Annotated in this window: 40 protein-coding genes and 1 riboswitch; of the genes, 10 read left to right on the top strand and 30 right to left on the bottom strand. The window is 56.6% G+C overall.

Annotated elements, in window-relative coordinates:
* Positions 1-414: 414 nt before the first annotated feature.
* The gene (locus PKO02S_RS19090) at positions 415-2,214 is read right to left on the bottom strand and encodes an ABC transporter ATP-binding protein (protein ID WP_127585436.1); all 1,800 of its coding nucleotides are present in this window, start codon (positions 2,212-2,214) and stop codon (positions 415-417) included.
* A 247-nt stretch (positions 2,215-2,461) separates the two neighbouring features.
* Between PKO02S_RS19090 and PKO02S_RS19085 the strand changes: the two genes are divergently transcribed.
* Together PKO02S_RS19085 and pepF are read left to right on the top strand one after the other, a co-directional pair.
* Positions 2,462-2,641 carry a hypothetical protein gene (locus PKO02S_RS19085; RefSeq protein ID WP_127585435.1) on the top strand — a complete coding sequence of 60 codons (180 nt, stop codon included), beginning with the start codon at positions 2,462-2,464 and terminating at the stop codon, positions 2,639-2,641.
* Positions 2,642-2,904: 263 nt separating this feature from the next.
* Complete coding sequence (pepF, locus tag PKO02S_RS19080) at positions 2,905-4,695, top strand: oligoendopeptidase F (protein WP_127585434.1); 1,791 nt, start codon at positions 2,905-2,907, stop codon at positions 4,693-4,695.
* A 77-nt stretch (positions 4,696-4,772) separates the two neighbouring features.
* On the opposite strand, the gene PKO02S_RS19075 is transcribed toward pepF, so the two are convergent.
* Positions 4,773-5,723, bottom strand: coding sequence for an Rpn family recombination-promoting nuclease/putative transposase (locus PKO02S_RS19075; RefSeq protein WP_373865219.1), 951 nt, complete (start codon positions 5,721-5,723; stop codon positions 4,773-4,775).
* A gap of 510 nt (positions 5,724-6,233) precedes the next feature.
* Between PKO02S_RS19075 and PKO02S_RS19070 the strand changes: the two genes are divergently transcribed.
* The gene (locus PKO02S_RS19070) at positions 6,234-7,118 is read left to right on the top strand and encodes an HAD family hydrolase (RefSeq protein ID WP_127585433.1); all 885 of its coding nucleotides are present in this window, start codon (positions 6,234-6,236) and stop codon (positions 7,116-7,118) included.
* A gap of 58 nt (positions 7,119-7,176) precedes the next feature.
* On the opposite strand, the gene PKO02S_RS19065 is transcribed toward PKO02S_RS19070, so the two are convergent.
* Both PKO02S_RS19065 and PKO02S_RS19060 read right to left on the bottom strand, forming a co-directional pair.
* Entirely contained in the window at positions 7,177-8,709 is a 1,533-nt protein-coding gene (locus PKO02S_RS19065; RefSeq protein WP_127585432.1) for a putative bifunctional diguanylate cyclase/phosphodiesterase, read from the bottom strand.
* A 203-nt stretch (positions 8,710-8,912) separates the two neighbouring features.
* A complete protein-coding gene (locus tag PKO02S_RS19060) occupies positions 8,913-12,302 on the bottom strand; it encodes a response regulator (protein WP_164821551.1) in 3,390 nt (1,129 codons plus the stop codon).
* A gap of 178 nt (positions 12,303-12,480) precedes the next feature.
* On the opposite strand from PKO02S_RS19060, the gene PKO02S_RS19055 reads away from it, so the two are divergent.
* Positions 12,481-12,699, top strand: coding sequence for a hypothetical protein (locus PKO02S_RS19055; RefSeq protein ID WP_127585430.1), 219 nt, complete (start codon positions 12,481-12,483; stop codon positions 12,697-12,699).
* Positions 12,700-12,753: 54 nt separating this feature from the next.
* Here PKO02S_RS19055 and PKO02S_RS19050 read toward each other — a convergent pair whose 3' ends face one another.
* Positions 12,754-13,596 carry a DUF92 domain-containing protein gene (locus PKO02S_RS19050; protein ID WP_127585429.1) on the bottom strand — a complete coding sequence of 281 codons (843 nt, stop codon included), beginning with the start codon at positions 13,594-13,596 and terminating at the stop codon, positions 12,754-12,756.
* A 268-nt stretch (positions 13,597-13,864) separates the two neighbouring features.
* On the opposite strand from PKO02S_RS19050, the gene PKO02S_RS19045 reads away from it, so the two are divergent.
* Positions 13,865-14,578 (top strand): response regulator transcription factor, encoded by a 714-nt coding sequence (locus PKO02S_RS19045; RefSeq protein ID WP_127585428.1) that lies wholly within the window; start codon positions 13,865-13,867, stop codon positions 14,576-14,578.
* An 88-nt stretch (positions 14,579-14,666) separates the two neighbouring features.
* Positions 14,667-15,836 (top strand): HD domain-containing phosphohydrolase, encoded by a 1,170-nt coding sequence (locus tag PKO02S_RS19040; protein WP_127585440.1) that lies wholly within the window; start codon positions 14,667-14,669, stop codon positions 15,834-15,836.
* Positions 15,837-15,893: 57 nt separating this feature from the next.
* Here PKO02S_RS19040 and PKO02S_RS19035 read toward each other — a convergent pair whose 3' ends face one another.
* From PKO02S_RS19035 to PKO02S_RS33760, 5 genes are all read right to left on the bottom strand, one after another.
* Positions 15,894-17,072: a DUF2264 domain-containing protein gene (locus tag PKO02S_RS19035; RefSeq protein WP_127585427.1), complete on the bottom strand. Its 1,179-nt coding sequence runs from the start codon at positions 17,070-17,072 to the stop codon at positions 15,894-15,896.
* Positions 17,073-17,122: 50 nt separating this feature from the next.
* A complete protein-coding gene (locus tag PKO02S_RS19030; RefSeq protein ID WP_127585426.1) occupies positions 17,123-17,755 on the bottom strand; it encodes a fumarylacetoacetate hydrolase family protein in 633 nt (210 codons plus the stop codon).
* Between the two features lie 49 nt (positions 17,756-17,804).
* Complete coding sequence (locus tag PKO02S_RS19025; protein WP_246067125.1) at positions 17,805-19,004, bottom strand: CapA family protein; 1,200 nt, start codon at positions 19,002-19,004, stop codon at positions 17,805-17,807.
* A 246-nt stretch (positions 19,005-19,250) separates the two neighbouring features.
* Positions 19,251-20,177, bottom strand: coding sequence for a TIM barrel protein (locus PKO02S_RS19020; protein WP_164821550.1), 927 nt, complete (start codon positions 20,175-20,177; stop codon positions 19,251-19,253).
* Between the two features lie 62 nt (positions 20,178-20,239).
* A complete protein-coding gene (locus PKO02S_RS33760) occupies positions 20,240-21,742 on the bottom strand; it encodes a cyclodeaminase/cyclohydrolase family protein (RefSeq protein ID WP_164821549.1) in 1,503 nt (500 codons plus the stop codon).
* Between the two features lie 121 nt (positions 21,743-21,863).
* Positions 21,864-21,945: riboswitch (ZMP/ZTP riboswitch) on the bottom strand.
* Positions 21,946-22,095: 150 nt separating this feature from the next.
* Here PKO02S_RS33760 and PKO02S_RS19010 point away from each other — a divergent pair.
* Positions 22,096-23,301, top strand: coding sequence for an MFS transporter (locus PKO02S_RS19010; protein ID WP_127585424.1), 1,206 nt, complete (start codon positions 22,096-22,098; stop codon positions 23,299-23,301).
* Positions 23,302-23,327: 26 nt separating this feature from the next.
* Here PKO02S_RS19010 and opp4C read toward each other — a convergent pair whose 3' ends face one another.
* From opp4C to PKO02S_RS18955, 12 genes are all read right to left on the bottom strand, one after another.
* A complete protein-coding gene (gene opp4C / locus PKO02S_RS19005; RefSeq protein WP_127585423.1) occupies positions 23,328-24,209 on the bottom strand; it encodes an oligopeptide ABC transporter permease in 882 nt (293 codons plus the stop codon).
* 3 nt (positions 24,210-24,212) lie between these two features.
* Positions 24,213-25,184, bottom strand: coding sequence for an ABC transporter permease (locus PKO02S_RS19000; RefSeq protein WP_127585422.1), 972 nt, complete (start codon positions 25,182-25,184; stop codon positions 24,213-24,215).
* Positions 25,185-25,240: 56 nt separating this feature from the next.
* A complete protein-coding gene (locus PKO02S_RS18995; RefSeq protein WP_246067124.1) occupies positions 25,241-26,905 on the bottom strand; it encodes a peptide-binding protein in 1,665 nt (554 codons plus the stop codon).
* Positions 26,906-26,942: 37 nt separating this feature from the next.
* Positions 26,943-27,899 (bottom strand): ABC transporter ATP-binding protein, encoded by a 957-nt coding sequence (locus PKO02S_RS18990; RefSeq protein ID WP_127585421.1) that lies wholly within the window; start codon positions 27,897-27,899, stop codon positions 26,943-26,945.
* Positions 27,896-28,873 (bottom strand): ABC transporter ATP-binding protein, encoded by a 978-nt coding sequence (locus tag PKO02S_RS18985; protein WP_127585420.1) that lies wholly within the window; start codon positions 28,871-28,873, stop codon positions 27,896-27,898. The genes PKO02S_RS18990 and PKO02S_RS18985 overlap by 4 nt, the downstream gene beginning before the upstream one ends.
* A gap of 871 nt (positions 28,874-29,744) precedes the next feature.
* On the bottom strand, positions 29,745-29,912 hold the full coding sequence (locus PKO02S_RS32460; protein ID WP_164821548.1) for a hypothetical protein: 168 nt from the start codon (positions 29,910-29,912) through the stop codon (positions 29,745-29,747).
* Positions 29,913-30,404: 492 nt separating this feature from the next.
* Positions 30,405-31,358: a C39 family peptidase gene (locus PKO02S_RS18980; protein WP_127585419.1), complete on the bottom strand. Its 954-nt coding sequence runs from the start codon at positions 31,356-31,358 to the stop codon at positions 30,405-30,407.
* 27 nt (positions 31,359-31,385) lie between these two features.
* Entirely contained in the window at positions 31,386-33,740 is a 2,355-nt protein-coding gene (locus tag PKO02S_RS18975) for an ATP-dependent DNA helicase (protein WP_127585418.1), read from the bottom strand.
* Between the two features lie 39 nt (positions 33,741-33,779).
* Positions 33,780-34,175, bottom strand: a complete 396-nt coding sequence (locus PKO02S_RS18970; RefSeq protein WP_164821547.1) for a gamma-glutamylcyclotransferase family protein — start codon at positions 34,173-34,175, stop codon at positions 33,780-33,782.
* Between the two features lie 98 nt (positions 34,176-34,273).
* The gene (locus tag PKO02S_RS18965; RefSeq protein WP_127585416.1) at positions 34,274-34,591 is read right to left on the bottom strand and encodes a helix-turn-helix transcriptional regulator; all 318 of its coding nucleotides are present in this window, start codon (positions 34,589-34,591) and stop codon (positions 34,274-34,276) included.
* Positions 34,554-34,979, bottom strand: coding sequence for a hypothetical protein (locus tag PKO02S_RS18960; RefSeq protein WP_127585415.1), 426 nt, complete (start codon positions 34,977-34,979; stop codon positions 34,554-34,556). Before PKO02S_RS18960 ends, PKO02S_RS18965 begins: the two co-directional genes overlap by 38 nt.
* On the bottom strand, positions 34,976-35,167 hold the full coding sequence (locus PKO02S_RS18955) for a hypothetical protein (protein WP_127585414.1): 192 nt from the start codon (positions 35,165-35,167) through the stop codon (positions 34,976-34,978). Before PKO02S_RS18955 ends, PKO02S_RS18960 begins: the two co-directional genes overlap by 4 nt.
* 2 nt (positions 35,168-35,169) lie before the next feature.
* Here PKO02S_RS18955 and PKO02S_RS18950 point away from each other — a divergent pair, with 2 nt between their 5' ends.
* Positions 35,170-35,709 carry a family 4 glycosyl hydrolase gene (locus PKO02S_RS18950; RefSeq protein WP_127585413.1) on the top strand — a complete coding sequence of 180 codons (540 nt, stop codon included), beginning with the start codon at positions 35,170-35,172 and terminating at the stop codon, positions 35,707-35,709.
* A gap of 298 nt (positions 35,710-36,007) precedes the next feature.
* The gene (locus tag PKO02S_RS18945) at positions 36,008-36,400 is read left to right on the top strand and encodes a hypothetical protein (protein WP_127585412.1); all 393 of its coding nucleotides are present in this window, start codon (positions 36,008-36,010) and stop codon (positions 36,398-36,400) included.
* Here the strand turns inward: PKO02S_RS18945 and PKO02S_RS18940 are convergent.
* The 3 genes from PKO02S_RS18940 to PKO02S_RS18935 all read right to left on the bottom strand — a co-directional run bounded on the left by PKO02S_RS18940 (position 36,384) and on the right by PKO02S_RS18935 (position 38,073).
* Entirely contained in the window at positions 36,384-36,932 is a 549-nt protein-coding gene (locus tag PKO02S_RS18940) for a Uma2 family endonuclease (protein ID WP_281280443.1), read from the bottom strand. The genes PKO02S_RS18945 and PKO02S_RS18940 overlap by 17 nt on opposite strands.
* Positions 36,933-37,215: 283 nt before the next feature.
* On the bottom strand, positions 37,216-37,311 hold the full coding sequence (comI, locus tag PKO02S_RS33335) for a competence inhibitor ComI (protein ID WP_246067123.1): 96 nt from the start codon (positions 37,309-37,311) through the stop codon (positions 37,216-37,218).
* A gap of 111 nt (positions 37,312-37,422) precedes the next feature.
* Positions 37,423-38,073 carry an O-methyltransferase gene (locus PKO02S_RS18935; RefSeq protein ID WP_127585410.1) on the bottom strand — a complete coding sequence of 217 codons (651 nt, stop codon included), beginning with the start codon at positions 38,071-38,073 and terminating at the stop codon, positions 37,423-37,425.
* Between the two features lie 139 nt (positions 38,074-38,212).
* On the opposite strand from PKO02S_RS18935, the gene PKO02S_RS18930 reads away from it, so the two are divergent.
* Positions 38,213-39,358 carry a THUMP domain-containing class I SAM-dependent RNA methyltransferase gene (locus PKO02S_RS18930; RefSeq protein WP_127585437.1) on the top strand — a complete coding sequence of 382 codons (1,146 nt, stop codon included), beginning with the start codon at positions 38,213-38,215 and terminating at the stop codon, positions 39,356-39,358.
* A gap of 37 nt (positions 39,359-39,395) precedes the next feature.
* Here the strand turns inward: PKO02S_RS18930 and PKO02S_RS18925 are convergent, their stop codons facing one another.
* The 5 genes from PKO02S_RS18925 to PKO02S_RS18910 form a co-directional block, all read right to left on the bottom strand.
* Positions 39,396-39,653, bottom strand: a complete 258-nt coding sequence (locus PKO02S_RS18925; RefSeq protein WP_127585409.1) for a hypothetical protein — start codon at positions 39,651-39,653, stop codon at positions 39,396-39,398.
* A 179-nt stretch (positions 39,654-39,832) separates the two neighbouring features.
* On the bottom strand, positions 39,833-40,504 hold the full coding sequence (locus PKO02S_RS18920; RefSeq protein WP_127585408.1) for a hypothetical protein: 672 nt from the start codon (positions 40,502-40,504) through the stop codon (positions 39,833-39,835).
* Positions 40,505-40,515: 11 nt separating this feature from the next.
* A complete protein-coding gene (locus tag PKO02S_RS18915) occupies positions 40,516-40,791 on the bottom strand; it encodes a hypothetical protein (RefSeq protein WP_127585407.1) in 276 nt (91 codons plus the stop codon).
* A 481-nt stretch (positions 40,792-41,272) separates the two neighbouring features.
* Positions 41,273-41,368 (bottom strand): putative holin-like toxin, encoded by a 96-nt coding sequence (locus PKO02S_RS33330; RefSeq protein WP_246067122.1) that lies wholly within the window; start codon positions 41,366-41,368, stop codon positions 41,273-41,275.
* Positions 41,369-41,509: 141 nt separating this feature from the next.
* A complete protein-coding gene (locus PKO02S_RS18910) occupies positions 41,510-41,974 on the bottom strand; it encodes an SRPBCC family protein (protein ID WP_164821546.1) in 465 nt (154 codons plus the stop codon).
* Between the last annotated feature and the right edge of the window lie 266 nt (positions 41,975-42,240).

Below are 42,240 nucleotides of genomic sequence, written 5' to 3'. Positions count from 1 at the left end.
TGACACCGTTGCTACGAGGCGGCGCCACGGTTACTGAAAAGGGGGCGAATTTTCAGAGTAGAGTAGCGTGCGGAGACTGTCTCTCCTTCCCTTATGAGTAGTTACTGGCCGGGATCGGGAGTGTCGTGCGGACAATCAGAGAGTGAACTGTGAAGGAGCGGTAGATGCAACCCCGTCAGTCGATCGCCAAGTACCTTGCAAGTACCTTGCTCTGCAGTCCGACTCCCCGTAAGTCAGGAAACCCCTGACGCTTCAATAGGGTGAAGAACTTAAACTCTAATCTGTTAAAAAGCCGCCAACTCCGGGAGGGAGCAAGCGGCGTGTGCATCACGCGAGATTGCAATTTGCAATATCCTTATTTTACCACAAACTAACTGGCGAGCAACAATCGAGAGGGGTTCGCAGTGGCGGTACTTACCCCCTCGCAGGCGCGGCAGAACCAACGCGGGCGCCGGCGCCGGCGGCAACAGCGCCGCCTGCTACCGCAGCGGGCTGCTCCAGCCGCGCGAACTGCGCCGCATGCAGGCGCGCATACACGCCGCCCGCCGCGAGCAGCTGCTCGTGCGTGCCCTGCTCCTCCACGCCTTCCTCCGTCACGACGACGATACGGTCGGCGTGGCGGATCGTGGCGAGGCGATGCGCGATGACAAGCGTCGTGCGGTTGACGGCGAGCTCCTCCAGCGCCTGCTGGATGACCGCCTCCGTCTCCGTGTCGAGCGCCGACGTCGCTTCGTCCAAGATCAGGATCGGCGGATTTTTCAGGAACATCCGCGCGATCGCCAGCCGCTGCCGCTGCCCGCCGGACAGCTTGAACCCACGCTCGCCGATCAGCGTATCCAGTCCCAGCGGCATCGCGTCGATAACCGCGCCGAGATGCGCCCGACGTGCCGCCTCTTCGATCTCCGCATCCGAAGCGCCGAGCCGTCCGTAGGCAATATTTTCGCGCATCGTGCCGTTGAACAGGAACACCTCTTGCTGCACGATGCCGATATGCGAGCGCAAGGAACGCTGCGTCATTCGGCGTATATCCAGCCCATCGATCTCGATCGTGCCTTCGTCCACTTCGTAAAACCGCGGAATCAAGCTGCACAAAGTCGACTTGCCTGCCCCCGAAGGGCCGACGAATGCCACCGTTTCCCCCTCGCGGATGCTCAAATCCACCCCGCGCAGCACCTGCGTATGATTTTCGTAGCCGAACGTCACACCGCGGAACTCAATATTTCCCCGGAGCCGCGCAACATCAACGGCACCCGGCGAGTCTTTCACATCCGGCTCCGTATCGAGCAAAGCGCAATACCGCTTGAAGCCGGCCATCCCTTTCGGGTAATTTTCCATCAGTGCGTTGATTTTGTCGATCGGCTTCAGGAAAATGTTCACATACAGCAAAAACCCAACCAACTGCCCGTACGACAAATCCCCGCGAAATGCGTACCAAGCCCCGAACACTAACACAATCAGCGAAATCATCCGCGTCAGCATATAAATACCGGAGGCGCTGTACGAAATCGCTAAGTACGAGCGCAGCTTTGCCAGCCGGAACGCTTTGTTGTTTACCCGGAACCGCGCTTCCTCGAACTCCTCGTTGCCGAACGATTTCACCACGCGAATGCCGGAAATGCTGTCCTCCACCCGCGCGTTCACATCCGCAATGCTGGCGAACATCGTCGTCGCCGCGACGTTCAGCTTCTTATTGAAATACACGATCAGCCATACGAGCAGCGGTACCACAATAAACGTAATGCAAGCGAGCTCCCAATTGACCGTCAGCATAATGCCGAACGCACCGACGAACGTCATCATTGCAATAAACAAATCTTCCGGGCCGTGATGCGCCACCTCGCCGATATCGAACAAATCGTTTGTGATGCGAGACATGAGGTGTCCCGTCTTCGTGTTGTCGAAAAACCGGAACGATAGCTTCTGCACATGGCTAAACAGCTGCTGCCGCATATCCGTTTCGATGTTGATTCCGAGCTTGTGTCCCCAGTAGTTGACTACGAACTGCAAGCCCATACTGATCAAATAGAGCCCGAGCAAGCCAGCCCCCGCCCATGCGACCATCGACCAATTTCCCGACGGCAGCAGCGAATCGATCATCCATTGCACCGCCATCGGAAACGCCAGCTCCAATAGAGCCGCCAGAATCGCGCAGCTAAAGTCGAGCAGGAACAGCTTTCGATGAGGCGCGTAATAAGCCAAAAAACGTTTAAGCAAATTCAGTCACTCCTTCTCCATACCGCAAGCCAGCTATTTTTCCATAGTAGACATCCCGGCTCGTTTCCGTCAAGGTAGAAATCAAATAAAAACCGCTCCCTCCTTACATTTTGCGCAGCATCGGACATTATTAATTGGAGGCCTGACAACATATGCTAGATCAGAGCAGGAATTGAGGGGCTCCGTGGAGAAAAGGAAAAGCTGCGGCCTGTAGAGGGCAAGCAAGGAAAGAAAGGAAGAGCGCGCCATGATCGATCCGGGTTCGATTTTGCTGTTCATGATTATTTCGTTTTCGCTCGCTTTGATTCTGATCATGAAACGGGAGACGATACCGCCTCAGTTGCGGCGAACTTTAGCGTTAATCGCGATCGTAATGGTTAGCTGCTCGTTTTTCCTGCTGCTGTACAGCATGATCGGTTCCATGTAGGCGGATTCCGATCGGGCAGGGAGAGGCAGCCATCGTTTCCAGGTTTTCATAAGGTGGGGAGGCATCGGTCATACTAGGGCGAGGATTAGCCGAACTTTCGGAAAAAAGGAGCATCCAAGCTCATGAAACTCGTTCCCGCCGCCTTGACGGTGTGCCTGCTTGCACTTGCTTTACCCACAGCCGCCCGACCTGCCGCATCAGCGCTTCCCGTGGAGGATGCAGCAGCCCAAGATCAACCGAAATCATCCAATAGGAGGGTACCTATGAGTCAATTAGCCAAACGTTCCGAAGTTCCCGCCGAGCATCGTTGGAAAATCGAGGATTTGTTCGCCGACCAGAAAAAATGGGACGCCGAGTTCGAAGAAGTCAAAAAGCTGCTCAAGCAAGTCCCTCAGTTCGAAGGTAAGCTGCATGAAGTGAAAGCCGTCAAGGAGTGCTTCGCGCTCGAAGACGAAATTTCCTTACATACGGAAAGACTCTACGTCTATTCCAACATGAAGCATCATGAGGATATGGCGGAATCTACATACCAGGCTTTATCCGAAAAAGCCAAAAAGCTGAGCGTAGAGGTGGGCGAAGCGCTGTCGTTCATCACCCCGGAAATTCTTGCCCTGTCCGACGAGCAGCTGCAAGCGATGATCGGGAACGCCGACTTGGCTCCATACAAAAAAACGCTGGAGGATATGCTCCGCCAGAAGCCGCACATTCTCTCCAAGCTGGAGGAAGCGCTGCTCGCGCAAGTGGGCAACCTGTCCTCGGCGCCGGGGACGATTTTCGGCATGATCAACAATGCGGACTTGAAATTCCCTAAGATCAAAAACGAAAAAGGCGAAGAAATCGAGCTGACGCACGGCCGCTACATCCAGTTCCTCGAGAGCCCGAGCCGCGAAGTGCGGGAATCGGCTTTCAAGGCGGTGTACTCGACGTACGCCAAACAGAAAAACACGTTAGCCGCAACGCTTAGCGCCAACATTACGAAAAACTTATTTTACTCCAAGGCGAGGAAATATCCTTCCGCGCTGGAAGCTACCTTGTACGGCGACAACATCCCGGTCAGCGTGTATACAAATCTGATTGCTGCCATCCACGAGAGCTTGCCGCTGCTGCACCGCTACATGGAGCTCCGCAAAAAGCTGCTGAAGGTCGACGAGCTGCACATGTACGACCTGTTCGCGCCGCTGGTGGATGAATACAAGATGGACATCACCTTTGACGAAGCGAAGAAAACCGTGATGGAGAGCGTGAAGCCGCTCGGTCAGAACTATCAGGAAATCTTGAAGGATAGCTACGAGAACGGCTGGATCGACGTATACGAGAATGAAGGCAAACGAAGCGGAGCATACAGTTGGGGCGCTTACGGCACCCATCCTTACGTGCTGCTGAACCACAAGGACAACTTGAACAGCATGTTCACCTTGACGCACGAGATGGGTCATGCGATCCATTCCTATTTGTCCGACAGCAGCCAGAACTACCGTGATGCGCAATATACGATTTTCCTGGCGGAAGTGGCGTCTACGACGAATGAAGCGCTGCTGATGGACTATATGCTGAACAAGTCAACCGATCCGAAGGAAAAAATGTATCTTCTCACGTATTATGCGGACCAATTCCGCACGACCGTGTTCCGCCAGACGATGTTCGCCGAGTTCGAGAAAATCATCCACGAAAAAGCCGAGGCCGGCGAATCTCTAACGCATCAAGAGCTGAGCAAAATTTACTACGACTTGAACAAACAGTACCACGGCGCCGCAATGGTCGTAGATCAAGATATCGAGATGGAATGGGCGCGCATTCCGCATTTCTACAACAGCTTCTACGTGTTCAAGTACGCCACAGGCTTCTCGGCGGCGACGAGCTTCGCGAAGCAAATTCTGGACGAAGGCCAGCCGGCCGTCGACCGTTACTTGGGCTTCCTGAAGAGCGGCGGCAGCGACTTCTCGATCGAGATTCTGAAGCGCGCGGGCGTCGACATGTCCTCGCCGGAGCCGATCCGCCAAGCGATGAGCGTGTTCGAGAGCTTGATCGAAGAGATGGAGAAGCTGACGAAGTAAGTTGAAGTGTAAAAAGAAGAAGCCTCCTGTCCCACTTTATCGGTGGTTCTGGAGGCTTTTCATTTGGAAGCGTGAGGTTAGTTCGATTGCTCCAGAAGCTTGGTCGCCTCTTCTAGACGCTCGGTCCGGAATATCGCTTCCCCCAGCATTTCCAGTCGGTCCAGCTCGTTGATCGCAGCGATCTGCTCCAGCAGCTTCGTGCCGGCTTCGCCATACCGGGTCTGAATAAACATCCCGATGAAGCGGCGAGCCTCCTCCAGCTTGCCTTCGATTTTGCCCTCGATCTTGCCTTCCTCTATCCCCCGCTGCAGCGTGTTTTTGTCCCAGTAATATTGCAAATCATGAATAATCTCTTCAACTCTACGATCCGACAAACGTATCTCCTCCTTCAACAACTGCTCTTCGGCCTCACCCAAGACCAGATAAGTATGGAAGAATCCGGCGATCAAATGCATCCGTGCAGGGTCCAGCTTCATTCGCACCAGCATAAGCAAAAACTCTTTTTTGACCTGCACCTTTTCTTCCTCAGTATAACCCATTTTGCTCAGCAGCGCAGCAGCTACCGGATTGTCATGTCGGATATAGTCCCTCCAGCCGTACCTGCTTAGCGTAATCGGAAAATACCAGTAATGCAGGCCTCCGTAAGCGGAAAACGCCCAACCGAACGTGTTCGGCACCTCTCTTGCACGATCATAGCTGAACACGGCGATCGGCAAAATCCTCCTCCGGTACTTCTCGTACAGTCGGCTGGAGTAAATAAACATACGCTCGGCAAACGTCCTCTGATAATAAGCTTGCGGTTCCACATGCACGATAATGAGCGCCTCCTCGCCCCGCAGCTTCGTCTCCGCCAGCAAGTCGACTCTGTGCTTCTCCCCCGCCAACAAGTCCGTATACAGCTCCTCCGACAAAAAGGTCAGATGATCAAAATCGATCGCCTCATACACATCGGGCAAAAATAGCTGGATAAACTCCTGGAAAAACGTTTGGATCAATTCCTTGAACAATCGATCATGATCGACAGACAACCGCTCTCCTCCCTCTCCATCTGCCGATGCCGCAAAAAAATAAGCACCGGCCATTGTCGCATCGCTCCAGGACCAATCACTGGGCTTGCGCATGGCGGTGCTTCCACTGATTCAATCATAGCATAGTCAAAAAGGAAAACACTAGGACTATTTTCATATGTTGGATTTGGATGATTTTGGTACAATGGAGCAATCGAGTCTATTTTTCGCTATAATCGACTTAAGGAGAGTTTGCAATGGAGGGACTCCTTCTAGTTTTTTTTCTAAGCCTACTCGGGTACTTTATCTTTTTCCTAATCATTCGAGGCGCCATTAACAGCTCTATTATTTACACGCTAGTGCGCCGAGTAAGCTCGCATAAAAATCAGACCCAGACCGAAATGGTGAGCCTGAGGCAGGAATTAACCGAAATGAAACAGCTGCTCGCGGAACAAAATCAACTGATGAAAGAGATTTTGCAGCAGAAACAATAGCTGAGACGGATCGATTGGGAACAGGAGGTTTGTAGCGATGTTCGAACTGGATAGGTTGAAGGCCGTGGGCGAGCCATTGAAGCTTCTCGCGTTCGATCTTGACGGAACGCTGCTGAACCATCACGGGCATGTGTCAGGCCGCAATCGAGCGGCGCTGGACTACGCCCGTGGCCAGGGGGTAGAGGTGACGCTGGTCACAGGCCGTCACATCTCCAAGGTGCTCCCGTTCGTCCGGGAGCTGGGGCTGACGGCGCCGTTCATCACATCGAACGGCTGCGAGTTGTGGTCGCCGACGGGCGAGCTGCTGGAGCGCCGGGCGCTGCCGCAGGCGGACCGGGCGTGGCTGCACGGCTGGGCTGCCGAGCACGGGCTCGGCTACCGCGCGTATTGCGTCGGCGGGGTGTTCGATTGGCGGCCGATGCACTCCCAGGCGGCTGTGGACCGCAGTTTTGCCGCTGCGGCGAAGGCGGAGGCCGAAGCGCTCCTGCAGCGCGAGTGGCTCAAGGTGCTGCTGGCCGACGCCGTCGCGTCAGCACCGCCCCTCGCTCGTACAGCCCCCCGCGACATCCGCGGGCTGTACGAGCGCCTGGCGGCGGACGCGCGCTTCGCGCTCGCCGCCTACAGCGACGATCCGGCGCACATCCGCCGGATCGACGTGCACCCCGCCGGCGTCGACAAAGCCGCCGGCCTCCAGGCGGTGTGCCGCCGCATAGGCGTCACCGCCGCGCAAGTCGCCGCCTTCGGCGACGACACGAACGACATCGCCATGCTGCGCTGGGCCGGCCTCGGCGTGGCGATGGAACAGGCGCCTGCGGCGGTCAAGGAGGCGGCGTCCCACATAGCGCCGCATCACAACCGCGACGGCGTCGCCGCCGTCGTGCACGCCCTCCTGTCGGCTGCGCACCGCAGCAGCCGGGACTAAGCTCACGGCGTACACCCGCCGCTGGCACTCCCAACCAAACAAAAAACCGGCGCATCCGCTATTCGCGAACGCTGCCGGTACGCCTGATCCGATACGTCCCCCGCCCCTGCTCCGACGCCGGCCCCTCATCCGAGTAGGCCAACTGCTGAAGCAAAGCGGGAATATGCTCCGCCGCAACCGGCGGACTGAAATAATACCCTTGCGCCTCCTCGCAATGCAGCTGTCGGAGCAGTTGCATCGACTCCGTGCACTCGACGCCTTCCGCCACTACCCGCAGCTTCATCCGAGCCGCCAGATCAAGGATGGCCTGAACGATCGACTTTTCGATCGGATGTTTGTGCAGCGGCTTGATGAACGACTGGTCGATCTTGATAATGTCGATCGGCAGCTGCTTCAAGTAGCTGAGCGAGCTGTAGCTCGTGCCGAAATCGTCGACCGCGATCAGAATGCCGATCCGCTTCAGACGCAACAGCGTCTGGATCGCCTGCGGAATGTCGAGCGTCATGCTCTCGGTGATTTCTAGCTTCAGATAGGCCGGCTCCAGTCCCGTTTCCTTCAGGATCGACTCGATCGTGTCCGCGAGCAAGCTGTCCTTGAACTGCCGCGGCGATACATTCACCGTAACCGGCAGGAACAAACGATGCTCCGTCTGCCACAACTTGCACTGCCGGCACGCCTCACGCAGCACCCACTCCCCAAGCGGGACGATCAACCCCGACTCCTCCGCCAAAGGCACGAACTCCAGCGGAGAGACGGCCCCCAGCTGCGGGGAGGTCCAGCGAAGCAAACATTCCAAACCGGAAGGCCGTTCATTCGTTAGCTGCACGATAGGTTGAAAGTGCAAGGAAAACTCCGGCCGTTTCATTACTCCTTCGTAAACCGGCTTCAAACGATCGAATTTCGGATGCCGTTCCTCTACGGACATCTGCAAATCCGCCACCGCATGCGCCAGCCGGTTCCCCAGCTCCATCCGACGCGTATACCGCTGCTTCCATTCACCCTTGAACACCCGTACTTGATTGCGGCCTTCCTGCTTGGCCAGCGAAACCGCCATACCTGCGTTTCGCCACGCCGCCTCGCCCGCTGAATCGCCAACTCCCGCCACGCCGCCGTCCGCCCGATCAGACAGATCCGACACTACCAAACTGACCCCAATGCTCGCCGTAAGCCGCACCTCGCGCGCCTCCAACCGAACCGGTTGGCGAATGGCGTCCATCAGCCGGGTCGCCCATACATGAACCGTCTCCTCGACTCCAGCCCTCAGCACAATGCCGAACTCATCGCCGGACAGCCGGGCCAGATGAGCCGCAGGCGGCAGCACACCGTGCATACGCCATGCGAGCTGCTGCAGCACCCGGTCGCCAACCTTGTGACCATGCACAAGATTGACGGTCCGGAATTGATCAAGCCCCACGATCAGAACGCAATAACTGGCCCCACCTGCAACTTCCGTCTCCACCAGATACGACACACGCTGCAGCTCCGCTTCAAAATAGGACCGGTCCGGTACACCGGTCAATCTGTCCACTGCCGGATCCATCCGATCCAGGACCGGTTCCGTCCAAGGCTTGACCACCAATAAGTCGCGCATCTACATTCCTCCGCTTGTGAGTTGTTGAGGTAGATGTGTTGCAAAATCAGCTCGGCCGTCACTCAACTATGACTCTATTAGACGAAAGAATCGTTTAGCAAATACGCGCACCCGAATTAGAAAAGTATGAAATTTATAAACAAACGGCTAACATTTTCTCCGGATCGGATCCAATCAGAACGAATCGGAACAAATCGGATCGACTAGACTACCCCGCCGATCGACACCATCACCCGACGATGCTCATCCTCAAGACTCGTGAGCAGCGAGCGGAGCTTCTCCTGCTCCTGCGCCTGCTCCAGGACCGCCGCCGGCTCCGCCAGAGCATGCTCCAGCTCGGTCGCAGCCGCGAGCAGCTCGCTCGCCGACATATTGCCGGCCGCCCCCCGGAATGTGTGAAGCATCCGCTTGGCCGAATCCCACTCTCCGCGATCCAGCTCATCCTGCAGCTGTTCGACGAATGGTTCGTACTCCTGACGGAACCGTCGAAGCAGATGAAGCAGCAGCGGTACTTTCCCGTCGAGCCGATGAAGCACCTGATTCAGCTCGATGCCGTCCAGCTTCGACAGCGAATCCGCATACGCCCGTTCCTCTTCGCTCTTGTCCGTTTCGTTGCGTCGGTCGCCCAGAGGCTCCCCACCGCCTGCACCTGCACCTGCAACTGCACCTGCAACTATCCCGCCTGCAACACCCGACGTTACCCACTTGCGCACCGTAATCCGCATCGCTTCGACATCGATCGGCTTCGTGACAATGTCGTTCATGCCGATCCGGTAGTACGAATCGCGATCCGAGCGGATGACATTCGCTGTAAGCGCGACGATCGGCAGCCGGTCGTACCTCTTCATCTCGCGAATGCGCCGCGTCGCCTCATACCCGTCCATCTCCGGCATATGAATGTCCATCAGGATCAGATCCCACTTGCCCCGATCGATCATCTCCAGCACTTCGAGGCCATTGTGAGCCACTTCAACCTGGTAGCCCCAATCTTTCAGCAGCTCCGTAGCGACAAGCTCGTTGATCTCATTGTCCTCCGCCAGCAATATACGCCCGGCCGGCGCCCCAGCGGCCTGCTCCGGCTCCGCCACCGGATGCGGCACGCCCTTGGACCGCCGGCGCCCGCCGCGTTCCAGTACGACCGCCAGCTGCTCATGCAGCCCGGGCCGGCTAATCGGCTTCACGAGCGTAGCGTCGGGCCGATGCTGCTCGCTCAAGCCAAGCAGCTCGTCCCGGCCATACACCGACGTCATCGCCATCGTATGCGCACCTGCCCGTCGAGCGGCCTCCAGCAAGTTCATCCACGTGTCGATCCCGTACATGTCGTCCATTTCCATATCGGCCAGCACGAGCTGGATGCGCTCGCTCTCCTCTACCGTTGCCGACCATTCCAGTAAGCCGATCGCTTCTTTCCAAGTAGCCGCCTTGACCGGCGTCAGCTCCATCGAGGCCAGCATCGAACCAAGCTGCTCATAGACAAGCACGGAATCTTCCAGCACCAGCACCCTTTGCCCTTTATTTCGCTCGGACAGCCGGTACGCTTCCGTCTTGGCATCCTCCGGCACCGGAAAGCTCAGCTCAAACGAGAAATGGCTGCCCTCCCCCAGACCGCTCTGGACGGACAGCTCGCCCCCCATCAGCTCGATCAGGCTCTTGGAGATGACGAGACCCAGACCGGTCCCTCCATACTTCCGACTGGTCGATCCGTCCGCCTGGGAGAAAGGCTCGAATAAGGAGCGCAGATGGTCGGCGGCGATGCCGATTCCGCTATCCGTCACATCGAAGCGCAGCCGCAGCTTGCGAATGCCGAGAGGGAACGAAGAGCGATCGTCGACCGTTCGGATACGCAGCGCCACATGTCCCCGCTCCGTGAATTTGATGGCGTTGCCGCATAGATTGAGCAGCACTTGCTCCAGCCGCTGCGCATCCCCGATCAGCACATCCGGCAGCGAATCCGGCGTATCGAGAATGAATTCGATCTGCTGCTTGCCCATGAAAATATGGATCGTGCCCGACAGCTTCTTTATGACCGTCATGAAATGAAACCGATCTTCGACAAGTCCCAATTTGCCCGCCTCCACTTTGGAAAAATCCAGAATTTCGTTAATGATGCGCAGCAGCGCCTGGGAGGACGATTGGATTTTGCTCACGTAATCGATCTGGCTCCCGGTTAGCTCCGTCTTTGCCATCAGCTCGGCAATGCCGATGATGCCGCTCAGCGGAGTACGAATTTCATGGCTCATGCGCGCGAGAAACTGGGTTTTGGCCTGGTTCGCCTCGTCCGCCTGTTTTTTCTTAATGATATCGGTTAAATCGTGAATCGTACCGGTCATGCTGCGGAACGCCCCGTCCTGCCCGTACACCGGCGACAGCGTCACCGAGAACGTCCGGTCTCCAAGCCCGGGCAAAGCCATCGCGAGCTCGAAACGGAGACGACGTCGCTCAGCGAGCGCCAATCGGAAGTAATCCCACCATTCCTCCTCATGCCTGCCGGGCAGCAGCTCGCTGAAGGAGCGTCCGATCAGTTGGCGAAACGGAACCTCCAGCACATCGACGATTTTCTGATTGGCGGACGTCACGATCCCGGTTTCATCGAAGCCGAAAATCAAATCCTCCGAGCTGTCTACCAGCGTCCGGTATTTGAGCTCGTTCTCTACAAGCGTCTTCTCCGCTTGCTTCCGATCCGTAATATTGACCGCGCTGCAGATCACTTCCTCCATTTCTCCGTCTCGGCCGACGATAGGCTCCAAGGTGGCAAGCGCGGTGTATCCTTTGTAGCTGATTTCGAACGTCACCCGCTCCCCTTGCCAAGCTTTGTCGAATTGCTCGTACATGTACTCCGCCAGTTCCTTCGGCAGCCGCCCCGAATCCATCACCGACGTGCCGATCAGCTCCTTCGGATCGAACCCGACTTGGTAGAGCAGTTGCCCCTCGGCCATCGTGTAGACGTAGCGGCCTTTTTCCTTGCGGTATTTGATCGTGTAGCCCGGCTGCAAATGCAAAATATCGAGCAGCTCCTGCTGGACGGTGCGGACTTGCTCCATCAGCCCGTTCGACCGTTTCATATGAAGCAGGAACGCCGAGATGAAGGCGCCGCACACTATGTTCATCAGCACATACGGCAAGGCTACCCGCGAGAAGGAGAAATTGAAAATCCAGACCAGATCGATTGTAAAAATGATGCCGAAGCTCGTGTAAAACAACAAAAATCGAATGAGGTCGCTGCGAACGTAACGAATGACCAGCCCGCTGATCAAAGCGATGAGAAGGCCGGTGGCAATTGCCGGCAGGCTGGAGGAGAAATCAAACGCGATCCGGACGACGATGATGACGACGGCTGCGATCAGCGAGGCAGGCAGCCCTCCGAAATAAGCAGCGGCATACACCGCCTGATGCCGCAAATCCAGCAAATTATTCTCGTCGATTCGAACGCCGGCGAACAGCAGCACGACGCCCACGCCGCCCATGACCAAACCTACCTTCAAACGATAAGCCCAACGCAGCTGACTTTCGGAATACGCTTTCATAAACCATTGCCCGGTAAAAAAAATAAACAGCGCGAGCAGGGCGATATTGACGAACAAGTCCCGGATCAAGGCGATCCCCCCATCGGTCGGCCGGAGAATTAGAAAGCTTTTTCTAAGCATAAGCTATAAATGTTAAGCAAGTACTAAGAAAATAAATGAACCCTTAATCTGATACTGATTCTGTACTTACGTTTGTTTAGTAGATTAAGAGTGTGGTTATAGAGAAAGTAGAGAGGATGATGTCCTTATGAGAACCGCTACGATATCGTTCAAAAATCGGCCGATCGTTGTGTATCAATACGCCTCAACCGCCATGCTGGGCCGCCTTAACGCCAAGATGAACGAGATGGAATATAACTTCGAGTTTCGCCGCAAGCTGAAGCAAGTCATGTCGATCGAGCTGATGAGCCACGTCGCCATCTTCCAATACCGGGACGGTACGAAAATGTATTTGGAAGTGTCCTAACGAAAACCGTCAGGGAAACCATCCCTGACGGTTTTTTGATGTCTCGCGCAGCTCTTACAGCAGCAGCACGCCGACAAGCAGAGCAGCGGCCCCGCCGGCCATCGAGCCGAGCACGTTCACGGCGTCGTTGCCGAGCGCGCGCCAGCCGCGGATATGCTCGGCCGCTTCGCCGCAATGGCGGCGCGCCTCGAGCTCGCGGCCGCAGACGCGGCAGCGGTACATGCGCTGCCATGCGGCGCCGAGCGCCGAGTCCGCGAGCGAGCCGACGGCGCCGCCGACCAAGCCGAGCGCGAGCAGCTCGGCGCCTCCATAGGCGCCTGCCGCTGCCGCGCTGTCGAGACCGCCCGGCGCGACCGCATCCAACCGCTGCAGCAGCCATGCGGCCGCGCCGATGAACAAGCCGCCGGCTGCCGTCGCCGCCAGCCCGAGCGGCGTGACGCCGCCCGACGTGCCTGCCGCGACCCGGCGCCCGGTCAAGATCGACCTCGGCTCGGAGCGGCTCAGGCCGCCGATCTCGGTCGCCCATGTGTCCGCGTTCACCGCGGCCATGACCCCCACGAACGCCGCGTACAGCGCGGGTTCGGGCCGGACGGCGCAGGCGGCGCAGAGCGCCAGCCCGAGCCCGCCGTTCGCCCACACCTGCACCGCGTCGCGGCGGCCGGACTTCTCGTAGCCGCTCTCCGCCGCGGCTTTTCGTCGCTGCTTCCACTTGCTGAGCAGCGACGAGGAGAGGAAAAAGGCGATCAGCGTGCCGAACCACGAAGCGCTCCCGAGCGCGTATAACGCCGTTCCGAGCACGACCGCCGCGAGCGCCCCCGAGCCGCTAAGCGACCTTCTCCAATACGCCGCCCCTGCTAAGCACAAGCTGCCCGCCAGCCCGATCCACCACAATCCCATCGGCTTGCCTCCTTTTCATTCCGCCCTCATTATATCAAAATGCGCTCCTCCTCACACATTAAGGATCGGTTCCCCATACTTTCTTAACATTTCCATTTGTCACATACACCTCCGAATAGGCTCTGCTATCCCTTCCACGCGTACTAGACGATATTTTGGGGTTATAGTATAGTTAACTCAGGGTATCTTTTTCCAATTTCCCGCTCGACAGCGCTGCGATTTTCCTAATGCTTTCTTAACAATTTCCCATCGTTTCGAGGAGGTTCTCGTGAACAAAATAATGATCATAGAAGATGATCCTATGATCGGCGAGATGTTAGCGATGTACTTGACCGAAGAAGGGCATGAAGTAAGACGGTCGGAGAACGGAACGGATGGGCTCAAGGAAACGCTTGCATTCGATCCTGACATCGTTCTTCTCGATCTTGTGCTTCCGGATATGTATGGGACCGAATTGTGCATGAAGCTGCGGGATAGCTCGCTCGTCCCGATTCTGGTCGTCTCGATGAAGACGGAGGTCAGCGAACGCGTCAACGCGTTGGCGGCCGGTGCAGACGACTTCTTGAGCAAACCCTTCAGCATGCGCGAGCTTACGGCCCGCATCTCGGCGCTCATCCGGCGCAGCCAATTTCATCGCGTCCATGCGATCGCGCATCAGCAGACCAGCGCAGCCGTACAATCGGCTGTCGAATCGAAGCGTCACGTCGAACTGGACACCGAACGCAGAGCTCTTTACGTCAGGGGCTTATTCATAGAGACGACGTTTTCCGAGTTCGAGCTGATGAAGCTGCTGACGCAATACCCGAACAAGGTGTTCAGCCGCGAAGAGCTGATCAACGCGCTCCGGGGATTCGAATCGTTCGTCACCGAACGTTCGATCGACGTCCATATCGCCAATCTACGCAAAAAAATCGAACTTGAACCGAAAGAACCCCAATATATTAAAACCGTATGGGGTGTCGGCTACAAATTTCAGGCATAGCGCAGCTTTCGTTTGAAAGCGCAATCTTGCCTCACGTCGGATTCCATTCAATTGTCGTCATATTAGGGAGAGATGAGCGGTGCACGAAATGTATGAGTTTGAGACGCCTCGGATCAAGCGGGACTTGGAGCCCGAAGAGCTGCTGCAGGTGATCCTCGACTACGCGGCCAAAATCGCCAACGAGCGCAATCTGGACAACGTCCTTTCGCTGATGGCGGACATGGGCAAGGTGATTGTCGTGGCCGACCGATGCACCGTCTGGCTGCTCGACTCCCAGCGCAATGAGCTATGGACGAAGGTTGCGCACGGCGTCACCGAGCTGCGCATCCCCGTCGGCGCGGGATTGGCGGGTCACAGCATCGCAACCGGGCAACCGGTCTTTATCGACGACGCTTATTCCGATGTGGAGTACCGGGACGTGCTGATGAGCGGCGCGCTGAAGACCGATCTGCAGACGGGTTACCGTACCAAAGCGCTGATGGTCATCCCGTTCCGCAACAACGAAGGCGAGATTATGGGCTGCTACCAAGCGGTGAACAAGATGACGCCGAGTCAAGTGTTCTCGGACAAAGACTTGCGCAACTTGACGCTGGCCGCCTCCTACTCCGGCAAGTCGATCGAATCGGCGATGCTGGCGGAAGAGATCGAGGAGACGCAGAAAGAAATTATTTTCACGATGGGCGAAATCGGCGAGAGCCGCTCGAAGGAAACCGGCAACCACGTGAAGCGCGTAGCGGAATACTCGTACGTGCTGGCGCTGGCGCTCGGGCTTAGCCAATCGGAAGCGGAGCTGCTCAAGATGGCGTCCCCGATGCACGATATCGGCAAAGTCGCGATCCCGGACTCCGTGCTGAAGAAGCCGGGCAAGCTGACCGACGAAGAATACGACATCATGAAAACCCACACCGACATCGGCTACAACCTGCTCAAAAACTCCAAACGCAAAATTTTGAAAACCGCGGCGATCGTAGCGGAGCAGCATCATGAGAAGTGGAACGGCAAAGGCTATCCGCGCGGACTCCACGGCGAAGAGATTCATATCTTCGGGCGCATCACCGGCATCGCGGACGTGTTCGATGCCCTGGCGAGTGACCGGGTGTATAAGAAGGCTTGGGAGCTCGACCGGATCCTGAATTTGTTCAAGGAAGAGCGGGGTCACCACTTCGATCCGAATGTCGTCGACGCGTTCATGGACAGCTTGCCCAAAATTCTCGACATTCGCGACCGCTATGCCGATCATATGCTGGAAGCGCAGTAACTGCAAATAAAGCTCTTCGACGCGATGAAGGATTCGGGCCGAAGAGCTTTTTCTGATTTATTTGGATCTCAGCGCGGTGTCGATCGTCGCATGACCGCCGCCCCAAACCGTCTTGGACGTCCAGTCGGCGTCCCCTTGCCAAAACGGGTCGTCCGCCGGCAAACCGAGCGCCAGGAAAACGGTCGCGCACAAGTACAAGCTGCCGGTCGAGATGTAGCTCTCTCCCAGCTCCGGCTGATGACCGGCCAACCCGATCTGCAGCCAGCCGTTCGCGTCGAACGTGCCGGGCATCTCGATCGACCGCCGAATGATGGCGGTGAGGGCGCCTCGCGCTTGCGCAGGTGCGATATGCTCCGGCAGCTCTCGGCGCAGCGCGACTTGGCTAAGCAGTTGAAACGCGCCGAAACGGTAGGCGATGGAGCGGCCAACGACGGGAAACGTCCCTTCCGGCGAGATGGACCGCTCCTGAATGTCTGCGTACCGCTTCGTCCGCTTCAGCACCCTCTCAATCATCGGCTGCCAGTCCCATGTTTCCAGATTGCCGACTGTCTCCAACACATCGATCAGCATCGGCTGAATGACGAAGCTGTTGTAGTAGTCGGCATGAAACTCCACGCCGTCGCCGTACATGCCGTCGCCCAAGTACCACTGCTCGTGCTGCTTCAGCGCGAAGTCGATGCGCATCCGATCCCAATCAGGCTCGCCCATCCTGTAGAGGGCGGTTTCGATCGTCGCGGCGAACAGCAGCCAGTTGTTGAAGCCCGGCTTGCGGGTCCGCGTCGCTTTGAGCGCTTGCACGAGATTGCGTTTCACGCGGGTGTCAAGCTTCTCCCATAGCTCGTTCGGCGCACGCAGGACGGCATGAGACAGGAAGGCGGCATCCACGATCGGCTGGTTTCCTTCCGAGAAATTCATGTAGTCCGGCGAAGACGGATCCGTACCGGCATCGATCGCGGACCGGGCCAGCTCGGCGTATCGCGAGCGAAGCGCCCCTTCCTCGCCTTGGTCCGGTCCGTGCTCGAGCCAAGGCGCAATTCCTGCCAGCAAGCGGCCCAATGCTTCCAAATAGGTGAACATGTGGCGGTCAAGCGACTCCGGCCGTTTCTCGATCGGCATCCGCGCTTTCAGCGTACGGCTGTCAAGCGTTGTAAGCACCGGCTCCGCAATTCGCCGCAATGTGGACAGCCAATACTGGCGGTCGGCAGCTCCTTGCTTCACTTGCTTCTTTTGCTCCATACGATCCCATCCCCCGCTCCAATGTGTTCCAAGCTTCTTTATCTAATAGGCTAGTCGCTCAATCGGACCGTACAGGCGCCCCAGCTCTCGTTGCCCCATTTCAGCTCCAGACGGTCTCCGTCCGAAGCAGCTCCGACTCCTTCCGGTGTGCCGGTGAACAAGATATCCCCTTCCCCCAAGCCGAAGTGACGAGCAGTGAAATCGATAATGGTCTGCAAATCGAAAATCATCGACCCTGTGTTGCCGCGCTGCACAACAACCTCGTTTTTAAGAAGCGTGAACGTTTCGGCTTGAAGAGCCGCAGCGCCTGGAAACGGCCGGAAGCCTGTTATCGGCGCAGAGTGCAGGAACCCTTTGGCCGCAAGCCAAGGATGCCCTTTCTTCTTCAGCTCGCTCTGCACGTCGCGGAGCGTCAGGTCGAGCCCGAGCGCATAGGCGTCGATTAACTCGTCCACCTTCATCCCTGGCTCATAGGCGCGCGAGATGCGCACGACCACTTCCGCCTCGTAATGGATGTCGCCGCGGCCGCCCGGGAGCATCACTTCGCCGCCGTCCATCGCCACCAGCGAGTGCGTCGGCTTACCGAACAGCATCGGCGCGTCCGGTACGGCGTTGCCTAGCTCCTCGGCATGCGCTCTGTAGTTGCGGCCGATGCAGTAAATGTTGCGAATCGATTGAAACATAGGGAGTCTCCATCCTTTAGGGGCAATGTGATAGCTTGTGATTAACCGTCTATTGGGCGCGTATGGTTCCGTCTTTGTTCACGATCGCGCCGAACGAAATGCCGGAGAGCCGCTCGAACAGCTTGACGCTTTCCGGCTCTTGCATGAACACCGGCTGCGCCCACTTGGTCAACACCGGCACGAGCTTCAGCTCGCAGCCCGCCGTCTTGGAGCAGGATGCCTGCAGGATGCCCGAGTCCCATGTCTTCGGCTCGTCCGCCCGTGTCGTGAACAGGAAATTGCCCATGCTGTAGGCGATCCACTTTCCTTTATATTGCTCAAAGCCCTGCAGCACATGCGGATGGCCGCCGACGATCAGATCCGCTCCCGCGTCGATATATTTGCGCGCGTATTCTTTCTGATACGCCTCCGGCATGTCGTTGCGCTCGATCCCCCAGTGAGGGATGACGACGACCAGATCCGCTTTGCTCTTGGCATCGGTTATCGCCTTGAGCGGCAAATCAAGGCCATATGTATCGGCAACTCCGGGTCGGTCTTTGCCGTTTTTGTCCTTGCCGGCTTTCCAATCGGCGTCCGGGACGACGCGGCTCAAGCCGAGAAACGCGATCTTGATCCCTTTTTTCTCCACGATGACGGGCCGGAACGCCTCCTCCGCATTATGGCCGGCGCCGAAGTATTTGATCCCGGTCTTATCCAGATGTTTGAACGTATCGAGCAAGCCGTCCACGCCATAATCAAGAATATGGTTGTTCGCGAGGTTGACCAGGTCGAAGCCCGCCTCGGCAAAAGCGGGAAGCGCATCCGGCGTCGACCGGTACACGTATTCCTTCTTCTGTTCGTCGCCTCGCGTCGTAATCGGCGTTTCCAAGTTCGCTATAGCCAGATCGGCGTCTTGCAGAACCGACTTGACTTGGGCGAAGCCGTAGTCGAAGCCGTTCTGCCGGAGCACGGTCTCAACCGTGCTGGCGAAGATGACGTCGCCGACGAACGACAGCTTGACACGCGAGCTGTCCGACGGGGTTGGCGTCGGGCTGCCCGTAGTGCCTGCGGACGACCCGGGGGTCGGCGAGACGGTCGCGGACGGCTTGGGGGTAACCGTCGATGACGCTGTCGGCGTCGGCGAACCGGCGGCCGGTGCGCTGGGCGAAGGCTTGGCGGCGCCATTGCCGCTGCCGTTGCTTGACGGTGTCGGTGTAGGCTGCGCGGACTCCGCCTTACGCAGCTGCGTGCCGACCGCCCAGGCGGTCAACCCGACCGCGACGAGCAGCAGCAGGAAGGCGCCGATCGGGAGCAGCTTGCTTTTGGTCGTTTTCGGTTTTTTGGGAGTTTCAGACTTCGTTGTGCTTTTGTCTCGACGATGTCTTTCCGATCTCGATTCTATCTCTACCGACTCCTTCTCTCCTGATCGTTATCCCTATATTATAGCAGATTTAGGCGATCCGAAGGCTACAAATCGTGAATTGGACAGCATAGAACCGAATAATGGGTACCGCCGTCAACGCGCCGGAGCCGGTCCTGATGCCGGAGCCGCCGGTAACGCCAACACCGCTGCCACCGACTCATAACACCGCTCCAGCTCGTCGCGCGTCACTTTGGCGGGATTGTGCTCGAGCAACACGTGGAACTTGTCATTGCGCTGAGCGAGCAGCTTCAGGTATGTATAAGCATCGCCGTATGTCGGGTCATCCTGCTGCTCGGGCAGCACCGGCAAGTGGCGATCCAAGCGGCCTTCCTCATAGCGGGTGTTGCTGTAGTGCGCCAAGTAGACGCGATCAGCCACCGCTTCGATGAACGCCTCCGGCTCGAAGCCCGGAAACGTGCGCTTGTGAACGTCCAGCCGCTGGAAGTCGAGCACCATGCCGATGCCCGGGAACTCCTCGAACGCCCGCACCCACTCATCCTGCAAGTCGCCGAAAAAGTCGTACTCAAGCACGATGCGCTGCCCGTAACGCTCTTGAAGCACGGCGACTTGCTCGAACGCCCGGCGGCTTACGTCCCGGAACATCACAGCATCCATCTGATCCGACTCATACCGTTCAAACTCCGGCAAGATCGCCCAGTGCCGCTCGCTCCTCCGCCTCGGCATGACGGACGGGTAAGGATAATGGACAAGCAAATAATCCGCCCCGCAGCGGGAGGCAATCGACGCTTCCTGCTCCAGCCGATGAAAAGCAAGCAGCCGCTCGTCGGACACAACGGAAGTGATGGAGGGCAGCGAATAGCCTTGCCCCTTCAGCAGCGGCGTGTGGATGCCGAACTCGAGCCGGTTCGCTTCGCAGAACGCCGTGAACTCGGCGATTTGCGCCTCGTCCTTGAACTGCGCGATTTCGATGCCATTGATCCGCGGCGAGCCATAGGCGCTCCAATGATCGGGCATGTACCCGTTCCACATGCCGATTTGCAATCTGCGAGCCAGAGCCATGATGGGTAAGCCTCCCCTAGTCATTTTCGATCAGATTACCATATTTCAGGGAATTTGTATGCCTATTGGCGGATGCGCTCCTTTACGATCCCGATCGCCTTCTTCTTCAATTCCTCTATCTCCTCCAGCAGCGCATCCGCCCGTCTCGCAAGCTCGGTTCTCGTATCCGATTCCGCCATCGCCGCCAAATTGATCTCCACGGTGAGGTATGCCGATCGTGCCGCCGCTTCGAACAGCAGCGATCCGATGCCCAGATCGGAGATGACATTTTTGTTCGCGCAAGGTGCGAGCTCCTCGGCAATGCGGCTCGCATCCCGGCATACTTCCATCAGCTGCAGCGGAACCGCAATCGCCTCGAGCGTCGTCTTCTCTATCGCATGACGGCGGGCCGCCTTCTGCTCCTCGGTATCTCGAGGCAGCTTGGCCGCCGCCCGGTATCGCTCGAACGAGACGATGTCGGCTTCGAGCAGATCCTCGCAGTGAAGCGAAGCCTCAGCCAAACGAGCCAAAGCGCCGCTGACAATGCCCGCCCAGTCGGCGTACTTCGGACCTTGGCTGAAGCCGGCCGCCATGGACGCCATCGAGGCGCCAAGCGCGCCTACCAGAGCGGCCACGCTTCCTCCGCCCGGCGTAGGCACTGCCGCGCTCGACTCCTCCAGAAACCGGCGGATCGGCCGGTCCAGCCAAGCCACCTGTTCATCGTCTCCCGCATTCCCCAACTCTCGCTGCCACTCATAAGCCTTCAGCACGTTTTCGAACAAAATCGCCGTCGTCACGGTCCCTACTCCTCCCGGCGTTGGCGAATATGCAGCTGCGCGCTCCCCCGCCTCCCGCGCCACATCCCCCGCCATCGTACCGTCCGGAAGCTCATTCATCCCGGCGTCAACTACTACGTGCTCCGGGCGAATCATTTCTCGGGTGATAAGTCCGGCAGAACCTACGGCAGCGAAAACGATGTCGGCCCGTCCAACATGCAGCCCCAGCTCCAACGTGCGAGAATGGCACACCGTCACGGTCGCTTGCTCGCGCTGCAGCAGGTGGAACAGCGGCATGCCTACGGTTTGACCGCGTCCGACCAGCGCAACGCTCGCACCTGCCAGCACAAAGCCATAATGCTTCGCCAACCGGATACAAGCCTGCGGCGTAGCCGGCAGAAGCGCTCGTTCCCCGGTCAGCAGCGCCTGCTTGCTCGTCGGCGTCACGCCGTCGACATCCTTGTACGGCGAGATGATCGACGCCACTCGATTCGCCGACATCGCCGCCGGCAGCGGCAGCTCGAGCATGATGCCATGCACAGCGGCATCCTCGTTCAGCCGCTTAATGCAGGCGACCACCTCCTCTTCCCGAGCGGACGACTCGAACTCATGCACCTCAAAAGCGACCCCGACCCGCTCCGCCACCTTGCGCTTCGCCTGCACATAGTAAGCGGTAGCCGGATCGCCCGCCACCACCACTACGGCCAACTTTACCCCTACGCCCTCCAGCTCCTTGAACCGCTCCGTCTCCGCTTGAATCCGCGCATAAATCGCATCCGCTACCGGTTTTCCTCTTAACAAGACCGTCATGCTCCATCCGCTCCTTTTGTCCAAATAATAAGAAATGAACGAAAAAAAGCATTCGGGACACGCGAAACGCAGCTGCAGCAAGGATCGAAATCCAAGCCGGCGGCGGTTCGGTCATTCCCAAACGCTCTACCCAGGCGAACGGTATGTATGTAGATTCAGGCTCCCCCGTGGTGCTCCACGATTCGCCAGTTACCTGAACCGGTAAACCTCTCACTCCTTCATCATAGCAAACCGGGTGTGTGTTTGTCCAAGTATAGTGCTATAATAGGGGATGATGAAAACGGATCGCTGCGGCGCGGCTGCAGCATGCAACTCGAAGACAACAACGGCGGTACAGATGGAGGTTGCACCAAATGGGGAATTGGAAAGTAAACCTGATCGTATTAACGTTCGGGCAGTTTTTGGTGATGGCTGGAATGACGATGGTAATCCCGTTCCTGCCGCTATATATCCAAGAACTCGGAATCACGGACTCGCAAGAAGTGTCGGTATGGGCAGGCATTATTTTCGCTGGAAATTTCGTAACTTCCTTTTTCTTCCAACCTCTATGGGGCAAGCTGGCGGACCGCTACGGGCGCAAGGTGATGCTGCTGCGCTCCGGCTTCGGGATGGCGATTGTCATCTCCTTAATGGGTTTCTCGGGCAATGTGTGGCATCTGCTCCTGCTGCGCATTCTGAACGGAACGATAGCAGGCTATGTGCCGGCTTCCGTCGCCCTCATGGCATCGATGGCTCCTAAGCATCGGATGGGGTTCGCCATGGGTACGCTTCAATCCGGCAATGTCGCAGGCGGCATTCTCGGTCCTCTAATCGGCGGACTGCTGGCTGAATGGGTTGGCTTCCGCCCGATTTTCTACATAACCGGTGCCCTGCTTTTCCTCGCCTCGGTGATGGCCTGGATCGTCGTCAAAGAAAAATTCAATGCGACCGAGGCCGCCAAGAAGCCAAACGTCTCGATCGTCGAGGGATTCAAGCAGCTCGGCAAAATCCCTCAGCTTATGTCGCTATTCATGGTCACGCTATTGATCCAGTTCGCGATGCTCAGCACGATGCCGCTAATGGCGCTGTTCGTACAAGAGCTGCACGGCACCGGGCAATACTTGGCTTTCTACGCCGGACTGGTCGGTTCCATTACCGGCTTCTCGAATATGATCTCCTCCCCGCTGCTCGGTCGCCTGAGTGACAGGATCGGTCAGACCAAAATCCTGTTCGTGTCGCTGATCGGCGCGGGACTTGCCTTCATCCCGCAGGCGCTCGTGCACAACGTGTGGCAGCTGTTCGCCATACGGTTCATACTCGGCATTTTCATCGGCGGCCTGCTCCCGACCGTCAACGCGCTCATCCGCAAATTCACCCCTGACGGGATGGAGAGCCGCTCCTATAGCTTCAACAGCAGCTTCCTCTCTCTCGGCAACCTGCTCGGCCCGATCGTCGGCGGTACGTTATCCGGCTGGATCGGCATCAGAGGCATTTTCTACACGGCGGCATTCCTGCTGCTATTCAACGCGATCTGGGTGTACAAAAAGCTGCTCTACAAAAAAACGGTGCAAGGGGCTTAACCGACAGCCCGCTGCACCGTTCTTTTTTACCTGGAGTCGAACGCGTTCCGCAGCCCGTCCCCGATAAAGTTGAAGCACATAATCGTGAGGAAAATCATAAAGCCCGGAAGAATCGGCACCCAAGGCGCCTTCATCATGATCGTCAGGTTTTGCGCGCTCTGCAGGATATTGCCCCAGCTCGCATGCGGCGGCTGAATCCCGAGTCCCAGGAAGCTCAAGCTCGACTCCGTCAAAATCATCGTTCCCATCTGCAAAGTCGCTGAAACAATGACCGGCGCCAGGGCATTCGGCAAAATATGAACGAATATGATGCGCAAGTCCGACATCCCGATCGTACGGGCGGCGTCGATGTACTCGCGGTTCTTGATCGACAGGATTTGCCCCCGCAATAGTCGCGATTTTCCCATCCAACCGAAGACGACAAGCACGATAATAATGTTCGTCAAGCTCGGCTTGAACAAGGTGACGACCGCGATCAGCAGGAAAAACGTCGGGAACGCCAGCATCATATCGACAAATCGCATCAGGATGCTGTCGGTCCGCCCCCCGTAGTAGCCGGCGATCGAGCCGACGACAACCCCGATGACAACATTGAACAGCACGGAGAAAATACCGACGGACAACGACACGCGAGAGCCATACAAGATGCGGCTGAACAAGTCACGCCCGAGATCGTCGGTTCCGAGCCAATGCTCGGCGCTCGGCGGCTTCAGTCGCTGCATCAAGTCTTGCTCGGCCGGATCATGCGTTGCGATCATCGGCGCGAACAGCGCCAGCAGGATAAGGACGATCATCAGGGCGAGCCCGACTACGGCCATTCGATTGCGTTTGAATCGCCCCCACGCCCGGTGTCTGACTACCGGAGCCGCGGCAGGCTTCGTCATGGTGTTGGAAACGGCTGTGTTCATCGGTTACGCCTTCACTTCCTTCCCGCTGAGACTGACTCGCGGATCGAGGAATCCGATCAGAATATCCGCCACGATGTTGCCAATGACGGTCATGATCGCCCCAAGCGTTACGAGCGCCGTAATGACCGGATAGTCCCGCTGGAACGTCGCTTCGATCAGCAGCCGCCCTACGCCCGGGATGCTGAAAATCGACTCCAGGATGACCGAACCGGCGAAGAACGACGGGATCATAAGCCCGAACAGCGTCGCGAGCGGGATGAGCGCGTTCCGCAACCCATGCAGCGACAAGATGCGCCAAGGCAGCAGCCCTTTTGCTTTTGCCGTCCGCATGTAATCCTGATGAATCACTTCCAGCATGCTCGAGCGGACGTACCGGGTCCATATGGCCGCTTCCGCCACCGCAATCGTCGTGACTGGCATGATCAAGTGCCGGGTGCGATCCCAGAGGCTGAATTCCGCGTTAATCGTGGACAATCCACCAATGGGCAGCCAGCCGAGCTTTACCCCGAACACCATCATCAGGATGAGCGCCAGCCAAAAGCCCGGTATCGCCAGACCGACGTTCGAGAACGCCGTAACGAGCTGATCGAGCCGGGAGTTCGCCCGCAATGCGCAGAAAATGCCGAGCGGAACGGCGATCAGAAGCGACAGAATAAACGAGGAGATCGTCAGCAGCAGCGTGTTCGGCATAAATTCCACGATCAGCTCCAGCACCGGCGCGCTTTTCTGGAACGAAGTGCCGAAATCGCCTTGCAGCATGCCGGTCACCCATAGCCAATATTGCGTGTAAAGCGGTTTGTCCAGCCCGTAAGCGTGGATCAGATTCGCTTTGTCCACAGCTGTAATGCGAGGGTCCTCCAGAAACTGGGACAACGGGCTTCCCGGTGCCAGATGGATGATCGCGAAGGAGATGATCGTGATGCCGATCAGAATCGGGATGGCGTTAAGCAGTCGCCGCAGCGCATAGAGGGCCACCGGTAGTCACTTCTTTCTGTAATGGAGTGCGGGTTGTGTCAGCTACACAGCTTACTTTACTTCACGAAGTACCATTTCTCGATTTCTTTCAAGCTGTCGCGGTTCGGATTGAAGCCTTCCAGGTTGCTTGGATATGCCATAACAGTCGTCGGCGCGTACAAGAACGTGTAAGGCTGGTCTTCCGCGATCAGCGCGTCGATTTTGCCCAGGATTTCTTTCCGCTTCGCTTGGTCGAACGTCTGCAGATCCTCTTCGATCAGCTTGTCGACTTCCGGATTTTTGTAGGAGACGGTGTTCAAACCGTGCTCGATTTCGGAGGAATGCCAGATGCCCTTCGGATTCGGGTCGCCGGAAATGCTCCAAGCGTAGTAGATCGATTCGAACTGCTTGGCCTGGAAGTTCTTCGTGAACGCCGAGCTCTCGACGACGCGCGGTGTGACCTTGATGCCGACCTTCTGCAGCTGCTGCTGGATGACGGTTACGGCTTTTTCACGAATCTTGTTGCCTTGGTTGACTTGCATTTCGAACTCGAAGTTTTTGCCGTTTTTGTCGATCAGGCCGTCGTTGTTCGTATCTTTCCAGCCGGCTTCGGCGAGCATCGTCTTCGCTTTCTCCATGTTGAAGTCGAACTTAGGCACATTGTCGGTAAAAGACCAGTATGGAGGCGGCGTTTGGCTGTTCACGACTACTCCGAGGCCTTCCGCCACGTTGTCCACGATGCCTTTGCGGTCGATCGCTGTTGTCAGCGCCTGACGCACTTTTTTGTCCTGGAACAGCGGGTTCGTCAAATTCCAAGCGACGTAGGAGTATTGCGAAGCCTTGATGCCTTTTTGCAGCTTCAGCTTGTTCGATGTTTTGTTGAACTGCTCGATCGCGCCCAACTGGTCGGCCGGCACGCCGATGACGTTGATTTCGCCGGTTTGCAGCTGCGCCATCATGGCGTTTGCGTCCGGAACGATTTTCGCCGTTACTTTCTCGATTGCCGGCTTGCCGCCGTAGTAGTTGTCGTTGCGGACGAAACGCAGGTACTGCCCTTGCTTCCACTCTTCCAGCTTGTACGGGCCGGAGCCGACCGGCTTCTTGAAGAACTCCGACTTGTCCATCTCCTTGATCGGAACGTCCTTCAGCAGGTGCTGCGGCAAAATGTTGTAGATGAGCGTATCGATGAACCCGGCGAAGGGCTGCTTGAACACGAACTTCAGCGTGGTGTCGTCTACTTTTACAACTTTGTCGATCTCGGTGAACGTGCCTTTACGAGGTCCGGTATAGTCCGGGCTGATCGCGATGTTGTACGTGAACACGATATCGTCTACGGTAACCGGCTTGCCGTCCGTCCACTTCGCGTCCGTGCGGACCTTCATTGTCATTTCTTTTTTGTCGGCGGAAAATTGCGGTTGCCCTACAGCCAAGTCCGGTACGAGCTCTTGCTTCTCGTTTAGCTTGTACAGGTAGCTGAAGGTCAGGTCGATCACTTCGGTCGAAGTGGTCGTCGTCGCCCATAAGCGGATGAAACCTTGCGGATCGCCCAAATACGCGGTTATGATTTCGCCTCCGTCGACCTTTGTTTTGGCAGGCGTTGCGGACGGCGCCGTGGAAGCGGTCGGGGACGGGCTCGTCGTGGACGAACCGTTGTCCTTGGAGCAGCCTGCGAGCAGGGCGGTCGCTGCCAGCATCGAGGCGAGAGCAACTGAAGTTAACGTGCGGTAAGGCATGGACATCATTGGATAAAGGCCCCTTTCGAGTAGTGGAAATTGGTTTTTATATGAAATGGCACGAGGCGGAATGCCCCGGCTCCACTTCGCGGAATACAGGCTGCTCGGTGCGGCAAATGTCGGTCGCATGCGGACAGCGCGGATGAAACGGACAGCCGGACGGCGGGTTCGCCGCATTGGGTACTTCTCCGCGCAGCAGGATGCGCTCGCGGCGAGCGGCGATCTGAGGCTCCGGGACGGAAGAGAGCAGCGCTTGCGTGTAAGGATGCTTCGGCCGATCGAACAGCTGGTCTCTTGTGCCGATCTCTACAATGCGGCCCAAATACATCACCGCCACCCGGTTGGATATGTGTCGGACGACGCTCAAATTGTGAGAGATGAACAGGTAAGATACGCGTGTTTTCTCCTGAAGCTCGCCTAGCAGGTTGACGATTTGCGCTTGAATCGACACGTCGAGCGCGGAAACCGGCTCGTCGGCGACGATCAGCTTCGGCTTTAGCGCAATCGCACGGGCGATCGCGATTCGCTGCCGCTGGCCCCCCGAGAATTCGTGAGGGTACAGCTTGGCCGCCTGCGTGCTCAGCCCGACGAGCTGCAGCAGCTCATCAGCGCGGGTCGTTGCGTCCTTGCGGCTCAGCCCGCCCTGTATATACAGCGGCTCGGCGATCGCCTGGCCGACGGACAGCCGCGGGTTCAGCGAGGCGTACGGATCCTGGAATACGCACTGCATATCCTTGCGCAGCGGGCGGAACCGGCGTTGGCTCATATGCTCGATCGAGTGACCGTTGAAGCGGATTTCCCCGCCGGTCGATTCGAGCAGCTTGAGTGCCAGTCGACCGACCGTCGACTTGCCGCAGCCGGATTCGCCGACAATGCCGACGGTCTCGCCTTCGTGCACGGTTAGGTTTACGCCGTCGACCGCCTTGACGAAGCCCTTCTTTGCTTTACCGCCGATAGGGAAATATTTGGTTAACTCCTTTAATTCCAACAGCGGAGCGCTCATGAGATTCCTCCTAAATCGCGAATGCAGCGCACATGGTGGCCGGGCGATCGTTCCCGCAGCTCGGGGAGCGCTTCCTTGCAAGCCGCGATGGCGACCGGGCAACGGTCTGCGAAGCGACAGCCTGCCGGGTATTGCCCGACGGCCGGAACGGTGCCCGGGATCGGAACGAGCTTCTCGAGCTTGCCTTGCATTTTCGGCGTCGATTGCAGCAAACCTCGCGTATACGGATGCAGCGGCTCCATGAAAATCGCTTTGACGTCGGCCGTTTCCACAATTTGACCCGCGTACATGACGACGACTCGGTTCGCCATCTCCGCGACGACGCCAAGATCATGCGTGATGAACAGCACGGACATCTCGGATTCCTGGATAAGGTTGCGGATCATGTCGAGCACTTGGGCTTGGATCGTTACGTCCAGTGCGGTTGTCGGCTCATCTGCGATAAGCAGGTCCGGCTTGCAAGCCATCGCCATCGCGAGCATGACCCGCTGCCGCATGCCCCCGGACAGCCGGTGCGGGTATTCCTTGCGAATGCGCGCGGGCTCGGGAAAACCGACCCGCTTCAGCCACTGGTCGGCGGTTGTAACCGCTTCCTCTTTGGTCAGCTTGAGCTGCTTGCGAATGCCTTCGGTCATCTGGGTGCCGATCGTCAGCACGGGGTTTAGCGAGGTCATTGGCTCCTGGAATATCATCGCGATTTGCCGGCCGCGCACGCGCGCCATTTCTCGTTTCTTTAGCCCTACGAGATTGCGCCCCTTCAGGCGGACCTCACCATGATCGATCGCGCCCGACTTCGGCAGCAGCTGCATGATCGAGAGCGAGGTCATGCTTTTGCCGCAGCCCGACTCGCCCACTAGCGCGACAACCTCGTTCGTCCCAATCGTAAAATCGATGCCGTCCACGATGGTCAGTTCCCTATGCTTGTCCTTTATAACGGTACGGAGCGACTTCACTTCTAAGATTGCATCGGGCAAGGTGCTCACCTTCACTCTTCGGAAAAATAGAAATCCTTGCTAAAACTGGTTTCGAAACTGCTATAATGACTTCTCTATTCTAAGGGACAAGAAACATTTTGTCATCATATATTTATTTTTATGTAATTTTGTTACATTAACGCGTTTAAATTGCAGGGCATAGACTCTTGAAAGCGTTAGCAAGTTGTTGCTTTGCTGCATTGCAGAAAAATGCAACCTGAAGACTAACTATCCTTTCTTAATTTGGATTGTAAGACTCATGCAAGTACAGTTAACTACTTATTCAGGGGGTTGATGAGGGGTTCCCGGCAGATAGTTAAGCATGGTGAAAGTCGGTGACGGGGCGAGAAAAAAATGATTGCCAAAGGCGCCACAGACGCCCTGTTAGAGGTTGGTTCCAACCGTTGGCGATCGGGGGGATGGACTTTGTCCAACAATGTGTACATGCTGGCAACCTTTCTTGGATTCATAGCTAACTTAGGCTCTGTAAATATCATCAAATGAATTCTGTATTAGCGAACTTTAGTTAGTTATTGCGTGAACCGGTTAGTTTTCCTGAAAATAGCGAATATTGGTTTGTTAATAACAACCTTTTGGACTGTTACTGGGTGCCGGGTGTGTTGGGTTTGGCGGTCTGAAGGCTCGAACGAAGTGCCGGGTCTAGTTTGGCTTGGGTGGGGCAGGAGTTCTATATGGATAGTTGGAGGTGGGGTAGGGGCTAGCAGCTTGGGGCTGGGGTGCTCAGATCTGATGTGTCCGGTCGTGACGGGGGCAAGTGCATGTCACCGACTACCCATTAGCCGACAACCCAACTGGCAAGGAGTCCGACTCTCAAACCGACAACTAATTCGACTACTATCGACTAGCAGTCCTACCACCCAACCGACCGCCAACCGACCACCCATCCGACCACCCATCCGACCGCCAACCGACCGCCAACCGACCGCCAACCGACCGTCAACCGACCGCCCATCCGACCGTCAACCGACCGCCAACCGACCGTCAACCGACCGCCCATCCGACCACCATTCCCGACCACCAGTCCAACTCCCCGTCTGATTGCCTATCCGGCCAATCCGACTACCATTCCGAGCCCATATCCTCCATCCGGCTACAAATCCAACCGCAAATCCGATCAACCATCCGATTACCTATCCTATCAACCAGCCTCCAACTCATCCAATCCTAACCGCCAAAAAACCTGCATTCACCCACCCCAGTAGCAGTCAAAAGTTAGCTAATAACAAACAAAAGTTTGTTGTTTATCGACGATTTTGGATCGATGAGTGAATAACAAACGAAAGTTAGCTATTACCAAACCAATTACGGATATTTACTGGACGGGAGTTTGGTATTTGTTGCTGGCGGTACTGGGTACTGGTGTGGTGTGGTGTGGTGTGGTGTGGTGTGGTGTGGTGGTACACTAGTGCGGAAGGTGCTGGCCGTACGGAGGAGAAACCAAAGTAACTCCAAACGCAAAAAAGCCGATCGACAGTCGACCGGCTTTTTGAAATCCTCCAGAATATTGACCCTACATATAGGTCAAAGCTTTGCTGCCCAGCTGCTCCCAACCGGCGATGAACGACCATTTGTCGACGACCTGGGCTTGAACGCGCTCGAACGGGTTGTTGATGTAGACATAGGTGTCGTCATACCCGACCAACAGCACGCAATGCTCCTGAAACGTTGCCGTCACTTCCTTGCCTTCGGACGTGTACCAGGTGACCCAAGCGTCGCTCGGCGCGAATGTGGCGATGTTCCAGATCATCACCGGTTTGCCGGCAGCCACCGACTCTTCAACTGCCGAGAAGTCCTGCCCGGTCAAATCCAGCGCGCCGCCTTCATACAGCTCGCCCAGCATCTGAGCCAGCGGGGGCGCATAGATGCCATAGCCTAGATCGTTGCCGTACACGTCGCCGACGAAGCCTTGATCCGGGTCGCCCCACTCGAGTATCGTCCCGTTCTCGTCCAAGACGGCCGGCGTATAGTCGCGCGGCATCAGCTCGGCCAGCTCGAGCTTGTCCATCGGCTTGCCGAGATGGGCGAGCAGCATGGCAAAGCTTGTAATTTCGCAGCCATTGTACAGCTCCGGCAGTTGGCTGATGATCGGCACATCGATCAGATGCATGGCGCTATGCTGCTCCTCATCGTAGTACCAGGCGGTTTCAGCAGGCGGCAATTCCACAGCCTCTACTGCCGCTGCCTCAGCAACGAGTAGCACTTCGACAGGAACAGTCGGAATGGCCTCCCCCTCCACAACAGAGACTTCATCCGAAGTCGGCGTCACAACCACCTGTCCAGCGGCAGCCGCAGAAATCTCCAATGGCACAACCGTCCCTGTCCCCAGCTCCACCGCAGACGCCTGTTCCCTCACTTCCTCCTCAGCCGGCTCCCTCGTATCAAACCCGATTCCAAGCGGATAACGGACAAACAAACCCGACACAATCACCATTCCCAGCAGCCACGCGATCGCCCTCGTTCTCATCCCGATTCCCTCCCCGCCAATGTCTACCTAATACGACTCCGTCTGATAGTCAGCCAGGCTCCAACTTTCCCCTCGAAAAATCCGAAAATGCAACCACTCGTCCGGCAATAACCGCTTGTACCGCGGCTGGACGTACCGATCGTCGATCAACAGCAGCAGCCCGTGATCTTCCTCCGAACGGATCAATCTCCCTCCAGCCTGAAGCACTTTGTTCATCCCCGGGAACACGTAGGCGTATTCGAAGCCGTTTTTCCCCTGTTCGTCAAAATGCCGCTTGATTTCTTCCCGCTCCAGCCCGACCTGAGGCAAGCCCACCCCGACCACAACGACACCGGTCAAACGGTCCCCCACCAGATCGATGCCTTCGGAAAAAATACCGCCCAACACCGCAAAACCGACCAACGTGCGCGAGTTGCTCGCAGAGAAAGCAGACAGAAACTGCTCCCGCTCCTCCTCCCTCATCTCCGGCTGCTGCACCAAGGTGTCGAACGGTTCACCACCCCCCGCTGCTACCTCCGCCACCTCCACAAACTCAGCAAGCACACTCTCCATGTAGGCGTAGGACGGGAAAAAGACCAAATAGTTCCCTTTGCGCCCTTCTACCAGCCGCCGGATGATCGAGGCGATCGTCTCCTTGGATTGCTCCCGATCCCGGTACCGCGTCGACACCGGATGGACTCGAATTTTCCACTGTTCGCTTGAGAACGGCGAAGGAACGGCAAGACCGTAGTCGTCCTCCTCCGCTCCCAGCATGTCCCGATAGTAAGAGCCTGGAGTCAGCGTGGCGGAAAAATAAATATGCGAGCGGAACCCTTTGCCCATCTGGCGCAGCAGATGCGATGGATCAAGGCAAAACAGCTTCACCTGCACATCGCTTTTGTCCATCTCGTAGAACGTCACGAATCGCTCGTCATACAGCTCGTGAATGCGTGTAAACGCAAGCGCGCTGAAAAACAAGTCCAGCAGCTGCTTCTCGGTGCGCATCGACAGCAAAGCTTGCTCAGCTTGTACAACAAAACCTTCCAGCAGCTCGTTCAGCCTATCCGGACGTTCCGGCACAGAGCGTTGCCTGCTCTCCCCCGCTCCTTCCTTGCGAACGGCGATCATATAATCATTCACCGCTTTTGCGGCGTTATAAACACCCCCGTGCTTCCCCTTCATCTCGCGTTGAAGCGCCAGAAAATCGGCTTTCCGCACCGCCGCGGAGAACATGTCCCGCCCCCGGTCGACGAGATTATGAGCTTCGTCGATCAGCAATGCCGCCGATCGTTTCTGCTCCGCCAGCCAACGCTTGAGCGAGACGCGAGGATCGAACACATAATTGTAATCGCAGATGACCGCTTCCGACACGTAAGCGGCGTCGAGCGACAGCTCGAACGGGCAGACGCGGTGCTTGCGCGCATACGCCTCGATGACCGGGCGCGTCATCAGCGTCTCCGCGGACAACAGATCGAGCAGCGCCCCATTGATCCGATCGTAGTAGCCGTCCGCGAACGGACAGTCCTCCTTGCGGCAGCTGACCTCCGGCTGGAAGCAGATTTTGTCCTTGGCCGTGATCGTCACGGCATGCAGCATCAAACCGTTCGCCTGCATGCGCGCGAACGCATCCTCGGCCGCGGTACGCGTAATCGTCCGCGCCGTCAAGTAGAACAGGCGCTGTACGAAGCCGCGCCCCATCGCCTTGACGGCCGGGAACGTCGTCGAGATCGTCTTGCCGATGCCCGTCGGGGCTTGGACGAACAGCTTGCGGCTTTCCTCGATCGACTTGTACACCGCGCCGGCGAGCTTGCGTTGGCCCGGCCGATAAGTATCATACGGAAAGCTCAACTGCTCGATCGAGGCGTCCCGGCGTTCACCATGCGCAGCCAGCATACGCGCAAACGGCGCATAAGCCCGCAACATGATCATCACCTCGCGCTCCAGCTCCTCCATCGGCACGACACGGATGAAACAACGTTTCGCATCCGACTCCACGTGCACATAAGTAAGCTGAATCCGCATCGCCGGCAGCCCGTTCGCAACCGCATACATGTAGGCATAGCCGTACGCTTGCGCCCAATGGACGGGATACCCGTCTCCCTCAATACTCGTTATATCGGAGGCGGTCGACTTGATCTCCTCGATCGTCACGCCCTCCTCGTGCTGCAGCAGCCCGTCGCATCGGCCCTCCAGCACGAACGCAAGCCCGTCGCAGGCGATTTCTTCCCTCAAGTGTACTTCCTTGCGGTCCTGTTCGCCATACTGCAGCTGCAGCTTCTGATGCGCCTTCACCCCGTCCGCCAGCGAGCTCGCCGACCGGAAGCCGGCATCGATGCTGCCGCTGCGGAACGCATATTCCGCCAATGTTCTTACCGCTATTTCAAAAACCGGCTCCGTCGTCATGTCCTCACCCGCTTCTCTATCGTCATTCGGAGCTTTCGCTCATCCGTCGCCGCGTACCATCCAATCGCCCGACGAAATGACGCGCAGCGAAGCCGCCTGCTCCTCCGAATACACATATGTCCATGCTTGTACGGGACCGCGGTCCGTCTCAACCTGCACTTCCACGCGCTCGTACTCGTTGCGCGCATCGCCCGGCCCCCAATAATCCTCCAACCGGTCCAAGCTTTTCCCGATGCCGTCCCAGTCGACCAAGTACAGCTCGCCTGCCACACGGCCTCCCTCGCTCAGCACCAAAGCAGGATAGCCGTTGCCGGTATCGGCCAGTGTTCCCTGCAGCCAGGCCCGCTCCGCCCAACAAGGCACGGATTGGATGAAGTAATGATTTTCCCCGCCCTTGCGGAGCGTCCCATACACGAACAGCAGCTTCACCTGCATTAGCATTCCTCCCTGCGCAGCGCCAATTCCTTCTCCCCTTATAGTAAGCTATCGGTTTCCGAATTGGTAGAACAGGTTGCTAGAATAGGGCTGGAGCATTACTTGAACAAGAGGAAATCAACCGGTGCAAACCCTTTTCCCGCACGAAATTGTCCAGGCGTGCTGCCCGTTTTCGATCGAAACACTTTACAAAAATAGTTGCCGCTCGCATAACCGACACCCGCCGCTATTTCTTCTACGGTCAGGGTGGAATGACGCAGCAGCTCCACCGCTTTTTCCATGCGGATATTGGTCAAATAATGCAGCGGCGTCACGCCCTTCGTCCGGTGGAACAGTCGGCTGAAATGGTATTTGGACAGCCCCGATGCTTCGCTCAGCTCATCCAGGCCGTTCAGCTCGGCGTATTTGGCGCGCATATGGGCGATCGCCCGCCCGCTCGATCGGTTCGATGCGATCCAGAGCAGCCGGGACGGGATCCGCCGTTTGGAACGAGCTTCGCAGCAGCTCCATCAGAAGCCGGTACGCAATCGCCGACCCTTGGTACGCATTGCTGATTCCGGGTCCCGGACTCGTACATTCTCTATACGTATCCATGAGGAAATGGACGGCGGGATGGTCCAGGGCGAATTTGCCGAGCGGCGCCTTGCCCTCATTCACCAGCAGCTGCCAGTACGCGTCGACCGCTTTCCCTTGGAGCATGACGAACAAGAAGTCCCAGCCTTCGCTCTCCGCAGGCAAATAATACCGATGTTCGGACGGGATGCGCAGCAGCATCGCTTGTCCCGGCTCGACCCGATGCGTCACACCGCCGTAATCCAGATGCCCGAACCCTTAAGCGTGTATTGAAGCAAGAGGCTGATGCCTTCACGTCGTTTGGTGCCGTCCCAATCGTAATCCGTTGAAGTCCGATGCTCCCAGCCGATCGAGCGAAGCTGAATATCGAGCGGAGCGACGGATTCCGTGAAAATAAACCCGTAGGAGCTTCTCTGCATTTATTGAAGCGATCGAGACCGGTCGGCCGTACCGCGGCCACTTTAACATCGGCAACCGCGATTTGATCACCAACCTGCCGAACGGCAGCACGATCGAAATTCCTTGTTACGTCGATGGCAATGGCATCAGCCCCGCCTGGGTCGGTCCGCTGCCGCTGCAATGCGCCGCGACCTGCCGCACGAGCATCAGCGTGCAGGAGATGGCGGTCGAGGCGGCGCTGACCGGCAACCGCGAGCTCGTTCGGCTGGCCGTGCTGCACGATCCGCTCACTTCGGCGGTATGCAACACCGACGAAGTGTGGCGCATGTGCGACGAGATGTTCGAGGCGCTCGCGCCTTGGATGCCACAGTTTAACGGAGACGGATTGCGCTGGAGCGATCGACCGCTGCCGGCGGACGGCGCTTACCGTCATCCGAAGCCGGCGAACGCGGGCTGGCTGCCGCCGGCGCTGGCCACAGCGCATGCCGGTGCCGTCGAGGTGGCCTCTGTTTCAGCGTCCGCCAAGGCAGGAAGCCTGTCGGTCGGGTACAAGGATTCGTAGACGCCTGCACAACACGAGAAAATTCCAAACGGTTCAAAACGTCCTTCAGCAGAGGGAGTTTCCCCCTTCTGCTGAAGAGACGGGAGAACTCGCAGTGAACCTAAAAACACAAACTATGAACCAAATTTCCGTTTTTCACGTGCAACGAGGCCAACTGTGAAGCCAAGTACACAAAAGCCATTGGGTTGCGTGCCATTTGTTTGATCGATCAGGGGGCTAACTGACCATGTCAGAGACAACTAGAGTCCAAGTATCGTAGAATACCGCTATTCCGATCGAGGCGGCGCGGAGCTCGGGGATGAGCGAAGAGGATTTGCTCCGCTTCGCGGCGGCAGAGGACGTCGCAGCGTTCGCAGCGTTCGCGGGGATCCGCGAAGGGGAGCTGTCGTTCGTCAACTTGATCGACTATGCGGCCGAGTTTCCCGAGCAGCTCGAGCAAGCCGTTCGGCACGGTTATCAAATCACGTACAACACGATCAACGGGATGAAATACTACTTCGGGTTGACGTTCGACAAGCTGCGGGAGCGCGACTACCCGAACTTGCCGGATCGAATCGAGGGCTTGAAGCTCAGTTTGTCGGGCCGCAATAAGGCGATGGCAAATCGTTATTTCATTAAATGCCGGTTTTTGCCGAAAAAAAAAGTGACGGCGGATCGCTATTGGGTTGCAGAGGCTACTCAGTGTCCCTGAATCGGTCGATCGCGGCGAACACTCGCTCCAAGTCCAGTTGGATACACGGCAACCGCCCGGACAACAGTTTGTCCCCTCTACCGTAAGTCCTTTCCAACCTGTAGTGCTGTCCACTCTCATCCAGCTTGAAGAGGTCGATCGTGTCGTGAACCGGATCAACGATCCAATACTCAGGTACGCAGAAACGGGCATAAAGCTCTTTTTTTCGTATTTTATCGTGCGCTCCTCCACTAGGAGCCAAAATCTCCACGAGCAAGTCGGGGACGCCATAAATCCATTTGCGAACCGTTACCGATGCATTATCATTTCGTATTAAAATCAGATCCGGCTGGACTACATTGCCTTTCCCGAGATGCACATCCATCGGTGCAATCATAACGATACCATCCAACTGACAGCTCGAGTGCAACGCGGTGTACAGAGTAGTATTCAGCACTTGATGACTTACCACAGGTGAAGGCTGCATATGATATCGGATTCCGTCAACAATCTCGTAACGCATATTTTTCTCGTCACCAGGTTCATATGGCATTCCTTCGTAGATTTCCGATTGTTCGCGAACTACAGAAGAATTCTTCCCTTCCGCTCGTCCCTTCCACGCTGCCCGCTCCCCCATACCTTTCACTCCTTTCTGCTAACCTGGACATTGTATCCATATTTTTATGTTTGAAGCGACACCTAGAGTGTGTTAACATATGATTAGAAAGACCAAGTGCTGGAACACTTGGTCAGTACAATTGGCTTGGATGGTTAATTCCCTTCAAAGTCGCATAGGAATAAAACCCACCTTCGGCGGTCAACCTTTGGGTGGGTTTTTACTTTCTCTTGTTGGTCGAATTGATGTATGTTAGAAGAGCAAGGATGAGCATTCCGAATAGGAACATAATCGTCAATGCGTCTTTTACTTCCATGGCTTCACCTCCTTTCGAAGGGAAACCATGCCCACCCAAGATTCAATTGTAACTATATTTTACCTATTTTCCTCACTCCGCACAAGTGTTCCTATTCAAAACACAATCCAACTAGCCTTTCACCCGCGCAATGCACAACCCGTCATACGCCGGCAAAAGCGTGCTCTCGAGTCGCGGATCGGTCGCCATCATTTGGTTGAACCGCCGCATCACTTGCACCGAATTGGACGTGACCGCCGGATCGACCACCCGTCCGTGCATCAGCGCATTGTCGCCCACGATGATCGCCCCCGGGTTCGCCAAACGAATCGCACGCTCCAGATAGTTCACGTAATTGCCTTTGTCCGCATCGATAAAGTAGAAGTCGAACCTCGCACCCTCCTGCTCCAAAACATCCAAGCTGTCAAGCGCCTCGCCGATCCGGTACTCCACCCGATCCCCGAAACCAGCTTCAGTCAAGTGCCGTCGAGCTACCTCAGCGAAATCCGGCTTCAGCTCGAGCGAGACCAGCTTCCCCTGCTCCTCTAGCCCGCGTGCCAAACAGATCCCGCTATAGCCGCCCAACGCGCCGATTTCCAGCACCCGCTTCGCCCCGCTCAGCTTCACGAGCAGCGTCAGCAGACGCCCATATCCTGCGGCAATTGAAATTTCCGGCATCCCATTCGCTCGGATCCCTTCCTCCACTCGGCTCAGCATTTCATCTTGTGCGTACAAGCTCTCCGCATATCGTTCCGCGCTCATTGGCGATGTCTGCTCTGTCATTTGTGTTCCTCCATCCATAAGTTCACCCACTCAAAACGGGCTTTATTTGTATCGTTTAGCCGTTTCGCCTATACTTAATTGTATGATTTCCCTAACCGGATCGCAAACATAGGCTAAATAGACGGAGTGAATGGACTTGATGGATCGATTGGAGCTGGTTGCCGCATGCCCAATGGGGCTGGAGGCGATCGTGGCGCGCGAGGTGCGCGACCTCGGCTACGAGGAAGTGAAAGTGGACAACGGGAAAATCTCGTTCATGGGCGATGCGCTGGCGATATGCCGGGCTAACTTGTGGCTGAGGACGGCCGACCGTATCCAGATTAAGCTAGGGGCGTTCAAGGCGACGACATTCGACGAGCTGTTCGAAGGGACGAAGGCGTTGCCTTGGTCGGACCTCATTCCGGGGCATGCCGAATTCCCGGTGCAAGGGCGCTCGCACAAGTCGCAGCTGTCCAGCGTGCCGGCCTGTCAAGGGATCGTGAAGAAGGCGGTCGTAGAAAAAATGAAGCAGCGCTACCAGACCGACTGGTTCCCCGAGAACGGGCCGCGCTACGTCATCGAGGTATCGCTCTTAAACGACATCGCCACGCTGACGCTCGACACGACCGGCTCGAGCCTGCACAAGCGCGGCTACCGCAAGCTTGTCACCGAAGCGCCGCTCAAGGAAACGATGGCGGCTGCGATGGTGCTGTTGAGCCGCTGGCGGCCGGGTCGGCCGTTGCACGACCCGTTCTGCGGGTCGGGGACGATTCCGATCGAGGCCGCGATGATCGGCTGGAACTTGGCGCCGGGGCTGCGGCGCAGCTTCGATGCGGAGGCGTGGGAGGTCGTGCCGAAGACGCTCTGGGAGCAAGCCCGCGACGAAGCGTTCGACCTCGTCCGCGACGATGAGCCGCTCGACATCTTCGGCTCCGATATCGATGAGGAGGCGATTCGTGTCGCGCTCGCGGCCGCCAAGGGCGCCGGACTATCCGGTGAGATCACGTTCCACGAGCAGCCGGTCTCGAAGTGGAAGCCGGAAGGCGACTACGGCTGCCTCATCACGAACCCGCCTTACGGCGAGCGGCTGGGCACCTCCGGCGAGGCGGACAAAGTGATCCGCCAGCTCGGCTCGATCTTCCGCAGCCACGAGACGTGGTCGGCGTTCATCCTGAGCCCGGACAAGCAGTTCGAGCACCACTTCGGCAAGCCGTCGGACAAAAAGCGCAAGCTGTTCAACGGCCGCATCGAATGTGCGCTGCATCAGTACATGGGCCCTCTGCCCCCACGTGTGCGGACGGAATAGCACCGCAAGCCCTGACCGCTCGGTCAGGGCTTTTACGCTAATACCGTTTTTTTCGATGCGACAGCCATCCCCTACCAGGAGACTTCTGTGGTTTAGCCGCCATACGGCCTCCTTCCGTTTCACTCGCGGCATCCCGCTGGCTGCGCAGCAAATCAGCCAAAAACACCTTCAATCGCTCCACATCCCCCTCTTCCTTGAGAAACAAAGTCGCCACCACATCCGTCTCCGTCCCATCCGACCGGACAACATGCGCCACATATTTGAACCAGCTCAGCGTATTTTCGATGCAATCCAAATAAAAATACTCCTTGCGGGTCCTAGGTTGAAGCGAAACCGTCATCTCCTCTTCATTCGCCAGAAAGACGATGGATTGCTTTCGAAGCAGCAATTTTCCCGTTTGACAGGAACTATCAAATCCCACGAGTTCAATCATCAGACTTCCATCCATTGTTGCCCCATCCTTTAGGCACAATCTTATTCCACTAAGGGTACACCCATCTTCTTGAATTGAGCGATCAGTTCATGCGCCGCTTCCTCTATAAAACGTAACACCCGCTCAAAGGTGATGTACTTCGGCACCATCGGAGGCTGTCGCCCAATCGTGTCATAGATCCCCAGTACGCGGTCACGCCACATACAGATTTCCACTTCCGCCAATACCCCTCTCAGCTCCCTGCTCTTTACCTGCCGCAAGAGATCCCAAACGGCCGGTCGCCAACCCGAATACTGGTACAAAGCATAATCGACTTGATCGCACTCGCTCGAATAGATCGATCGGATTTCTTCTTTCGTCAGCTCACCGGGCCGATCCCTCTTATATTCCACCTGCACCGTTTGCAGCCAGAACACATCCGTGAGCACATGAGTTGCATATCCTTTCACGAAACTAACATGCTCCTTATCCGCTTTTGCCAAATGGCCTTCAAGGAACGATTGGACGTGCTGGAGCATATCAAAATCCGCGGGCAGTCGATTGAGTGGCAGCAAATCCAAGTGGGTGGTCGCTTTCTCCGTTTTCCCGGCATTTGGTCTCATGTGGATACTGTCCGGGGAGATGCCGCCCAACAAAAATTCCGGCGATCTCTCAACTCCGCACAACTCGTACAGCTTGATCGATATGGCCAGATGAACCATTGGATAGGGCATTTGTCAAACCTCTATTCATAAGTTAAAAATTGTTTATCCAACTCCTTCAAATACTCTTTCCACGTCAATCCCAATATTTTATCGCCGGAAATCTCGGATATATAAAAGTAATCCGGTTTATAGTCCAAGATGTTATCATAATACTCTTCCCAAGTGATTCCAAAAGGAAATCCGCCTTCAGTGAAATCGATTAACATATAAAAGGTATCATCCTGATCATAAGAGCTCAAATAAACACTCTTAGTCAGATGTTTCTTATTTGTATGCTTTCGTTTCTTCTTTTTCAATTTAGTCATCCATTTCACACAATGATCAACTTTATTAATTCCTCTTCTTCAAACAACTTCAACACGCGTTCGCGATGTCCTTGAGCCTTGAATTGATACCACTCTTCTTCGAATGGTTGCCGTGAAAGCTTCCTTATCCTCGAATGAGTCCCAGCCCACCTGTCAGCTTGTCCAGAAAATACAGGACCTTGTACCTGCCATTTTCGCACGCAAAAATTAGCTCTTCAAACTGAGCCTTTGTCAATCGGATCATTTCCAATTCTATTTCCATTCTGTTTACCTCAATAATCATTTTAATCATTTTGATCTATTGACTTCTACACAATTTCAATTTCACTTCTTTTTGCACTTGTGTTATCATAGTGATTAAGAAGCCGAGTGCGGTAACACTCGGCTGAACAATTGGCTTGGATAGGACGTTCCCTTCCAGAGTCGGAAAATGGACAGAACCCACCTGTGGCGCTAACCTTAGGGTGGGTTCTTACTTTTTCTTAAAGTTGTTCGAGATGTATGTCAGTAGGGCAAGAACAAAGGTGCTGAACAAAATCATGATCGTAATCACTGCTTCTACTTTCATGGCATCACCCCCTTTCGAAGGGACACCACCCCCACCCAAGATTCAATTGTACTCTCTCAGTATACCATCATTTTCCGGAGAATAACAGAACATTTGTTCGCCATTTTTCTCGTTCTACCTGCACTGACTTCCGGTCACGATCTACTCTTCCATCAACATCTTCAATTTCGCCAGCATTTCCCCGTGCGCAGCCACGATCTGCTTCCTCACAAACCCGACCAACAGTGCCGGCGCCTCCACCTGCACCGACTCTTCCACCCGCGTTTCTCCGTCCATTTGGCCGCTGCTCAAGGTAATTGTACTCTTCACATGAATGCGGGGCGAAGTAAAGGTCTCGAACGTTAGTCTGCGGCCACGCTCCATTCCCGTAAAGCTGGCTTCGTACTTCTTGACGACGTGAAATAGCCCCAGCACTCGAATATGATCGGTAATCTCGACGCGGATCGCATCGGGGTTCTCACCTTCATTCAGCCTCCGAACGGCGACAATCAACGGGTGTAAGCGCAAATGGTTCTCGGCCACTAGCAAAGCATCATAGATCGCAACGGCAGGCGCCCGAACCGTAATCGCCGCTTGAAACGAAAATGTTTTCCGAAGCATCGTCATCGTCATCGCCCCCACCCGTTCCCCGAGTGACTAAACTCTACATCACCAGTATACAAGGGCGCCGCCTGCCCATGCAAAGCCACCTCCACTCCGCGGTCCTCCTATCGTACCGATTTCGATCACCACCGTTGGTTGACTCGGATGAAACGGCTGCTGCAGGTTAGCTGGAGCCTGGTTAAGCAAGCCCGACAAACGGGTAAGCCGCTAGACGCCAAGTAGACCATTTTTAGCCTACATCGCATTCAGCCGACGGTTTCACCCGCCAA

The sequence above is a fragment of the Paenibacillus koleovorans NBRC 103111 genome (assembly GCF_004000845.1).
GTDB classification, from domain to species: domain Bacteria; phylum Bacillota; class Bacilli; order Paenibacillales; family NBRC-103111; genus Paenibacillus_AA; species Paenibacillus_AA koleovorans.
Note: the sequence above shows the minus strand (reverse complement) of the source record. Positions and strands in the feature narration are given on the sequence as shown.

Excerpts from the sequence above, each read along its gene's own strand:
- PKO02S_RS18930 (WP_127585437.1), top strand. The coding sequence starts at position 38,213 with ATGGATCGATTGGAGCTGGTTGCCGCATGCCCAATGGGGCTGGAGGCG.
- PKO02S_RS19050 (WP_127585429.1), bottom strand. The coding sequence starts at position 13,596 with ATGGGATTGTGGTGGATCGGGCTGGCGGGCAGCTTGTGCTTAGCAGGG.
- PKO02S_RS18975 (WP_127585418.1), bottom strand. The coding sequence starts at position 33,740 with ATGACGACGGAGCCGGTTTTTGAAATAGCGGTAAGAACATTGGCGGAA.
- PKO02S_RS18955 (WP_127585414.1), bottom strand. The coding sequence starts at position 35,167 with ATGCAGAGAAGCTCCTACGGGTTTATTTTCACGGAATCCGTCGCTCCG.
- opp4C (WP_127585423.1), bottom strand. The coding sequence starts at position 24,209 with ATGAACACAGCCGTTTCCAACACCATGACGAAGCCTGCCGCGGCTCCG.
- PKO02S_RS19070 (WP_127585433.1), top strand. The coding sequence starts at position 6,234 with ATGTTCGAACTGGATAGGTTGAAGGCCGTGGGCGAGCCATTGAAGCTT.
- PKO02S_RS18945 (WP_127585412.1), top strand. The coding sequence starts at position 36,008 with ATGAGCGAAGAGGATTTGCTCCGCTTCGCGGCGGCAGAGGACGTCGCA.
- PKO02S_RS18910 (WP_164821546.1), bottom strand. The coding sequence starts at position 41,974 with ATGACGATGCTTCGGAAAACATTTTCGTTTCAAGCGGCGATTACGGTT.
- PKO02S_RS18990 (WP_127585421.1), bottom strand. The coding sequence starts at position 27,899 with ATGAGCGCTCCGCTGTTGGAATTAAAGGAGTTAACCAAATATTTCCCT.
- PKO02S_RS18970 (WP_164821547.1), bottom strand. The coding sequence starts at position 34,175 with ATGCAGGTGAAGCTGCTGTTCGTGTATGGGACGCTCCGCAAGGGCGGG.
- PKO02S_RS18920 (WP_127585408.1), bottom strand. The coding sequence starts at position 40,504 with ATGCCCTATCCAATGGTTCATCTGGCCATATCGATCAAGCTGTACGAG.
- PKO02S_RS19020 (WP_164821550.1), bottom strand. The coding sequence starts at position 20,177 with ATGGCTCTGGCTCGCAGATTGCAAATCGGCATGTGGAACGGGTACATG.
- PKO02S_RS19030 (WP_127585426.1), bottom strand. The coding sequence starts at position 17,755 with ATGTTTCAATCGATTCGCAACATTTACTGCATCGGCCGCAACTACAGA.
- PKO02S_RS33330 (WP_246067122.1), bottom strand. The coding sequence starts at position 41,368 with ATGAAAGTAGAAGCAGTGATTACGATCATGATTTTGTTCAGCACCTTT.
- comI (WP_246067123.1), bottom strand. The coding sequence starts at position 37,311 with ATGGAAGTAAAAGACGCATTGACGATTATGTTCCTATTCGGAATGCTC.
- PKO02S_RS19065 (WP_127585432.1), bottom strand. The coding sequence starts at position 8,709 with ATGCGCGACTTATTGGTGGTCAAGCCTTGGACGGAACCGGTCCTGGAT.
- PKO02S_RS33760 (WP_164821549.1), bottom strand. The coding sequence starts at position 21,742 with ATGACGGTCTTGTTAAGAGGAAAACCGGTAGCGGATGCGATTTATGCG.
- PKO02S_RS18980 (WP_127585419.1), bottom strand. The coding sequence starts at position 31,358 with ATGAGAACGAGGGCGATCGCGTGGCTGCTGGGAATGGTGATTGTGTCG.
- PKO02S_RS18995 (WP_246067124.1), bottom strand. The coding sequence starts at position 26,905 with ATGATGTCCATGCCTTACCGCACGTTAACTTCAGTTGCTCTCGCCTCG.
- PKO02S_RS19040 (WP_127585440.1), top strand. The coding sequence starts at position 14,667 with ATGTATGAGTTTGAGACGCCTCGGATCAAGCGGGACTTGGAGCCCGAA.
- PKO02S_RS19035 (WP_127585427.1), bottom strand. The coding sequence starts at position 17,072 with ATGGAGCAAAAGAAGCAAGTGAAGCAAGGAGCTGCCGACCGCCAGTAT.
- PKO02S_RS19085 (WP_127585435.1), top strand. The coding sequence starts at position 2,462 with ATGATCGATCCGGGTTCGATTTTGCTGTTCATGATTATTTCGTTTTCG.
- pepF (WP_127585434.1), top strand. The coding sequence starts at position 2,905 with ATGAGTCAATTAGCCAAACGTTCCGAAGTTCCCGCCGAGCATCGTTGG.
- PKO02S_RS18940 (WP_281280443.1), bottom strand. The coding sequence starts at position 36,932 with ATGCCATATGAACCTGGTGACGAGAAAAATATGCGTTACGAGATTGTT.
- PKO02S_RS19010 (WP_127585424.1), top strand. The coding sequence starts at position 22,096 with ATGGGGAATTGGAAAGTAAACCTGATCGTATTAACGTTCGGGCAGTTT.
- PKO02S_RS19055 (WP_127585430.1), top strand. The coding sequence starts at position 12,481 with ATGAGAACCGCTACGATATCGTTCAAAAATCGGCCGATCGTTGTGTAT.
- PKO02S_RS18965 (WP_127585416.1), bottom strand. The coding sequence starts at position 34,591 with ATGCGCGCCAAATACGCCGAGCTGAACGGCCTGGATGAGCTGAGCGAA.
- PKO02S_RS18935 (WP_127585410.1), bottom strand. The coding sequence starts at position 38,073 with ATGACAGAGCAGACATCGCCAATGAGCGCGGAACGATATGCGGAGAGC.